Genomic DNA, 55295 nt, shown 5'->3' on the forward strand with positions numbered 1-55295 from the left:
GACTTGGACAGAAGATGTGAACATTTGTTCCCTAAATTACTGACTTATGAGTAAGGGCCGGCGGCTGCCGACGCCTGAAGCGGTGGCCGAGCTGGGCTTTCGCGCCGTGCAGCGCGGTGACCTGATTGCCGTGCATGGCTGGCTGAATCGGCTGATGGCGCTGGGTACCCGGCTCACGCCCGATCGCCTGCTGCTGCGGATCGCGCGCCGGGTGGCTGGGCCGCGGCCGGGCTGACGGCGTCGGTGGCCGATCGGGCATGCGCCACCGGGCGGTGATCGAAGCGTGTCAATGGCGCGGCGCGGCCGCCATCTTCTCGCAGCTCTCGGCGCAGCGACGGCAGGCATCGACGCAGGCTTGCATGCCGTCCAGGCGCTCGCAATCGGCGGCGCATTCACGGCAGATCGCGGCGCATTCGCGGCAGATGTCGCCATGATGAGGCGAGTTCATCATCATGAATCGGGCGGCCGTGGCGCAGATCTCCGCGCACGCCATCATGGTGCGAAAGTGCGCCGGCGCCACGTGCTCGCCGCCGCTGTCAAGACAATGTGTCATCGCCATGCCGTAGCAACTGCTGTGGCAATCGAGGCAATCCCGGATGCAGCCTTGTATCTCGGCGCTGAGGTGGTTCATGAGTGGCTCCTTGGCTTGGAAGCGACCTGAGGTCGATAGAGGCACTCTGATCCGGTCCCCGACCCGCGTGCGTAGGACGATCGCGCGCGTGTCTGCCGTCGCGGCCCGCACCCGGCCGCACGGTTTACGGGCCGTGTCACAGCGGCATTCCGCGCGCCGCGGCGCCACCGTGCTCGTCGTTGGCACCGTTGACGGCTACTGCGGCACCAGCACCGCCGCGCCCTGGATCCGGCCGGCGCGCACGTCGTCCATGGCGCGTTCGGCGTCCTGCAGCGGGTAGCGGTGCGTGTGCACCTGCAGCGGCGGCAGCGCCTGCAGCGCGGCAAAGAACTCGTGCGCGTCGACGCGCGTCAGGTTGGCCACCGACACCAGCTGCCGCTCCTGCCACAGCAGCGCGTACGGGAACGCCGGGATCTCGCTCATGTGGATGCCGCCGCACACCACGCGCCCGCCCTTGCGCACCGCCTTCAGCGCCAGCGGCACCAGCGCGCCGACGGGGGCGAACAGGATGGCGGCGTCGAGTTCCTCCGGCGGCGCCTGCCCGGAGTCGCCGGCCCAGCTGCAGCCGAGTTCGCGCGCGTGCTGCTGCGCCGCGCTGTCGCCGGCGCGGGTGAAGGCATGCACGCGCCGGCCCTGCGCAATCGCCACCTGCGCGATCAGGTGCGCGGCGGCGCCAAAGCCGTACAGGCCCAGCACGCGCGCCTCGTCGCCGGCCATGCGCAGCGAGCGCCAGCCGATCAGCCCGGCGCACAGCAATGGCGCCGCGGTGGCGTCGTCGAGCGCCAGCTTGTCCAGCGGCACGCAGAAGCTGGCATTGGCCACCACATGGGTGGCGAAGCCGCCATCGCGTGTGCAGCCGGTGAACTCGGGTGCGTCGCACAGGTTTTCCTGTCCCGCCAGGCAGTAGCGGCAGCGGCCGCAGCAGCCACCCAGCCAGGGCACGCCCACGCGCTGGCCCAGGCGCAGCGCGGTCACGCCGGCGCCGAGGGCGTCGACGCTGCCGACCACCTCGTGCCCCGGCACCACCGGCCAGCGCGCCATCGGCAGATCGCCGTCTTGCAGGTGCAGGTCGGTGCGGCAGACCGCGCAGGCGCGCACGCGCAAGCGCACTTCGCCAGGACCCGGCTGCGGTGGCGGCCGACGCTCGGCCTGCAGCGCCTGCCGTGCCCCGCGCAGCACCATGGCCAGTGATTTCTCGGCGTCGTCGTTCATGGTCGGTTCGTCATGCGCCGGCGTGGCTCCAAGCGTGCCGACGCGGGCTGCCGGTGTCTCGGCGCGTCGGCGGCAATGAAAAATCTTAACGCCAGTGCCATCACTGGTGGCGGCGGTGCGAGGCTGCGCAGCTCCTGGCTGCATGGCCCCGCCGACGTGCCATTGGCTCGGTCCTGGACTGGCTGTCGCTGGTGAATTCGATGATACAAAGCAGCCATTCCAGCCGCATGCTGCGCGGCGGCCAGCCTGGTCGGCGACCGGCAAGCCCCGGGCTCGGCGGCTGGCGAGCCGTTTGATTTGCCCATTGTCATCATGCCCTTGAAGCCCTTGCATCAGCACCGCCAGCACGCCACACCCGTCGGCACCTGGATCGTCGCAGCCATCGGCCTGTGCAGCGCTGCTCCGGTGCTGGCATGGTCCGATGCGCTCGATGAGTCGCCCGTCGATCAACTCCCGATGCAGCTGGCGCAGGCGCCGGCTGGCGGCCCCGAAGTGCCCGCCGCCGGTGACCGTCCGAGCCCGCGCGATCCGTCGGCACCGCGCCAGCTGCGCAACTGGTCGCAAGACCGCCTGCCGGCGCGCGACAACGAGGGCGAGGCCGACGAGGACCGGGTGCGCTGGCTGCTCGGCGTGGCCGCCAACACCAGCCCCAACTTCTTCGGCGGCGACAGTCAGCACTTCAAGCTCAAGCCGGTCGGCGCGCTGGAGTGGGGCCGCTGGCGCCTCAGCGCCGGTGGCGGCTACGGCTTGATGGGGCAGGGCCGGCGCGACCGCGGCAGCGGCGCCCAGGCGATGCTGCGCGCCACCGACCGCTTCAACCTGAGCCTGTCGCTCAACATCGACCGCGGCCGCGATGTCGCCGAGACCGAGCGCCTGAAGGGCGTGCCGGACGTGCGCGCCACCCTGCGCGCGCGTCTGCGAGCCCGCTACAACCTGACCGAGCGCTGGACCGCCAGCCTGGCGGCGTCGCAGGACATCCTGGGCCGGGGGCGCGGCATGGAACTGGATGGCTGGCTCGGCTACCGCTGGCCGATCAGCACGGCCACGCGCCTCGACGTCGGCCTAGGCGCCTCGTGGGGCAACAGCCAGTACATGCGCAGCCAGTTCGGCGTGCCGCAATCGGCGGTGGCCAGCTCGGGCTATCGGGCGTTCAAGCCGGGCGGCGGCCTGTACCAGACCGAGCTGGGCGTCGACCTGGCCCACGCGCTGTCGCGCCACTGGGTGCTGTTCGGCGGCGTGCGCTACGCACGGCTGCACGGCGACGCCCGGCGCAGCCCGCTGACGGTGCGCGACAGCGGCGTGTCCGCCACCATCGGCATAGCCTGGCGCAACTGAGCCGTGCGGGCGCTGGCAGACGCCGCATTTGCGCGCTGCCGCCAGGCGCCGTCCGGCATGCGGGCGATGGCCTGCCGTGGCGGCGGGCAGGTGTCCTACAGCCTGGTTTCGGGCAACAGTTCAACAATGGCTTGGACGGCCGGCGGTTCCGGCCGTGACGAATCGAATGCCATGAGTACCTATTTCTCTCCCGACCCCGGCCACTTCAGCGCCAGCGGCGCCTACTACCCGACCGGCCACGTGTTTGCCATGTTCCGCAGCGAATCGGCAGCCGAGGCGGCCGCCAGCGCGGCGGCCGGCGTCGCCGGTGTGGGCGGCGTGCAACTGGCGGCGCCCGCCGCCATCGAGCAGGCGTTCGGCAAGCGCGCCGAAGACACGGGCGGCATGCCCTCGCTCGGACGCGAGGACCAGTTCATGCGGCGCTTCGTCGAACTGGCCCAGGCTGGCAAGGCCGGCCTGCTGATCGAGGTCGGTGATGCCGATACCGACGCCCTCGGCAGCGCCCTCAAGGCGGCCGGTGCCCTGCTGGCCTACCATTACCGAGCCCTGGTGATCGAGGAGCTGGTCGAGGCCAGCCCCGGTGCCGAGGCCGCCGCGGCCGGCGAACTCTAAGACTGCCATGTCCGCTGGTCGCCGCGTGTCGGTGATCCAGGCCTTCTTTCTTCACGGAGCATCACCATGGTCGATACCCGCAAGAACGCGCCCGCCGAAGCGCCGGCGCCACTGCAACAACCCTCGCAGGATCCGCGCCTGGCGGCGCAAGAACCGATGGACGCGGAAACCGCCGCGCGCGAGGTCAACAGCATCGCCATGGGTGGCGGCATGGCGGCTGGCGCCGCGGCAGGGGCCGCGGTCGGCGCGGTTGCCGCCGGCCCGGTCGGCGTGCTGGTCGGCGGCACCGCCGGCGCCATCCTCGGCGCCTTGGGCGGCTACGCCGCGGTCGACGCCGCGGACCCGGACTACGCCTACTGGGAGACCCACCACGTCACGCAGGATGATTACGTCGGCGAATTCGACTACGCGGACGACTACGCGGCGGCCTATCGCCTCGGTTACCAGGGCCGCCGCCTCTACCCGGGCCGCACCTGGGAGCAGGCGGAAGCTGGGCTCGAGCGCGACTGGGACGCGCTCAAGGGCAAGTCGCGCCTGACCTGGGAGCAGGCCAGGAGCGCCGGCCGCGCGGCCTGGGATCGCGTCGAGCAAGCCCTGCCGGGCGACGCCGACGGCGACGGGCGCTGAAAGCCGCCGTATCCACCCTGCACGCTGCTAACCCAGGTCAGCGCACCGCACAGCCCAGGAAGCTGCGGCCTCGCGTCTGCCGCATCGTGACGTGGGCACAGCGCATGGCGCTACGATGCCCACATGACCGCCGCACCCCACACACTTGAATTCAGCACCGGCGCCGACCCGCGCGCCACCATCGTCGTCATGCACGGTCTCGGCGCCGACGGCACCGATTTCGCGCCGCTGGTGCAGGAGATCGACCTGGCCGACGTCGGCCCCGTGCGCTGGCTGTTTCCCAACGCGCCCGAACTGCCGGTGACCATCAACGGCGGCTACGTGATGCCGGCCTGGTTCGACATCCGCCACGACCGCAGCGACGAGGACGAAGCCGGTCTGCGCCGTTCGCAGGCATCCATCGAGGCCTTGCTGGCGCAGGAGCAGGCGCGCGGCATGCCGAGCCAGCGCATCGTGCTGGGCGGCTTCTCGCAGGGCTGTGCCATGGCGCTGCTGACCGGCCTGCGCCACGCGCAGCGCTTGGCGGGCGTGATCGGCATGAGCGGCTACCTGCCGCTGGCCGGCAAGCTGGCGGCCGAGCGCAGCGCCGCCAACCAGTACGTGCCGGTGTTCCTGGCACACGGCCGGCATGACGAGATGGTCGCGCTGCCGCGTGCCACGGCCTCGCGCGATGCGCTGGCCGCGCTCGGCTACGCCGTCGAGTGGCACGAGTACCCGATGGGGCACTCGGTCTGTGCCGAGGAACTCGGCGACCTGCGCGCCTGGCTGCTGCGCGTGCTGGCTTGAGCGCTGCCTGAACGCCGCGCGCCGGCCGCGCCGCTTCAGCCGCCGACCTGGCGCGCCGCGTCCTTGAGCGCGCTCTGCAGCAGTTCTTCCATCGTCGGGTGGTAGTAGGGCAGCTCCAGCAACTGCTGCGCGGTCTCGCCGCGCTGCACCGCCCAGGCCAGCAGGTGGGTCAGGTGCTCACCGTGGCTGGCGATCAGGCTGGCGCCCAGCAGGCGGCCAGACGTCGCGTCGGCATACACGCGCAGCAGGTCGCCCGGCGCGCCCAGTACCTGGGCGCGGCCGTTGCCCGAGCCCTCTGCGCTGCCGATCACGGTGCTGCCCATGTCGAGCTGGTCGTGCGCCAGGCCGACGCTGCCGATGTCCGGGTCGCTGAACACGATGCCGATCGGCACGCGCCGCTGTGGTGGCTCACCGGTGCCGCCGTCCACCATCCGTGCCGCCAGCCGGGCCGCGAACAAGCCCTCGTCCACCGCCTCGTGCATCAGCGGGCGCACGCCGTTGACGTCGCCGGCAAACACCACCGGCGCATCGCCGGCGCACAGACCGCTGTCGTCCAGCCGCGGCCGGCCCTTGTCGTCCAGCGGCACGCCGGCGGCGGCCAGGTCCAGTCCCGCCAGGTTCGGGTTGCGGCCCAGCGCCGCCAGCACCAAGTCGACGTGTTCCGATCGGCCATCGCCGGCGCTCACCGTGATGCGCGCACCGTCCAGCCTGGCCTGCATCGGCTGGCCCAGCCACATCGTCAGCTCCGGCGCGAAGCGCGCGATGGCGGCCTGGCCGATCTCGGGGTCGCTGATGCCGGCCGGCAACTCCTTCATGTCGCCGGCCACCACGCGCACGCCCAGGCGCGACAGCGCCAGCCCCATCTCCAGCCCGATCGCGCCCAGGCCCAGCATGCCGATGCTGGCCGGCAGTTCGTCGAGGTCGAACAGGGTGTCGGTGGTCAGCACGCGCTCGCCCAGTCCGGCCAGGAAACCCGGCACCACCGGGCTGGAGCCGGTGGCCACGATCACCGCCCTGGCCTCGACGCGGCGGCCGTCGACGTCGAGCGCGCCGGGGCCGGTGAAGCGCGCGCGGCCCATCAGCAGGTTCTCGCCCGCGGCCGAGATCGTGCGCTTGGCGGTGTTGCCCGCCAGCATGTCGCGTGTGGTGCGGGCGTGGCGCCACAGGTCGATCGGGCGTTGCGCGCCGGCCGGCGGCTCGGTGCCGTGAAGCAGCGTGCGCAGCGTGGCCCACTTGCTGCCCGCGTGCAGCGCCGCCTTCGACGGCATGCAGCCCACCCGCGCGCAGGTGGTGCCCAGCGGGCCGTGGTCGATCAGCAGGCGCGACAGGCCCAGCCGGCCCAGCTCGGCAAAGGCGCCGATGCCGGCGGTGCCGGCGCCGATGATGGCGACGTCGGTCTTAAGCGGGGTGCTCATGGGTCACTCCTTGGGATCAATCTATAAGTCATGGCTGATATGCCATGCTAACCGACGCTGCCGGGTGTGCGGGCCCACGCCACAGAAGCCGACTGGCGCACGCGTGTTTCCGGCCGCCAGCTTGCACCTGCCTGTGCTACCCGAGTGATGTGCCGGGTCGGTGCCGCCCGAGCCAGTCGATCAGCTCGGCCGTCACCTCGTCCCGGTTGGTCTCGTTGAAGATCTCGTGCCGCGCCTGCGGGTACAGGCGCACGGTGACGTCGCGCAGCCCGGCGTCGCGGTAACGCTGGGCCACGGTCTCGACCAGTGCGCCGCCGCCGGCGATCGGGTCGGCGTTGCCGGACATCAGCAGCACCGGCAGCTCGGGGCGGATGCGCCGCAGCGCCGCCGCGTCGGCCAGGCGCGCCGCGTCGCCGAACAGCTGCGGGATGGTCTCGGGCGGCAGATCGAAGCCGCACAGCGGGTCGGCCACGTACTTGTCGACCTCGGCCGCGTCGCGGGACAGCCACTCGTAGCCGGTACGGTGCTCGAACGGGGCGTTGAACGCCTCCAGCCCGGCCGGCGCGCCGGGCGCGGGTGGCTTGGCCAGTTCGGCGGCCAGCACGTCCAGCGCCGTGGTGCCCGAGAGCACCACGCCGTCGTACGGCCCGGGCTGGTCGATGAGCAGGCTCTGCGCCGCGAACGAGCCCATCGAATGCGCGACCAGGAACAGCGGCAGGCCCGGATGCCGCGCCCGCAGCGTGCGGCCGAATGCTGTGACGTCGGCGATCAACGCCTTGAAGCCGCCGGCGCCGAAGTCGCCCGGCACGCCGCCGGGCGCGATCGAGCCGCCGTGGCCGCGGTGGTCGGCGGCATGCACCACGTAGCCTGCGGCCACCAGCGCCTGCGCCAGCCGCTCGTAGCGCATGGCGTGCTCGGCCAGGCCGTGGGCGATCTGCACCACGCCGCACGGCGCGGCTTGCCCGGTGCCCCAGGCGTGGGTGGCGATGCGCAGGCCGTCGGCGGCGGAGTCGAAAAATGCGTGCTGGGCGGCTTGGGGCATGGCGGGGCCTCGGCGGCAGGGCAGGACGGCCATCGTAGCAGCGGGCGCCGCTCGCCGGTACGGCGCCGTGCCTACAGCCAGGTCTGGCCCGGCGCCGGGCTGGTCTCAATCGTGTACTCGGGCGTGCCGCCGAGGATGAAGGCGCCCAGCACCAGGCTCAGCAGCGACATGAACAGGCTGGCCCAGAACGCGGTCCAGAAGCCGTCGAGGTGGAAGCCCCGCACCAGCCTGGCTACCAGCATCAGCACCAGCGCGTTGATCACCAGCAGGAACAGCCCGAAGCTCAGCAGCGTGAGCGGCAGCGTCAGCACCACCAGCAGCGGTCGCACCACCGCGTTGGCCAGCCCCAGCAGCAGCGCCGCTACCGCCAGCGCGCCGCCGCTCGCGAAGTGCATGCCCTTGAACACATGGCCGGCCACCCACAGCCCGAACGCCGTGATGGCCCAGTGCAGCAGGAAGGGGGTGAGGTTGGCGAGCATGGTTGAGGTGGCGGGTGCGATGGGCGTCGATCGTAACCGCGCGTCCACCTTCGACGTATCCGGTGTGGCCGGGGTAATGATTCAGGCGAGCAGCGACGTCGGGCCGCCCATCCGGATGGCCAGTCCTGTCACAGTCCGTTGGCGCGCAAGGCCTCATCCACGCGCTGCGTCGCTTCGATGAGGCCGATTACCAGCCGTTCATCAATGTCCAGAAGCCCCTCGTATTCGCCCAGGTTGCGCGTGTTGTGGCACTTGTCCAGCACGCGCCAGACTTCCGGCCCCAGGCTCAGCGTATGCGGCAGCACCTGGAACACGATATAGCGCTGGCTGGGCCGAAAGCCCTGGCGCCGCAGCGCGGCCAGGCACAGCGCATGCGCGGCGTTGTAGGCTAGGTCGAACCGGCTTTCGAGCGACAGTGTGGCGTTGCCCGCATCAACCAAGCGTGCGCGGCCGGTGCGCAGCAGGCCGGCGGTCTCGGCCGCGTCGGGCGGCTCGGCCTTGAGCGGCTTGCCCGGGCCGCTCAGGTTGCGCAGCGGGTCAGTCGCCATGGGCCAGCACCTCCTCGTCGCCCAACAGCCAGATGCGCGGCTGCGCCAGCACGCGGGTGACGAAGGCATTGTCCTGCGCGCGGCGGCGCGCCAGTTCGTCCTGGGTGTACAGCGTGGGGTTCATCGTGCGACCCAGCGTCTGCGTGGCAGCTTCCAGCGCGCCGAACAGCTCGGCATAGCCCAGCGAGTCGCTCACCACCAGCACGTCCACGTCGCTGCCGGCCGTGTCCTCGTGCCGTGCCACCGAGCCGTAGACGAAGGCCGCTGCGATCTGCTCCGCCAGCGGCGCCAACGCGGCGCGCAGCACGTCGGCCAGCCCCACTGTCTTCAGCACCAGCCCGCGCAACTCGGCAAACACGGGCGAGGCGGCGTTGGCCTGGTAATGCTTTTGGTTGCCCTGCTCGCGCACCGTCACCAACTCGGCGGCCAGCAGACTGGCCAGCTCGCGCTGCACCGCGCCCTTGCCCGAGCGCGCCAGCGTGATCAACTCGTTGGCGTAAAAGCTGCGGTCCGGCGACGTGAACAGCAGGGCCAGCACGCGCTGGCGTACGTCGGGGAAGAGGGCGTCGGCAACCGAGGACATGGCGTTATCGTACCCAAATTGGGGCTTATGGTACCCAAATCGGGGTCTGTGATCCAGTGTCAAGGGCAGCGGCCCGCGCCTCAGGCCTGCCACACCCCCATGCCGGCTCGCGCAGGTCGATGCCGACTTTGATCTCGCGCCACGGCATCGTCGTGCGTCATGGGGTGAGCCCCGTGCGGATTCTTAATTGGAATCTGACCCAATTCCCCTGACCCCAATTCCCCATTCCAATTTTTAATCAAGCGACTGATTCCAGACGTGTTAGCCAATCGGAGAAATGTGGGCACTGTGTTCTCATTGAATCTATTCCAATTTCAAATGCGGCAATATTACCGAATAGCAGTTTTTCATATCGAGGAAATATTTCCTCAATTCGCTTGGAGGGTGCGGTCTCGGGTGAGTCATTGATATGTTCCGGCGTCTGAAAACTATTCCTTATTGTGTAAAGTTGAGACTCTACCTCGAAGCAGTTTAGGGAGCTTGCGAAGGCGTGGCAATCGCTGAAAAGAAGTGCTTCAAACTCGTGCAAGGCAATGTATGGTATGAATCTATTGATGGCCGTGTGGCTGTTGCAGAGTGCGATTACCTCTTGTTGCAAGAGATTCTCGATATGCTGCGCCTTAAAATCATGAGGCAGATCGGTTGCTTCGTGTCGGCCGGGCCATGCCTTTTGTCCAGATTGCGGAAGGGCGTAATAATCTACCATTGTCGTGACATAGCATCCCCGATCCTGCTCAAGATGGCGTTGAATATCTCGCTTGACTGAGTCCCATCCTTTAATTCCGCCTCTGTTGGCTCGCAATCTTGCGTTTCCGATTAATCGTGCAGAAATCAATGTAAACCCCTTCTTGTATAGATGGGGGCTAGAGTCTCATTAACGAAAAGCTCCTCAGTTTGGCCTTCAACGTGAACAATTAATCGAGTCATACTTGCTATTTTGGTCTACCGCCAATTTGATTTTTTTTTCCCACAGTTGGCCGAGGCTGTAGTCTTCTAGCCACGCGCTTAACTGGGCAGAGTCGAGGCGGTTTAGGTTGGTGCCGCGCTCATTCCTTTCGGCAACTAGGATATCTTCAGGATCAAAGTGGTCGATTAGCAACGACGATTGGGTGGATGCAATAATTTGGGTTTCTTTGGATGTCTGGCGAATTATTGCTGCTAACAAACTAATCGCGCTCGGGTGTAAACCTAGTTCCGGTTCGTCGACCAAGATAACTGATGGACGAAGCTCTAGTGGTTGCAGGAACAGTGTGGCGAGTGCTAGAAAGCGAAGCGTGCCATCAGAAAATGCTTGTGCTCCAAAATATTTATCAGATTTTTTATGTTTCCAGGCCAATTTAATTACATTTGAATTAATGTTATCTGGCTTGAGTATGAAGTCTTCAAAATATGGTGCCACTCGTTGGAGGGACTTTTTTATTAAATCAAGGGAAGGCTTATAGTCTTCGGTTTCCTGTAATCGGTATAAAAAAGCCCCAAGATTTGAGCCGTCGGGTCTCAAAAAGTCGTTGTCATCTACCTTTGCTATCTTCCGGAGTGGAGATGATGGGCTGGTGTCGTGCAGATGATAAACTCGCCAGCGATCAAGTCTGGCCCTTATCCATGTGCCGATTGCACTGGTGATGTGACTGTTGCTAATGCCGGCCTCTTTGCCGGCTTTCATTGGCGCGAGTTGATCGGTGTATTCGCGTTGATATCTGCTTTTGTCCCAAAAACTCACTTCTTCGCTTAGCGGGAAGAGGTTGTCATTATTATCAGCTTTGAGGATCAACTTATATCCATTGACCTCGTTCATGAAGGATAGCTCAATAGAAAGTTTTTGAGTGACTTTTGCTCCAAAATTTAGTATTTCGTCTGCCCCTCCGGCTGTGCGGACGTATTCGAAGAGGCGTCCCTCTTTTATGGTCTGTAGGAGAGCAAATGCGTCAATGAAGTTTGACTTGCCTGCGCCGTTTGGTCCAATAATAATGTTGACGGGTTCTAGTTGAACACGGCCGGTCGATTCAATGCTCTTAAAGCCGTTTATGGATATCCAGTCGAGTTCCTGATTGAGCATAGATATACCGTATTATTTTGCCCACGAATCCTTCAACCCCGTCACCCGGTTGAAGACCAACCTCCCGCCCGGCACATGGTCGCGCCGATCGGCGACGAAGAAGCCGTGGCGCTCGAACTGGAAGCGGTCTTCGGGAGCGGCCTTGGCCAAGCTGGGTTCGACGATCGCCTGCGCTGTCGTCAGGCTGTTGGGGTTGAGCACGGTGAGGAAGTCGCGGCCGCCGGCGTCGGGTTGTTCTTCGGTGAACAGGCGGTCGTACAGGCGCACTTCGGCGGGTTGGCCGTCGGCCACGCCGACCCAGGTGATGACGCCCTTGACCTTCACGCTGTCGGCGCCGGGGGTGCCGGACTTGGTGTCAGGGATGAGCCTGGCGCGCACCGTGCTGACGGCGCCGGCTTCATGCTGGGTGGCGCCCAGGCATTCGATGACGTAGCCGTATTTCAGGCGCACCTTGTTGCCTGGGAACAGCCGGAAGAAGCCCTTGGGCGGCGTTTCCTCGTAGTCGCTGCGCTCGATCCACACCTCGCGGCCCAGGTTGAAGCGGCGCTGGCCCATCTCCGGGTGGTGGGGATGGACGGGGGCTTCGCAGGGCTCCAGGTACTGCTCGCTGCCGAAGATCTCGGCCCAGTTTTCGAAGACCAGCTTGACGGGCTCCAGCACGGCCATGGCGCGTGGAGCGACTGGATCCAGCGTGTCGCGCAGGGCGGCGTCGAGGGCGGCGTAGTCGGTCCAGGCGTTGCTGGTCTTGGTGACGCCGCTGCGTTCGGCGAACAGCTTCAGGGCTTCCGGCGTGTAGCCGCGGCGGCGCAGGCCGGCGAGGGTGGGCATGCGGGGGTCGTCCCAGCCGGCCACGTGGCCGTCCTCGACCAGTTGCCGCAGCTTGCGCTTGCTGGTGATGACGTGGCCGACGTTGAGGCGGGCGAACTCATACTGGCGCGGCGGCGGGGCGGCGAGCAGGCCGCCTTCGGTGAGCCGCTCCAGCACCCAGTCGTAGAAGGGGCGCTGGTCCTCGAACTCCAGCGTGCAGATGCTGTGGGTGATCTGCTCCAGCGCGTCCTCGATCGGGTGCGCGTAGGTGTACATGGGGTAGATGCACCAGGTGTCGCCGGTGTTGTGGTGAGTGGCGTGCTTGATGCGGTAGATGGCCGGATCGCGCATGTTGATGTTGGGCGACGCCATGTCGATCCGGGCGCGCAGCACCATGGCGCCGTCGGCGTGGCGGCCATCGCGCATTTCGCGGAAACGCGCCAGGTTCTCGGCCGGCGGGCGGTCGCGGAACGGGCTGTCGGTGCCAGGCGTGCTGAAGTCGCCGCGCGTGGCACGCACCTGCTCGGGTGTCTGCTCGTCGACGTAGGCGTGGCCGGCCTCGATCAGGTATTCGGCGCCGCGGTACATGAAGTCGAAGTAGTCGCTGGCGAAGTACTCATGCGGCTGGGCCACGCCCGGGCGCGCCGGGTCGTCGGGGTAGTGGTGGTCCCAGCCGAGCCAGCGCACCGTTTCGCGGATCGAGTCGACGTATTCCTGCTCTTCCTTTTCGGGGTTGGTGTCGTCGAAGCGCAGGTGGCAGACGCCGCCGTAGTCCTGCGCCAGGCTGAAGTTGAGCCAGATGCTCTTGGCGTGCCCGATGTGCAGGTAGCCGTTGGGCTCGGGCGGAAAGCGGGTGCGGATGCGCGCCGGGTCGGGCATGCCGGTGGCATGGCTGGGCCCGTCGCCGGGCTGGCCGCCCCACATGCGCTTGGCGTAGGTGCCTTGCTCCAGGTCGTGATCGATGGCCTGGCGGATGAAATGGCTGGGCTTGGCGGCGTCGGCGGCAGCCGCGGCCGGCGGTGTTTTTTTGGTGGGGGAGGACATGGCGCAGATTCTAGGTCGGCGCCCCGCCTTGCCGGTGCTGTGTGCCGGACGCCGTACCTGTTTCAGGCGTGCCGGCCGCAGGTGGGCAAACCGCGTGCAAGTCCTTGATTTTTCTGCTTCTGTTAACGCCTGGATACCCCTTTCACCTGAGCGAGGTGGTCTGTATCGCCCTTGGCTGCGTTTAATGGACATGTTGGGTGCGCCGGATCTGGTTCGGGCGCGCCGCGAGAAGGAGTTCAGCATGAAGACGACGCAACGCATTCTGGCCACAGCACTGCTGGCGGCAGGCGCCTTGGCCTTCGCCGGTGCGGCGCAGGCCCGCAGCGATGTGTACTGGTCGATCGGCATCGGCTCGCCCGGCGTGTCGGTCGGCGTCGCCAATGCGCCGCCGGTGGTGTACGCGCCCCAGCCGGTCTATGTGCAGCCGGCGCCCGTGTACGTTCAGCCGCGTCCGGTGTACGTGGCGCCACCGGCGTACTATGCGCCGCCACGCGTCAGCTACCGCCCGGCGCCGGTCTACTACGGCCCACCGGGGCACTACAAGCAGTCGAGGAAGTGGCGCAAGAAGCATCGCCACTACGACGACTGGGATTGAGTAGCGCGATCAGCGGCGCGGTCTGGCCAGGCTGGCGCCGCGAACCAGGTTTCTCCAAGGTGACCACCTTTGACACCCGCTCCTCGCGAGCGGGTTTTCTTTTGCGCCTCAGGCGCCGTACAGTGCCTCGATCTCCGGCGCGTAGGTCTTGTAGATGCTGGAGCGACGTACCTTCATGGTGGCGGTGACCTCGCCGTCGTCGTGGTCGAGTTCCTTGGTCAGCAGGTGGAAGCTCTTGATCTGCGCTACCTGCGCCAGCCGGCCGTTGCCCTGATCGATCTCGCCCTGGATCAGCTCGCGCACCTCGGGCAGCTCGACCAGCGAGCGGAAATGCGTGAAGGCCAGCCGCCGCGCTTCGGCCCACTTGCCGACCGTCTCGTAGTCGATCTGGATCAGCGCCGAGACGAACTTGCGGCCTTCGGCGATCACGATGCACTCCTTGATGAAGGGGCTGGCCTTCATGGTGTTTTCGATCTCGGACGGCGTCAGGTTCTTGCCGCCGGCGGTGATCATGATGTCCTTCAGGCGGTCGACGATGCGGATGTGGCCGTGCTCTTCCACCACCACGTCGCCGGTGTGCAGCCAGCCGTCCTGGACCGAGGCGGCGGTGGCTTCGGGGTTCTTGTAGTAGCCGGCGAACACCATGTCGCCGCGCAGCAGCAGCTCGCCGTGCTCGCCCAGGCGATGCTCGACACCCAGCGTCGGTGGCCCCACGGTACCGAGCTTGACGTCATCGGTGCGCTGGCCGGTCACCATGCCGGTCGACTCGGTCAGGCCATAGACCTCCACCAGTGGCACGCCGATGGCGCGGAAGAAGCGCACCACCTCGGTCGGAATCGACGCCGCACCGGTCAGCGCCACCTGCGCGCGGCGCAGGCCGATGAAGTTCTGCAGTGCCCGCAGTACCAGCCAGTACGCGGCGCTGAAGCGCAGGCGCTCGCCCAGCGACCAGCGCGCGCGGTCCTTCTCGGCCAGCGGCAGCGCGGCGGCCAGGGCGCGCTCGTACATGCGGCGGCGCAGCGCACCGGTTTCCTGCATCTTGATGCTGATGGCGGCGTGCAGCTTCTCCCAGATGCGCGGCACGCCGAGGAACATGTTGGGCGCGACTTCGCGCAGGTCTTCCTGCACGGTGCGGATCGATTCACCGAAGTTGACCTGCGAGCCCAGGTACACCGGCACGAAGGTGGTCAGCATCTGCTCGGCCACGTGGCACAGCGGCAGGTAGGACAGGTGCGAGCTGTCGGCACTCAAGTCGAGCCGCTCGACGATGCCGGGCACCACGCCGCGGATGTTGCGCCACGAGATCATGGCGCCCTTGGGCGCGCCGGTCGAGCCCGAGGTGTAGATCATCAGCCCGATGTCGTCCAGCCGCTGCGCCGCCAGCACGGCGTCGATGCGGCCGCTGCCCTCGCGCTGCCACAGCTCGGCCCCGGTGGCTTCGACCTCGGCGAAGGTCACGATGCGCGCGCGGTCCTCGGGGCCGTAGCTGCTCAGGCCCTTGGTCTCGACGATGACGATGCGGCGCAGCCGAGGCAGCTGCTCGATCGCCTCCAGCACCTTGTCGGCCTGCTCCTGGTCCTCGCACACCACGACCTCGACATCGGCGTGGCCGACCACGTAGGCGACCTCGTTGCTCGGGCTGGTGGGGTAGACGCCCACGGTGACGGCGCCGACCAGGCCGGCGCCCATCTGCGCCAGCACCCACTCGATGCGGTTCTCGGAAATCACGCCGACGTGGCCGCCGAGGCCGAGCCCGAGCGTGGTGAGGCCGAGGCCGAAATGGCTGGCGCGCGCGAGGTACTCGTTCCAGCTCAGCGGCTTCCAGATGCCGAAGTCCTTCTGGCGGATGGCGATGCGCTCGCCGCGCTGCCGCGCCTGCTCGCGCAGCATCTGCGGCAGCGTCTGCTCCGGCAGCTCGAGGGCGCGGGTCATGACAGCCAGCGCTTGCGGCGCTTGTAGTGCTTGAGGTGACGAAAGCTGCGCGCGTCGCCGCTGCCGCCCACGCCCAGGTAGAACTCGCGCACGTCGGGGTCGGCAGCCAGGCGCTCGGCGCTGCCGTCGATCACGATCTTGCCGTTTTCCATGATGTAGCCCTGGTGCGCCACCGCCAGCGCGATGCTGGCGTTCTGCTCGACCAGCAGCATCGAGACCTTTCGTTCTGCATTGACGCGCGCGATGATGGTGAAGATCTCCTCCACCAGCATCGGCGACAGGCCGAGCGAGGGCTCGTCGAGCAGGATCAGCTTCGGCTCGCCGATCAGTGCGCGGCCGATGGCCAGCATCTGCTGCTCGCCGCCCGACAGGTATCCGGCCAGGCCCTTGCGGCGCTCGTGCAGGCGCGGGAAGTAGCTGTACACGGCGTCGAAGTCGCTGGCGCCGGCCTGGCGCCCGCTGCGCGCATAGGTGGCGGCGACCAGGTTCTCCTCCACAGTCAGGTCCTCGAACACGCGCCGGCCTTCCATCACGTGCGCCAGGCCGCGCCGTACCAGCTGCTGCGGCGCCTGCCCGGCGACCGGATGGCCGTCGAAGCTGATCTGCCCCGAGGGCATGGCACCGTCTTCCAGCGGCAGCAGGCCCGAGATGGCTTTCAAGGTGGTGGACTTGCCGGCGCCGTTGCTGCCGAGCAGGGCCACGATCTGGCCCTGTGGCACGGACAGCGACAGGCCGCGCAGCGCCTGCACGACCCTGTTGTAGACCACCTCGATGTTGTTGACATCGAGGATGGGGGCACCGGCCTGGCTCATCGGCGGATCAGTTCGCGAGCGAGATCCAGTCCGATGCCGCCACCATGCGCTGCGCCTTCATGTCGGCACGGTAGACGCGGCCGACGGGAATCGAGTTGCCCGGGATGCTGATCGGCGTGCCGATGATGCCGCCGGTGTCGAAGTCTTTGATCGAGTTCAGCGCCGCCTTCAGGTTGTCGCCGGTGAGCGGCTTGCCGGCATCCAGCGTGCGCTTGGCGGATTCGGCGAACAGCATGGCGGTGAGGAAGCCCTGCATGTAGGCGGTGCTCTGGTACTCGGGGCGCATGGCGCGGATTTTTTCCAGCATCGGCGCCTTGGCCGAGGTGTCGTAGTAGTAGCGGAAGGGCATCACGCCCATGAAGCCGTCGCCGGCCTCGCCCAGCTTCATCACGGTGGAGCTGTCCATGGTCCAGAAGGTGCCCATCCACTTGCTGGTCATGCCCATCTGCTTGCCCTGGGTGATGAACTCGGGGATCGGCGCCAGGATGTAGCCGTGGAAGATGGTGTAGTCGGGCGCGGCGCGGCGCAGCTTGATGACCTCGGTGGAGACGTCGACGCTGCCCGGCGGCGTCATGATCTTGATCGGCACCGACAGGCCGAGCTTCTTGGCCACCGCCTCGCTGGAGTCGATCGGGTCGCGCCCGAACTCGGAATCCGAATAGACGAAGGCGACCTTGGCGCCCGGCTTCTCCTTGGCGATGTGGCGCAGCAGGATGCCGAATTGCTCGGTGTAGTCGGGACCGACCAGGAACTGGTGCGGGTACTTCTTGGGGTCGTTCAGCTCGGTGGCAAACGATGCGCCGGCCATCAGGATCTGGCCGTTGCGCTCCAGCTCGGGGTTGATGGTCTTGGAGAAGGCGGTGGAGTCGCCGTAGTACAGGTTGACCTTGTTTTGGCTGGTGATCTTCTTGTAGGCGGCCACCGAGACATCGACCTTGTAGGCCGTGTCCTCGGGCACGTAGCGCAACTTGCGACCCTTGATGCCGCCGGCGTCGTTGACGATCTTGACGTAGTCGGCGATGCCGGCGTTGATGCCGACGCCGGCGAAGGCGAACACGCCGGTCATCGGGATCGAGCCGCCGATGACGATCTCGTTGTCGGCCTGGGCCTGCACCACCAGCGGCAGCGGCAGGGTGGCGCCGGCGGCCGCGGCCATAACCAGGCCACGACGGCGCGCCGAGAAATGCTTGTGAGAGGGGGAAGTCGACATGCGGGTCTCCTAGTTTCTGAAAGGCCACAGATGAAAAAACCGGCGGATGCGCCGCCACACTTCAGCCAGCCCGAGCGGCTCGAAGACGAGAAAACCGACGATCAGCAGACCGAACACCACGGTGCGCACCGGCGACAGGAACACCTTCATGTCGTGGCCGGTCTGCGGCAGCAGGTCGAACGCGAACTTCAGCAGTTCGGGCACCATGGTCATGAACACCGCGCCCAGGATGCCGCCCAGGATGCTGCCCATGCCGCCGACGATGATGGCGGCGAGGAAGAAGATCGACATCAGCAGCGGAAAGCTCTCGGGTGTGACGACGCGGAAGAAGTAGGCCCACAGGCCGCCCGCCACGCCGGCGTAGAAGGACGACAGGCCGAACGACAGCAGCTTGTAGCGCAGCAGCGGGATGCCCAGCACCTCGGCCGAGATGTCGCGGTCGCGGATGGCGATGAACGCGCGGCCGACCCGGGTGCGGAACAGGTTGGCGGCGCCCAGCAGCATCAGCAGCGTCACCGGCACGATCAGCCAGTAGATGCGAAACGAGGTGTCGAGCGCGAAGCCGAAGAAACTGGCCGGCTGCACCGTCAGGCCGCCGGTGCCGCCGGTGAAGTCGAAATTGGCGAACAGGAAATGGGCGATGAAGGACGCGGCGATGGTCACGATGGCCAGGTACAGGCCCTTGACGCGCAGCGACGGGATGCCGACCACCAGGCCGGCCAGCATGGCGACCACGCCGGCCGCGAGCAGGTTGAGCAGCACCGGCGTGCCCAGCCGTGCCTGCATGATGGCGACCGTGTAGGCGCCGAAACCCATGAAGGCGGCCTGGCCCAGGCTGACCAGGCCGGTGTAGCCGGTCAGCACGTTGAGGCCGGTGGCGCTGGCGACGTTGATCGCCACCAGGCAGGCCAGGTACAGCCAGTAGTCGTTGGCCATGAACGGGAACAGCACCAGCAGCGCCAGCCCGACGCCCAGCCAGGTCTTCTGCGTGCGCGAGTCGAACAGCGCCGCGTCGGCGATGTAGCTTTCCTTCAGGGTTCCGATGCGCATGGGACAGTCTTCAGAGCCGCTCGATCTCGTGCGTGCCGAACAGGCCGTAGGGCCGCACCATCAGCACCACCACCAGCGCGATGAAGGTGGCCAGCAGCTTGTATTCGCCGCCGAGGTAGGCACCGGCCAGCGCCTCGATCAGGCCGATCAGCAGGCCGGCGACCAGCGCGCCCAGCACGCTGTCGAGGCCGCCGACGATCACCACCACCAGCACCGACAGGCCGAAGATGCCCATCGACGACGAGATGCCGCCGATGGCGCCGACGATGATGCCCGACACCGCGGCGATCATGGCCGAGGCCACCCAGGCGAGCGAGAACACGCGCGGCACGTTGATGCCCATCATGTAGGCCGCGCCTTGATCGGAGGCGGTCGCGCGCAGCGCCACGCCGCCGCGCCAGAAGCGGAACAGCAGCAGCACCAAGGCGATCAGCACGATGGCGGTCAGTGCGCCGTAGGCCACCTTGGGTGCCAGGAAGGCGTCGCCGATCATCACCGGCGTGCTGGGCATGAACTCGGGCAGGCGGCGCTGGTCGGCGCTCCAGATGATCTCGACCACGCCGACCAGGATCGAGGCCAGGCCGACGGTGACCATGAAGGCCGAGATCGGCGGCTCGCCCAACAGCGGGCGGATCATGGTGCGCTCGATCACCGCGCCCAGCAGGCCGGCGCCCAGCATGGCGCCCAGCACCGCCAGCCAGATCGGCAGCGCGAAGCTGGCGGCGAAGGCGAAGAACAGGTAGGCGCCGATCATCAGCATCTCGCCGATCGCCAGGTTGACCACCTTGGTGGCCTTGTAGACCAGCACGAAGGCCAGCGCCGCCAGCGCGTACAGGCCGCCGCTGGCGAGGCCCGTGAGGGTGATCTCGAACAGGAAGGCCCAATCCATCAGGCCACCTCCGCCGCTGGCGTGGCCGCTGCCGCCGCGCGCAGCTTGCGGCGCAGTTCGCCGACGTCGCCGGCGCCCAGGTAGGCGCGGATCACCTCGGGGTCGCGCTGCACCTCGGCCGGCGTGCCCTGCGCAATGACCTGGCCGAAGTTCAGCACCACCACATGGTCCGACAGGTCCATCACCATGCCCATGTCGTGCTCGACCATCAGCACCGTGATGCCCCACTCGCGCCGCACGTCGAGGATGAAGCGCGCCATGTCCTCAGTCTCCTCGCGGTTCATGCCGGCGACCGGCTCGTCTAGCATCAGCACCCTGGGTTTCATGGCCAGCGCGCGTGCCATCTCGACCCGCTTCTGCAGGCCGTAGGGCAGGGCCGCCACCGGCGCGTGGCGGATGTGGTCGATCTCGAGGAAGTCGATGATGCGCTCCTCGACCTCGCGCCGCAGCGCCGCCTCCTCGCGGCGCGCCCGGCCGGCGTAGACCAGCGCGTGCAGCACGTTGCTGGTCAGGTGCGCGTGGCGGCCGAGCTTGATGTTGTCGAGCACCGTCATGCCGCGGAACAGCGCGATGTTCTGGAAGCTGCGCGCCAACCCCAGCCTGGCGCGCTGCGGCGCCGGCACGCGCGAGATGTCGTGCCCCTCGAACACGATGCGCCCGGCACTCGGCCGGTAGAAGCCCGAGATGGTATTGAACAGTGAGGTCTTGCCGGCGCCGTTGGGGCCGATGACGGCGGTGATCGAGCCGGGCTGCACCTCGAAGCCGACGCCGGTGAGCGCCTTGACGCCGCCGAACGCCAGCGTCACCGCGTCGATGCCCAGCACCGGCGCTGCGGCGCCGGCCGGACGGGCGGTGCTGGCGTCAGCAGGCAGCGCTTGCATCGGTCTGGTTGGCTTCGTGGAGTGGGGCAGGGTTTGCCAGGGCTTGTCGAGGATGCTACTGAACCGTAGATTAGCTACTCGTCAGTAACAAGCGTGGATATTCTCGTGATGACGAGACACGCAGGCATCGGGAATTACCCCAGTCATTCATGAGTCGAACTCGATCCACGACTGCCGCCAAGCGCGTCGCGGCCTCTCCCTGGGAGCCGGCCGTCGCGCGTGCGCGCCAGCGCGAGGCCAAGCGCCAGGCGGTGCTGCAGACGGCGGCGCGGCTGTTCAACGAGCGTGGCTTCCATGCCACCTCGCTGGACGACATCGCCGAGTGCCTGCACGTCACCAAGCCGACGCTGTACTACTACGTCAAGAGCAAGGACGAGATCCTGCTGGAGTGCGTGCGCAGCGCGCTGGTGATGATGCACGAGGGCATCGACGCGGTGCGGCGTGACGGCGGGCGGGCGCTGGACCAGCTGATCGCCTGCATGAGGATCTATGCCGGCATCGTGACCGAGGAGTTCGGCAAGTGCGTGATCCGCATCGGCGAGGACCCGCTGCCGGCGCCGCTGAAAAAGGAGTTGCGGCAGCTCAAGGGCGGCATCGATCGCGAGTTCCGCCGCCTGATTGCCGAGGGCATAGCGGAGGGCAGCCTGGTGCCCTGCGATCCCAAGATGGCGGCCTTCACGCTGGCCGGCGCTTTAAGCTGGATCGGGCGCTGGTACCGCGACGACGGCGGCCTGACGCCGGAGCAGGTCACCGACCAGGCAGTGGAGTTGCTGTTGGGTGGCATCCTGGCCCGGAAGGAGCCCGTGCGGGTGCGGGCCGTGCCATCCGGTACGCGCGCTCGCAAGTCATGACGGCAGCGGCCAGCGCTCGCGCCACTCGGCTGTCCAGCGCATCAGCAGTTCACCTGGACCAGTGAGTCCGCCATGAATCGTCAGGCCCAGATGCGCCGCTGCCTGGTTCAGGGCCAAGGCCGGATCATCGACGTCAAGCGCTTGCGCACCGTTCTGCTTGCTGAGCTTCTGGCCGTCGGCGGCCAGCACCAGCGGGGTGTGCAGGTAGCCGGGCGTGGGCAGGCCGAGCGCACGTTGCAGCAGGATCTGGCGCGGTGTGTTGTCGGCCAGGTCCTCGCCGCGCACCACGTGGGTGATGCCCTGGTCGGCGTCGTCGACCACCACCGCCAGCTGGTAGGCCCACAGGCCGTCGGCGCGCAGCAGCACGAAGTCGCCGACCTCGCGCTCAAGGTCCTGCGACTGCGCGCCCAGGCGCCGGTCGTGCCACGGGATCGGCTGCCCCGACGCCGGGATGCATGAAGCTACCGGCACGGTGCCGGCATCGAAGCCGGTGCGCAGGCGCCAGGCGCGTGCGGTGTGGCCTTGCAGGCCGCCGCGCTCGGGGCGGCAGGTGCCGGGGTAGGGCAACTCGGCACCGCGCGTGCGGATGATGCCGCGCAGCAGTTGTGCCTCCTCGATGTCCTTGCGCGAGCAGCCGCAGGGATAGGCCAGGCCCTGGTCGATCAGGCGGTCCAGCGCCTGACGGTACAGCGGCGTGCGCTGCGACTGCCACAGCGGCGCTGCGTCGGGCCGCAGACCGCAGGCGGCCAGTTGCTGCAGGATCAGCGCGTCGGCGCCGGGTACGCAGCGTGGCGTGTCGATATCCTCGATGCGCACCAGCCAGCGCCCGCCGTGTGCGCGTGCATCGAGCCAGCTTGCCAGCGCCGCCACCAGCGAGCCGGCGTGCAGCGGCCCGGTCGGTGAGGGGGCGAAGCGGCCGACGTACATGAGATGGTTCGGCGTCCGGTGCCGGGCGTTCAGCGTGGAAGCCGGGACTTGCTGACGCGATGCACCGCCAACCGTTCGATGCTCAGCGCTTAACCATCCGGAGCGCGAGTTCCAGCCCCGACACGAAAGCGTCTTCGACCCGGTCGCCGATGCACCAGTCGCCGCACAGGCCGATGCCGCGTTGCGCATCCCAGACGAAGGGCTGGCCGAGCGCGTGCAGCGTGCGCGCTTGCGGCCACAGCCGGACCTCGGTCCAGGCGGGCGTGGCGCGGATGCCGGTGATCTCGGCGAACGCCTTCAGCAGCTTGGCGGTGACACGCGCGGCCGGGTCGCCGGCGTGCTCGGTCGACCAGACGTGGCTGGCCTGCACGGTCCAGCGCTCGACCGGTTCACGCCCGGGCTTGGACGATTCGCGCGTCAGCCAGGCGACGCGGTGGTGGGTGCTGCGGGCGGCGTTCCACTGCGGGCCCAGCGTGCCCGGCTGGCTGGCGTTGGGAAAGGCCAGCGAGAGGTTCCAGCAGGGCGCGATCTCGATGGCGTCGAGCGGCTCGGCCAGCGCCGCCGCCGCTGGCGCGCCGGCCAGCAGGCGCCGCGCCTCGGGCGCCGGCAGCGCCAGCACGAGGGCGTCGAAGCCTGCGTGCACGCGCTGCTCGTCGGCCGGCCCCTGCGTGTGCAGCTGCCAGCGCCGGGCGTCGAGGGCGTCGGGCGCCAGGCTCTGGACGTGGGTCGACAGCTGCAGCGCACCTTCGGTCTGCAGCGGTTCGGCCCAGCGCGCCGGCAGCGCGCTCATGCTGGGCATGGCGACCCAGTGCGCCTCGCCGCGCGGTCGCGCGGCTTCGGCGACGCGGCCGCAGTCGTCCAGCACGCGCACGGCGCTGGCGCTCCAGCGCCGGGCCAGGTCGGCGGCGGTGGCCTGCAGCGTGGTGGCCAGGCGCGCATCGCGCACGGTGAAGTACTGCGCCCCGGTGTCGAAGCTGCCGAACGGTGTTGCCAGCGTCGCCACACGCCCGCCGGGCTGCGCGTCGGCCTCGAACATGGTCACTGCATGGCCGGCCTGCCGCAGCGTGCGCGCGCAGGCCAGGCCGGCGATGCCGGCGCCGATCACGGCGATGCGGCGGGGTGAGGGTGCGGAGGTTTGGGCCATGCGCGAACTCTACAGGCTGCCGTGCTGTTCCAGCAATGCGCGCCGCGTGATCGGACGCTCGAGCTGTGTCAGCCACCACGACAGTGCCTGGCCCGGACTGGCGCTGGAGCGCCAGGCGTAGTTGAGTGTCGCCACCCGCGTGCTGCGCTCGACGCGCCGCGCCACCAGCCGGCCGGTGGCCAGGTAGGGCCGGGCGATCGGCTCCGGCAGGAAGCCGGCGCCCAGGCCGCGCAGGTGGGCGTCGAGCTTGGTGCGCAAGCTCGACACGGTGAAGGTTTCCTGGCCCTCGATCAGGCCGAACGACTGCGTGATCCCGTTCTGCACCGAATCCGCCACCACGATGCCGCGGTGCTTGAGTAGGTCCAGGTCCGACAGCGGCTCGCGCGCGCTGGCCAGCGGGTGGTGCGGCGCCATCGCGTAGACGAAGCGGATCTGCCCCAGCGGCCGGGCCTGCAGGTTGGCGGCGCGCGAGGGCTCCAGGATGACGCCGATCGCCAGGTCGGCCTTGCCCGAGGTCAGCGCGCCGATGGTGCCGCTGAGGATTTCCTCGCGCAGGCGCAGGCGGGTGGGCGGCTTCAGGCCGAAGAAGTCGCAGCACAACTCCATCAGCGCCGAATGCGAGATCACGCCGTCGGCGGCGATGGTCAGCTCGGGCTCCCAGCCGGAGGCGACGCGCTTGACACGATGCACCACGGCGTCGATCTCCTGCTGCAGCCGCTCGCCCTGCGCCAGCAGCTCGGCGCCGGCGGCGGTCGGCCGGGCCTGGCGCGAACTGCGGTCGAACAGCAGCACGTCTAGCGCGTCCTCGATCTGACGCACGCGGTAAGTCAGCGCGCTGGGCACCATGCCGAGTTCGCGCGCGGCGCCGGCGAAGCTGCGCGCCCTGGCGATCGCGTTGAGGATGCGGAAGGCGTCGGGCGTGAGGACGTCGGCGGCGAAGCTCATGAGGGCGATTCAGTTTTTTTGAATGATGCCATCAAAGCCGTGCGGTTTCAAAACCGCGACCGCGGCCTAAAGTCAGGGTCATTCAAGGAGCACGCACGCCATGATCTCGATTCGCAAATCACTCGACCGCGGCTACGCCGACCACGGTTGGCTGAAGTCCTACCACAGCTTCTCGTTCGCCGGCTACTACGACCCGGCGCACATGGGCTGGGGCAACCTGCGCGTCATCAACGAGGACCGCATCGCCCCCGGCACCGGTTTCGGCGCGCACGGCCACCGTGACATGGAGATCATCAGCTACGTGCTGGAAGGCAATCTGGCGCACAAGGACAGCATGGGGAACGTCAAGGGCATCCCACCCGGCGACGTGCAGCGCATGAGCGCCGGCAGCGGCGTGATGCACAGCGAGTTCAACCACGCCGAGGGCCGGCACACGCACTTCCTGCAGATCTGGATCGAGCCCAACGTGACCGGCATCGCGCCGAGCTACGAGCAGAAGACCGTACCGGCCGCCGACAAGCGCGGCCAGCTGCGGCTGATTGCCGCCCACGATCCCGATGCGGGTGCGGTCAGGATCCATGCCGATGCCGCGCTCTACGCCGGCCTGTTCGACGGCGACGAGTCGGCCGAACTGGGTCTGGATCCGGCGCGCAAGGCCTACGTGCACCTGGTGCGCGGCGAGCTGGCGGTGAACGGCCAGCAGCTGTCCGGCGGCGATGCGGCGCTGATCGAGCGCGAGAGCGCGATCCGGCTCGATGGCGGCCGCGATGCCGAGGTGCTGGTGTTTGACCTGGCGGCCTGAGCAACCCAAGAAACGCGTGCCTGTGCCGCCCTCGCAAGGGGCGGTGCAGGCTGGGCTGTCGCGCGTCGTACGGCAGCCCAATGTTCAACGCTTCAACTATTCACATCAATCTTCAACCTGAACTGAAAGACAAGAAAACACCATGAACGCACTGCAGAATCCCCTCGCCCTGATCGGCCGCCTGCTGCTGGCCTACATCTTCATCCCGGCCGGCTTCAGCAAGCTGGGCGCTGGCTTCGGCGGCACCGTCGGCTATATCGCCTCCAAGGGCCTGCCGATGCCCGAAGTGCTGGCGGCGCTGGCGATCGTGGTCGAGATCGGCGCCGGCATCGCGCTGCTGATCGGCTACAAGACACGCTGGGCCGCGCTGGCGCTGGCCCTGTTCACCGCCGCGGCGGCGCTGTTCTTCCACAACTACTGGGCGGTTCCGGCCGAGCAGCAGATGGTGCAGCAGCTGATGTTCGGCAAGAACCTGGGCATGGTCGGCGGCCTGCTGGCCTTCGCAGCCCTGGGTGCCGGCGCGCTGAGCCTGGACGCCCGCCGCCGGGCCTGATCGCGCCCATCCGATCGGCTCCGCGGAGTCGTCGGCACAGCAACGCCTCGCGCCTCGCGGCCGCGAGGCGTTGACGCATCTGCGCCAATAATCGCGCCATGAAAATCTTCGCCATGCTGCCGCTGCTCGACTGGCTCGCGCTGGCAGCCTTCCTGGCCATCTGGGTCGGCTACGTGGCGTTTGCGCGCGTGTGGGGACGGCGCCAGCGCTCGCTGCTGAGTACCACCAACCGCTACCGCCGCTACTGGATGGAACAGGCTACGGCGCGCGAGCCGCGCATGCTGGACGGCATGATCACGCAGAACCTGTCGAGCACGCCGGCGTTCTTCTGCTCGACCACCATCATCGTCATCGGCGGCCTGTTCGCCCTGCTCGGCACCACCGACCGAGCGGCCGAGTTCGTGCGCGAGTTCCCGTTCGCGCAGCCGACGCCGATGCTGGTGTTCGAGTTCAAGATCGTGCTGCTGGTGGCGATCTTCGTCTATGCCTATTTCCGCTTTTCCTGGTCGATGCGGCAGTACACCTTCGTCGCGCTGGTGATCGGCTCGATGCCGCCGGCCGAAGAGTTCGAAGCCGGCCGCTACGACCGCAAGAAGTACGCCGGGCGCGCCGGCGCGCTGGTGGCTGCGGCCGCCGAGGCCTTCAACGACGGCCTGCGCGCGTACTATTTCTCGTTCGCTGCGATGGGCTGGTTCTTCTCGCCGGCGGTGCTGATGCTGGCGGCGGTGCTGGTGGCGATCGTGCTGTATTCGCGCGAATTCCGCTCCGAGGTGCTGGCGGTGCTGCGCGACTGAAGGCCGGCGGCGGCCGCAGGCGCGGGCAGGGTGTATTCTTGCCGCGTCGTCATCGCCCACAGGCCGGCGCCGGCACGCTGCGCATCGGCTGATGGCGCCGCCAATCCCGTTTTCCCTTGCGCGCCCGCGCCCTGATGCACCCGATGTTTGTCCACCTGCGTATCCACAGCGAGTTCTCGGTCATTGACGGCACCATGCGCGTCGATGAACTGGTCAAGGCCGCGCGCCTGGACCAGCAACCGGCGCTGGCGATCACCGACCTGGGCAACCTGTTCGGCGCCATCAAGTTCTACCGGGCGGCGCGTGAACAGGGCGTCAAGCCGATCTTGGGCGCCGAGATCCTGCTGCAGGGGCTGGGCAGCGACCCGGAAGCGCTGTCGCGCGTGCTGCTGCTGGTGCAGGGCCGGCAGGGCTACCTCAACCTGTCGGAGTTGCTGGCGCGGGCCTGGACGCGCGGGCTGGTGAAGGCGCAGGCGGTGGTGCAGTGGAACTGGCTGTGCGAGCTGTCCGACGGCCTGATCCTGCTTTCGGGCGCGCAGGCCGGCCCGGTCGGTATGGCGCTGCTGCAGGGCAGCGCGGCGCAGGCGGACGAACTGGGGCGGCAGCTGGCCGAGGCCTTTCCGCAGCGCTTCTACCTGGAACTGCAGCGTGCCGGCCGCGCCGATGACGAGGTGCACGTGGTGGCCGCGGTGCAGCTGGCGGCGCGCCTGCAACTGCCGGTGGTGGCGACGCACCCGGTGCAGTTCGCCGGCGCCGACGACTACGAGGCGCACGAGGCGCGCGTGTGCATCGCCGAGGGCGAGATCCTGGGCAATCCGCGGCGCGTGCGCCGCTTCACCACCGAGCAGTACTTCAAGTCCGGCGCCGAGATGCGGCAGCTGTTCGCCGACGTGCCCTCGGCGCTGGCCAACACGGTGCAGATCGCCCAGCGCTGCAACCTGACGCTGAGCCTGGGCCAGCCGCAGCTGCCGGAGTTCCCGGTGCCCGCCGGCCACAACACCGAGAGCTACTTCCACCAGATGTCGGTGCAGGGTCTGGAGGAGCGCCTGCAGCAGCTCTACCCCGATGCGGCCAGGCGCGATGCCGAGCGCCCGCGCTACCTGCAGCGGCTGGAGTTCGAGATCGACACCATCCTGAAGATGGGCTTTCCGGGCTACTTCCTGATCGTCGGCGACTTCATCAACTGGGCCAAGGAAAACGGCTGTCCGGTCGGGCCGGGGCGCGGCTCCGGCGCCGGTTCGCTGGTGGCCTACGCGCTGAAGATCACCGACCTCGACCCGCTGGAATACCAGCTGCTGTTCGAGCGCTTCCTGAACCCCGAGCGGGTGTCGATGCCCGACTTCGACATCGACTTCTGCCAGGCCAACCGCGACCGCGTGATCGACTACGTGAAGGGCAAGTACGGCAGGGAGGCGGTGAGCCAGATCGCCACCTTCGGCACCCTGGCGGCGCGCGCGGCGATCCGTGACGTCGGCCGCGTGCTCGACATGAGCTACACCTTCTGCGACGGCATCAGCAAGCTGATCCCGAACAAGCCGGGCCAGCACATCACCATCGACGGCGCCATGAAGGTCGAGCCGATCCTGGCCGAGCGCTACGCGAAGGAGGATGAGGTCAAGACGCTGCTGGCGCTGGCGCAGAAGCTCGAGGGGCTGACGCGCAACGTCGGCATGCACGCCGGCGGCGTGCTGATCGCGCCCGGCAAGCTGACCGATTTCTGCCCGCTCTACCAGCAGCCCGGCAGCGAATCGGCGGTGAGCCAGTACGACAAGGACGACGTTGAGGCGGTGGGCCTGGTCAAGTTCGACTTCCTCGGCCTGGCCACGCTGACGATCCTGGAAATCGCCAAGGAGCTGATCCGCCGGCGCCACCCGGGCCAGCGCGACTTCGCCTTCGAGCGCATCGCGCTTGATGACAAGGACACCTACAAGCTGTTCCAGGATGGCCGCACCGAAGCCGTGTTCCAGTTTGAAAGCCGCGGTATGCAGGGCATGCTGCGCGACGCCCGGCCGACCCGGCTGGAGGATTTGATCGCGCTCAACGCGCTGTACCGCCCGGGCCCGATGGACCTGATTCCCAGCTTTGTCGCGCGCAAGCACGGGCGCGAGCCGGTCGAGTACCCGCACCCGCTGGTCGAGGGCATCCTGGCCGAGACCTACGGCATCATGGTCTACCAGGAGCAGGTGATGCAGACGGCGCAGATCCTGGGCGGCTACTCGCTCGGCGGTGCCGACCTGCTGCGCCGAGCCATGGGCAAGAAGAAGCCCGAGGAGATGGCGAAGCACCGCGGCATCTTCCGCGCCGGCGCAGCGAAGAACGGCATCGGCGAGGGCAAGGCCGACGAGGTCTTCGACCTGATGGAGAAGTTCGCCGGCTACGGCTTCAACAAGTCGCACGCCGCCGCCTACTCGCTGCTGGCCTACCACACGGCCTGGCTGAAGGTGCACTACACGGCCGAGTTCTTCTGCGCCAACATGACGGTGGAGATGGACAACACCGACAAGCTGAAGGTGCTGTACGAGGATGCGCTGAAGGAAGGCATGGCGTTCGAGCCGCCCGACGTGAACCGCGGCGGCCATCGCTTCGAGCCCGTCAGCGACAGCCTGATCCGCTACGGACTGGGCGCCATCAAGGGCACCGGCCAGCAAGCCATCGAGGCGATCGTGGCGGCGCGCGAGGGCCGCGGCGACGGCAATGGCGGCGGCGAGAGCGGGCCGTTCACCAGCCTGTTCGATTTCTGCCGCCGCATCGACCGCACGCGCGTCAACAAGCGCACCGTCGAGGCACTGATCCGCGCCGGCGCCTTCGATTCACTGCAGCGCAACCGGGCCGCCCTGGCAGCGGCACTCGATCTGGCGTTCGACTTTGCCGCCGCCAGCGAGGCCAATGCCAACCAGGGTGGCCTGTTCGACCTGCTCGACGATGGCCACGGCTCCAGTACGCAGGAACCCGAGCTGCCCGCTGTCACGCCCTGGGGCGTGAAGGAGCGCCTGTCGCTGGAGAAGACCGCCATCGGCTTCTACCTGTCGGGCCATCTGTTCGATGAGGTCGAGCGCGAGGTGCGCCAGTTCGTGCGCCGGTCCATCGCCGACCTGAGCGACAGCCGCGAGCCGCAGCTGCTGGCCGGCATCGTCGGCGACCTGCGCGTCATCAACGGCCAGCGCGGCAAGCTGGCGCTGTTCAAGCTGGACGACAAGTCAGGTGTGGTCGAGGCGCGCGCTGAGGAGGCGCTGATCAACCAGCACCGCAACCTGCTGAAGGACGACGAGTTCGTCGTCGTCATGGGCAAGGCCATGCCGGACCGCTTCTCGGGCGGCTTGCAGTTCAACGTCACGCAGGTGTGGGACCTGCCGACGGCGCGCTGCCGCTTCGGCAAGTTCCTGCGCGTGGCAGTCAATGGCCGCGTGCCCGACGTGCGTCGGCTGCTGGCCGAGTACCCGCCGCAAATCGAGCGCACCGAGCATGGCGAGCTGCTGCGCGGCCTGCCGGTGCGCCTGCTGCTGGAGCGGCGCGGCGAGAAAGGCGGCGTGATGGCGCAGCTGCAGCTCGGCGACGAGGCCCGGTTCTTCCCCAGCGACGCGGCGCTGGCCAGCTGGATGGCGCAGGCCGACGAGGGGCGGGCGATGGTGGTGTACGAGTGATGTGCTGATCACCTCGGTCCGTCGCCCGTAGCAGCAGCGGAAGCCGCGAACCGGCTTGTCGCCAGACCGGAACGCCTGTTCGCCGGTTCGCGGCTGCCGCCGCCCACCATCTCCTGCCGATGCCGCCGCTGCCTCAGTCGCGCAGCCGGAAGGTGATCAGCATCGGATTCCAGTAGCGGCCGTTGTCCGAGGGCAGCTTCTCGGTGCGGTCGAGCGCGCGCAGCACGGCATCGTCCCAGGACTTGACGCCGCTGGACTTGACGACGCGGCGGCTGATGATGGTGCCGGTGGGGCCGGTGCGCACCTCGACCTCGGCCACCGGGTTGCCGGAGACGTCGTCGGTGAACACGATGTTGGGACGCACGGCGGCGCGGATGCGGGCGGCGTAGTTGCCCGAGGGGCCGGCGTCACGCTCGTCGTCGCCACCGGCACGGCCCTTGCCGCTGCCCGAGCCGGCTGCGGCGCTGCCGCCATCGCTGCCGGCCAGCGCCGCCATGCGGCGCAGCGCTTCCTGCCGGCGGGCGGTTTCGGCGCGTTTCTCGGCTGCCTCGGCCTTGGCCACGCGATCGGCCTCGGCCTTGCGCGCCGCTTCTTCCTTGGCTTTCTTGTCCGCCTCGGCCTTGGCCAGCGCTTCCTTGCGCTTGGCCTCCTCGGCGGCCTTCTTCTTCTCGGCCAGCTCCTTGCGCCTGGCCTCCTCGGCCGCCTTCTTCTCGGCGACTTCCTTGCGCTTGGCTTCCTCGGCGGCTTTCTGCTCTGCCACTTCCTTGCGCCTGGCTTCCTCGGCCTTCTTCTTCTCGGCGAGTTCCTTGCGCGCCTGTTCCTCGCGGCGTTTTTCCTCGGCCAGCTTCTGCTGCTCCAGGCGGCGCTTCTCGGCCAGTTCCTTGCGCTGCTCCTCGCGCGCCTCGGCCAGCTTGCGCTGTTCCTCTTCGCGCTTCTTCTTCTGCGCCAGCGCGATCTCGGCATCACGCTGCTCGTCGACGGCGGGCTTCGGCGGTGGCGGCGGTGCCTTGGCCACGGGCTCCGGCGCTGGGGCTGGCGCCGGGGCTGGTGTCGGCTCGGGCGGTGGTGGCGCGGTCTTTACCACCGGCTCGGGTGGCGGCGGGGCCGCGCGCGGCGCTGCGCGCTGTGGCGCCGGCGACCACAGCTCGGCATCGACCGCCACGTCCTGCGGATCCTTGTTCCACTGCAGGCCCCAGGTCAGTGCCAGGATCAGCAGCAGGTGGGCCAGCAGCGCCAGCGCGAACGAGCGGCCGAAGCCGCCCGGTGGGGGCGGATCGAATTCGGCGCGTTCGAGGGCGATGGCGTTCACGATTTCCCTACTTCACGGCCAGGCCGACGCGCTGCACACCGGCCTCGCGCAGCTCCTTCATCATGTTCATGACCTGCTGGTAGCGTAGTTCGCTGTCGGCAGCGATCATGATCGGCATGTCCGGGTTGTCCTCGAGCAGCGCACGGATGGCCGCCACGGCTTCCTTCTCGCTGATGCCCTCGCGCTGGATCTCGCCGGCCAGCGACAGCTTGCCCTCGCTGTCGATCTGCACGTCGACGCGCTTGTCGGGCGCCTTGCTCGATTTGCCGGCGCTCGGCACGTTGATCACGCCAGGCGCGATCAACGGGGCCGTCACCATGAAGATGATCAGCAGCACCAGCATCACGTCGATGAAGGGCACCATGTTGATCTCGTTCATGGCGCGGCGGCCGCGCCCGCGGGGTGGGACGGTCGCCATGTCAATGCCCGCCCGGCCGCCCGAATGGCATTGGACCCCCCTCGGGGGGGCAGCGAACCACGGAGTGGAGAGCGTGGGGGGCTTTCGTGCTCCCGCCCGGCCGCCCGAAGGGCACTGGGCCCCCCGTGGGGGGGCAGCGAACCACGAAGTGGAGAGCGTGGGGGGTAATCATCTCAGTATCCGGTCGGGGTCGCGGTGCCGGCCGGCGCCGCGTGCACGCCCAGGTTGCGCTGCAGGATGTTGGAGAACTCCTCGATGAAGGTCTCCAGCTTGATGGCGATGCGGTCGATGTCGCGCGCGAAGCGGTTGTAGGCGACTACGGCCGGAATGGCGGCGAACAGGCCGAGCGCGGTCGCCACCAGCGCCTCGGCGATGCCGGGCGCCACCGTGGCCAGCGTCACCTGCTGCAGGCTGGCCAGACCGGTGAAGGCGTGCATGATGCCCCAGACGGTGCCGAACAGGCCGACGTAGGGGCTGACCGAACCGACCGAGGCGAGGAAGGACAGGTTGACCTCCGCCGCGTCGAGCTCGCGCTGGAAGCTGGCGCGCATGGCGCGGCGCGCGCCGTCGAGCAGCGTGCCCGGGTCGCCGATGCGGCGCTCGCGCAGCTTCTGGTACTCGCGCATGCCGCTGGCGAAGATGCGCTCCATCGGACCGCCGCGCTTGGCGTTCTGCGCCGCCGAGGCATACAGGTCGTTGAGGCTGGTGCCGGACCAGAAGTCGCGCTCGAAGTCGTCGTTCTGCAGCTTGATGCTCTTGAGCGCACGCAGCTTGCGAAAGATGGCGGCCCAGCTGGCGATCGAGCCGACCAGCAGCAGCAGCATGACGAACTGCACGATGAAGCTGGCGTTGACCACCAGATGGAGGATGGAAAAATCCTGGCTCATGGGTTCAGCTTATTGAGAATGGGGGCTGGAATACGGGCGGGTTTCATGCTGGCGGCCTCGACCCAGCCGACGCGGATGGTGCCGTTGCAGAGCAGGTCGCGCTGGCCGGTCGCGGGATCGGCCAGCAGCGCCTGCTGCGCCAACACCAGGCCGGCGCGGCCGGCCTCTTGGAGCTGGGCGGTGACGATTAGTTCATCGTCCAGGTGTGCCGGGCGCAGGTATTTCAGCGCCGCATCGACGACCACGAACATGCCGCCGGAGTGCTCGCGCAGCGCGCGCTGGCCGAGACCGAGCGCGCGCAGCCATTCGGTGCGGGCGCGTTCGAAGAACTTCAGGTAGTTGGCGTAGAACACGATGCCGCCGGCATCGGTGTCTTCCCAGTAGATGCGGATCGGGAACTCAAACGCCATCGCCACGGCTCGCCTAGGCCAGCACCTCGTGCAGGCGCTCCACCGCGGCCTGCAGTTGCGGCATCGAGTTGGCGGTCGAGAAGCGGATGTAGCGAGCGGTGTCGGCATGGCCGAAGTCGCGGCCGGGTGTCACTGCCAGGTGGGCGCGCTTCATCAGTTCGAAGGCCAATTCCCAACTGCCGGCAGTCTGCATGCCGCTATTGTATTCGGAGCGGATCGCGCCGGGCGGGCCGAACAACTTGTCACACGCCGCGCCGCAGTCGGCCCAGGCGTAGAAGGCGCCGTCGGGCGTGACCGGCACATGCAGGCCCAGCGCGTTCAGCTGCGGCACGAACCAGTCGCGCCGCGCCTTGAATTCGGCGCGGCGGCGCTCGTACTCGGCCAGGCTGGCGGCTTCGAAGCAGGCCAGCGCCGCGTGCTGCGACACCGTGCTGGGGCAGATGTAGAGGTGCTGGGCGATCTGCTCCACGGTGTCGACCAGGGCGTCGGGCACCACCAGCCAGCCCAGGCGCCAGCCGGTCATGTTGAAGTACTTGCTGAAGCTGTTGATGCTGATGACCTGGTCGGACAGGCCCAACGCGCTGTGGCCGTAGGTGTCGTCGAACGACAGGCCGAGGTAGATCTCGTCGATCAGCGTGATGCCGCCACGTTCGGCCACCACCGCCTGGATGCGGCGCAGCTCGTCGGGGTGGATCGAGGTGCCGGTGGGGTTCGACGGCGAGGCCAGCAGCACGCCGCGCGTGTGCGCGCCCCAGGCCTCGCGCACCTTGTCGCCGCTGAGCTGGAAGCGCTCGGCGGCGGTGGAGGGGATCAGCACCGCGCGGCCCTCGGCCATGCTGACGAACTGGCGGTTGCACGGATAGCTCGGGTCCGGCATCAGCACTTCGTCGCCGGCGTCGATGAGCGCCAGGCAGGCCAGCTGCAGCGCGGCCGACGCACCGGCGGTGACGACGATGCGGCGTGCCGGCACCGGCACGCCAAAGCGCTGCGCATACCAGTGGCTGATGCGCTCGCGCAGCTCGGGCAGGCCGGTGGCCTGGGTGTACTGGGTGTGGCCGTCGCGGATGGCCTTCTCCGCCGCCTCCTGCACCAGCGGCGGCGCGGTGAAGTCGGGCTCGCCGATGTTCAGGTAGATCATCGGCCGCTCGCTGCCGGCGGCCTCGCGCGCGATGGCGGCGGCCGACTTGGCCATTTCCATCACGTAGAACGGCTCGATGCGCTGGGCGCGGGCGGCGATCCTCATGCCTGGTTCCGCGCCGCGCCGCGGTCGGCCTCGACCTCGAGCGGGCGCAGCCGCGGCGCCAGCCCGTTCAGCACCGCGTTGACGTACTTGTGGCCGTCGGTGCCGCCGAAATCCTTGGCCAGCTCGATGCACTCGTTTAGCACCACGCGCCAGGGCACGTCGGCGCACTTGAGCAGCTCGTAGGCGCCGATCCACATGCAGCCGCGCTCGATCGGCGAGATCTGGCCCAGCTCGCGGTCCAGCAGCGGCACGATCAGCGCGTCGAGGTCGCCGGCCAGCTCGATGCAACCGTGCAGCAGGGCGTCGTAATGCACCGAATCGGCCTTGGCGAAGCCCTGCAGCTCGCGCGTGAAGCCGTCGATCACCGCCACGTCGCTGCCGCCGACGAAGTGCTGGTACAGGCCCTGCAGCGCGAATTCGCGCGCGCGCGAGCGGGGCGACTTGGCGGACGACTTGCGGGTGCCGCCGCCGGCGATCTTGCCCGGCGCCGGGCGCCTGGTGGCGGTCATGCGAGCTGCGCTTTCAGCAGCGCCATCTCCACCGCCACCCGGGCGGCGTCGCGGCCTTTCTCGACCTGACGCACGATGGCCTGCGCCAGGTTCTCGGTGGTCAGGATGGCGTTGGCCACCGGCAGGCCGCTGTCCAGCGCCACCCGCGTGACGCCGGCGCCCGACTCGTTGGCGACCAGCTCGAAGTGGTAGGTCTCGCCGCGGATGATGCAGCCGAGTGCGATCAGCGCGTCGACGTCGCCGCGCCGGGCCAGCATCTGCAATGTCAGCGGCACCTCCAGCGCGCCGGGCACGGTGACCAAGGTGATGTGGTCCTCGGGCACGCCCAGCGCCGCCAGTTCGGCCAGGCAAGCGTCGCGCAGGCCGTTGGTCACGCCTTCGTTGAAGCGCGCCTGCGCGATGCCGATGCGCAGCGTGCTGCCATCGAGCGGGATCTGTTGTCCTTTGTCGGCTTCGAACATGATGCGTCTCAATCCTGGTGCAGGTAGCCGACCACTTCGAGCCCGAAACCACCGGTCATGCTGGGCAGGCGTCGCGGCGTGCCCATCAGGTTCATGCGCTGCACGCCGCAGTCGCGCAGGATCTGGGCGCCGACGCCATAGCTGCGCAGGTCCATGCGGCCGCGCTCGGGCGCGTGGGTGGCCCGCGTCGTGCCCTGGAACTGCGCCAGCAGCTGGTCGGCGCTCTCGCCGCAGTTGAGGAACACCGCCACGCCGCGGCCTTCCTGCTGCAGGCGCTGCAGGCTGGTGGCCACGCTCCAGGAATGGATGCCGCGGTCGGTCTCCAGCACGTCCAGCACCGACAGCGGTTCGTGCACGCGCACGGTGACCACGTCCTGCGGCGCCCACTGGCCCAGCGTCAGCGCCAGGTGCAGCGCGCCACTGGGCTTGTCGCGGTAAGCGTGGGCGACGAAGTCGCCGTGCACGGTGCGCAGCGGGCGCGTGGCAACCTTCTCGACCAGCGATTCGGTCGCGCTGCGGTGCTCGATCAGGTCGGCGATGGTGCCGATCTTCAGGCCGTGCTGCGCCGCGAACAGCTGCAGGTCGGGCAGCCGCGCCATGGTGCCGTCGTCCTTCATGATCTCGCAGATGACCGCGGTCGGCGAGCAGCCCGCCATGCCGGCCAGGTCGCAGCCGGCTTCGGTGTGACCGGCGCGCATCAGCACGCCGCCGTCGACCGCCTGCAGCGGGAAGATGTGGCCAGGCTGCACCAGGTCGGTGGCCTTGGCGCCCGGCGCCACGGCGGCCTGCACGGTGCGGGCGCGGTCGGCCGCCGAGATGCCGGTGGTGACGCCCTCGGCGGCCTCGATCGAGACCGTGAAGGCGGTGCCCATCTTGGTGCCGTTGCTCGACACCATGGGCGGCAGGTGCAGGCGCTCGCAGCGTTCGCGCGTCAGCGTCAGGCAGATCAGGCCGCGACCGAAGCGGGCCATGAAGTTGATCGCCTCGGGCGTGACGTGGTCGGCGGCGAGGACCAGGTCGCCCTCGTTCTCGCGGTCTTCCTCGTCGACCAGGATGACCATGCGGCCGGCGCGCAGCTCGGCGACGATGTCCTCGACCGGCGAAATCGCGCTCGAAGCGGGCAGGGTGGGCAGATGGGGAGCGTTCATTCGGTGCTCGGCGTTGGGGCGGCGCCGGCGTGCGCCCCGGTGGCGCACCTGCAAAGAACGGCGCCGCGCGGGTGCCGCGTCGGCAAAGCATGGATTATCTCCGCTTTGGGTCCGGCGCGCGGCCGCGTGGTCGTTGGTGGCGCCGTTTTTCCCTGCCACCGGGGCGCCGGGCGCGCTCAGTCGGCGGGCGCCAGCGGCTCGGTCCGCTGCGCGGTCGATGGCTCCGGCGGCTCCGGTAGCTCCGGTCGCACACCCGTGGCCGGCGCGGTCTGGCGCGCGCCGCCGCCATCGGGCACCGTGCCGCCGAGCCGCAGCGCGTAGGCCACCAGCGGCGGGCCGATGGTCTCGAACACCGCCACGGCGGCGAGCACGATGGCGCCCAGTTCGCCGGCGATGGCCGGCAGCAGTTCCTGCGTGGTCTGCACCAGGCCGATGGCCAAGCCCGCCATCGGGATCAGCGTCAGCCCGGTCGCCGCCGACTCGCGCCAGCCGTAGCCGGAAGCCTTGCCGCAGACCAGCACCGCGATCACCTTGACGCCGACCCGCACGCCCACGTAGGCCAGTGCCAGCGGCGCCAGCCGGAACACCTCGTGCAGGTGCAGGCTGGCGCCGGCGACCACGAACAGCACGATGAAGAACAGGTCGGCGCCGGCGCCGAACTCCGTGTGCGCCAGGCGCGCGCGGCGCTGCAGGCCGCGGCTGGCGATGCCCAGCGACAGCGTGGCGAACAGCGGCGAGACGCGCAGCAGCTCGGACAGGCCCAGCGTCAGCATCACGCCGCCGACCACCAGCGCGAAGCGGTAGTGGGCGTCGTCGGTGGCGGTGAAGTGCCCGACCCGGGTGATCAGCCAGGCGATGGCGGTGCCCAGCAGCGCGGCGCCGATCATCTGGTAGACCGGCAGCCCGATCGCGGTGGCCAGCGGCAGGTTGGCGTCGCGCAGCGCGAACGGCATCGCCAGCGAGAAGAAGATGAAGGCCAGCACGTTGTTCATGGCCACCAGCGCCTTGCTGATGTCGACCACCGGGCCCTTGGCGCGCAGCTCGTGCACCACGTGGATCAGCACCGCCGGCGACGACGACACCGCCACCGTGGCCGCGATGATGGCGGCCAGCGGGTGCGTGCCCAGTGCGTGCATCAGTGCCCAGATGGCGGCGAAGGTGCCGACGCTTTCGACCAGGCTGGCGATCAGCAGGGCCGGCGTGTGCAACACCATCCAGGGGTGCAGCGAGGTGCCGAGCTTGAACAGGATCAGACCCAGCGCCACCTGCACCAGCACGCGGGCGTCGGCCAGCATGGCCTCGTCGAGCAGGCCCAGACCCGAAGGGCCGATCAGCAGCCCAACCGCCATGAAGCCGGTGATGGTCGGCAGCCAGCGCACGCGCTTGGCCAGCAGGCCGCCCAGCACGCCGGCCACCAGCAGCACGCCGAACAGGGTGCTGGTGTTGAGGGTGGTCCAGTCGTGCGGCAGGAAGCTGAAATCGCTCACATGGCGCTCCAGCGGGATGGCGGCGCGGCGCTCACATCCGGTTCATGGCGACAGGCGCTCACGCAACCAGGCGCCATCTTCCAGCCGGTAGCACAGGCGGTCGTGCAGCCGGCTCTTGCGGCCCTGCCAGAACTCCCAGCGATCGGGCTTCAGGCGGTAGCCGCCCCAGTGCGGCGGCCGGGGCGGAGCCAGCAGGAAGCGCGCGCCGACCTTGGCGGCCTCGGCGACCAGCCAGGCGCGCCCCGGGATGACCTGGCTTTGCGGGCTGGCCCAGGCGCCCAGGCGGTGGTCGAGTGGGCGACTCGCGTAGTAGGCGTCGCTGTCGGCCTCGCTGATCTTCTCGACCAGGCCCTCGATGCGCACCACGCGCTCCAGCTCGACCCAGTGGAACTGCAGCGCCGCGTACGGATTGCCGGCCAGCTGCTGGCCCTTGCGGCTTTGGTAGTTGGTGTACCAGACCAGGCCGCGCTCGTCGAACTCCTTGATCAGCACCACGCGCGAGCTCGGGCGCAGGTCGCTGCCGACGGTGGCCAGCGTCATCGCGTTGGGCTCGGGGATCTCGCTCTTGCGCGCCTCGTCGAACCATTGGGCGAACTGCGCCATCGGGTCGGCGTGCGAGGCATCCTCGGACAATTCGGCGCGCTCGTAGCTCTTGCGCAGGTGGGCGATGTCTTGGCTCATGCCGGCAGTATAGGAATCACGCCGCGGGTTCCTGCTCGTCGGCCAGTGCCAGCAGCGCGGCGAGGCGGCGGTCGCTGACGCCGTGGGCGCGCAGGCTGTCGTGCGTCTGGCGCGCGTAGTCGAGCGTGCTGCCGTAGCGCCCGCTCGCGTGCCGGAAGATGTGGCGGTATTGCTCGGGCGCCAGCGCGCCGGTGAAGGACGGGCTGCGCCGCGACAGGGTGAAGGCCAGCGCCTCGATCGGGCCGTGCGGCGTGGCGCAGGGGAGCCAGCGGGCGTCGTAGACGCCGCTGGGCATCTCGCGCGCCCACAGGGTGTCGAACACCGCCTCGGCGTCGCGGCTGGGCACGCGGTAGGCCATGCCCTGGCAGCTGCCGCCGAGCAGCAGGGCGAACACCAGGCCCGGCTGTTCGGGCGTGCCGCGGTTGACCCGGCTCCACATCGCCAGCGCGCGGTGCCAGCCATGCACGCGGGTGGCGTGGCGTTCGCTGTAGTCGAAGTCGGGCCGCCAGATCAGCGACGCATAGCCGAACACCCACAGGTCGGCGCGCGGCCCGGCGCGCCGCTGCCAGTCGGCGCGTGCCCGCGCCAGCATCTGCAGCGGATCGCGGCCGGGCGGGCGCAGGTGTTCATAGGCGGCGTAGACCTTGCTGTCAGGGTGGCGCATGGCGAGACTTTATACAATCAGCAGGTTTTATTCGGAGCACACATGAGTACACAGAATGATGATGGCCAGGGCGTGGTCTGGACCGTGCTGGTCGGGGTAGTCCTGCTGGCGATCAGCCTGGCGGTTGGCATTGGCCTGTACCGTACCGGCCAGGGCGCGGCGGGATCGGCAGCCGTGGCGTCGACCGGCGTGACCTCCGGCGGCGGCGGCGATGCGCCCGCAGCAGCGGTGCAGCCCGCCACCGATGCATCGGCTGCTGCCGGCACGGATGCCGCGACTGCAGCCGCTGCCGGCAGCGCGCCGACGGCCACCGCCGATGGCGCCAGCGTGCGCATCGACGATGGCGTGGTCAAGTTCTATTTCGCCAGCGGCAGCACCGAGCTGGCGGCAGGTGCCAAGGAGGCACTGGCCGACGTGGTCAAGGGCGTGGCCGCCGGCCAGAAGGCGGTCATCAGCGGCTACCACGACACCACCGGCGATCCGGCCAAGAACGAGGAACTGGCCAAGCTGCGCGCCTTCGCCGTGCGCGATGCGCTGGTCTCGCTCGGCATCGGCGAGGACAAGCTGGATCTGCGCAAGCCCGAGGTGACCACCGCCGACGGCAGCAACGCCGAGGCGCGTCGCGTCGAGGTGCGGCTGGAGTAGGTGGCGGCCCGGCCGCGGCGCCAGGCCAAAGCCACGAGAAAGCCCGGTCGTGACCGGGCTTTTTTCTGCTCGATGCCGGGCGCGATCGCCCGCCAGCGAGTTCAGGCGTCGGCGGTCCGTCCCGCCGCCACGCCGCGCAGGAAACCGAGGATCTCCGGCGTCACGCCCAGCGGCTCCAGCAGCGTGGCCAGCAGCATCAGGTCGCGCGCGGCGCCGATGCTGGTCTGCAGCTCGGTCGCCTGCTCCTGCCAGCGGCGCGTGCGCTCGCGCGGCAGCACGGTGCGCAGGGCCTCAAGCACGTAGCGCGTGCGCTTGGCCAGCAGGCGCACTTTGTGCTGGTGCTCGATGCCTTCGGCCGATTGCAGGTCGGCTTCCTCCATCTCCTTCACCTCGCCGGCCAGCCGGCTGTGCAGGCGCTTGGTGCGTGCCACGGCCCAGTGCTCGATCGTCTGCTCGGCCAGCTCCGGAGTCCAGGCGCCCTGCGGCAGCGCCTGCAGCCAGCGCTCGAGCTGCAGCAGCGTGCGGCCGGTGGCCGGCGCCTGCAGGGTCGAGAGCAGGGCGGCGCGGCGCAGGCTGCGCTCGGCCGTCACGGCGGCTTCCATGGCCTGCCACTGCACCGCGCGCTCGGGGTTGCCGGCGATGTAGGCGTCGGCCCATTGGGGCAGGCTCTCCAGCGCCGCTACGTCGAGGTCGCGCATGGCGCCGAGCGCATTCAGCAGCGGGCGCAGCGCGCTGATGTCGGGCACCGGATGGTTTGCCAGCAGCGGCTTGGCCAGCCACAGCGCGCTGCGCCAGCGGCGCCAGCCGACGCGCGCCTGGTGCACCAGCTCGGAGCCGTCGGACTCGAGGATGCGGCCCAGGTTCTCGACGAACTGGCCGAGCATCTCGCCCAGCACGGTTTGCGCGGCCTGCAGCACCGGGGTGTCGGCCTCGAGGTCCAGCTTGCGCGCGCGGCGCGGCGCGTGCGTGGTGCCGTCGACCAGGCGCCAGCCCTGCTCGGCCTTGCTGAGCGGTGCCGGCAGCAGCGCCAGATGGGTGCCGATGTGCTCGGCCAGCTCGAACAGGGCGTCGGGGCGACCCTTGAGCAGTTCCAGCTCGAGTTCGCACAGCTCGCTGCGGGCCTCGCCGGCACGCACCTGGCCAATGTCCAGGACCACCTCGATGCGGCTGCCGTCGTCGGCCGTGTACAGGCGCAGGGTGCGCAGCGCGTCGGTCTCGAAGCAGGGCGCGAGCTGCGCGAACAGCTGGCCGTCGGCATCCAGCGTCGGCCACGGCGTGCCCTGCAGCAGCACCGGGTCGAGCCGGCCGCTGCGCACCGTCGACTCCCATTCGCCGCGCTGGCTCAGTCCGCCGGCCGCGGCGCCGGCGGTTTTCAGGGTCTGGATCCAGCGCGTGCGGCCGCCACCCTGGCGCAGGCTGCGCAGGCGCAGCGCCGCCTTGGCCCGCCGCAGCTGCTGGTCGGGTGTGTCGTAGTAGATGTTGCGCAGGCGCTGTTCGGTCGGCACCAGTTCGGCCAGGCCGGGGATGGTGGCCAGCTGCGTGCCGATCTGCCGGGCGTCGGCGCCGGGCAGCAGCAGCTTGAGTTCGATTTCCGCGCTGGTCGGGGTCGGTGTGATCATCTCGTGGGGTTGCCCATGCAGACGCCGCCTGCGGCGTGGCCCTGATTAGACCAGCCCGGTATGTAGCGAATGTGACACCAGCGTGTCAGTCCAGCTTCTGGCCGGCGGCGTTCCAGGCACGCTGGATCAGTTCGATCTTGTAGCCGTCCGGATCCGTGATGAAGGCGATCACCGTGGTGCCGCCCTTGACCGGACCGGGTTCGCGCGTGACCTGGCCGCCCGCCGACCTGATCTGCTCGCAGGCCGCATGGACATCGGGCACGCCGATGGCGATGTGGCCATAGGCCGTGCCGAGTTCGTACTCGGTCGTGCCCCAGTTGTAGGTCAGTTCGATCTCGGCCTGCCCCGGGTTGCCGCCTTCGTAGCCGAGGTAAACCCGCGTGTAGGTGTATTCGGGGTGTTCCGAGCTGCGCAGCAGCTGCATGCCCAGCACCCGGGTGTAGAAGTCGATCGAGCGCTGGAGATCGCCCACGCGCAACATGGTGTGCAGGATTCTCATGCGTTCGATTGTGCCCTGCTTGCACCGGGGCGTGCGCCCCGTGTCGCGTCGGCCGGACATCGGCGCATCGGCAGGGCAGAGGCTCTTGATTTATTTAATAAGTTAAATGATACAATGCGCCGCGCACAGGGATCATCCTCAGAATGCAGCGCGGCCGGCTGGCTAGACTTGACAAGCCCACCGGTTTTCCTTTTCTCGGAGACAAGCTACCCCATGAGATCGAGGCGAATGGCGCCGGACGAAGCGGCCGGTGGAAGGGTTTGCACGCGGGCGCACGGGCAGTGCCCGTGGCACGGAGTGCCGCAGCCATGACCAGCGATCTGCAGATGCGCAAGGGCGTGGTTGGACGGGTGCTGCACCTGCTGTGCGACATCTTCGCCGTGATCGGCGGCCTGGTGCTGATTGCCATGGCCGGGATGACGGTGTTCAGCGTGATCGGCCGCACCTTCTTCGCCAGCCCGATCCTGGGCGACATCGAACTGGTGCAACTGGGCCTGGCGGTGTGCGTGGCGACCTTCCTGCCCTACACGCAGCTGCGCAGCGCCAACATCATCGTTGACTTCTTCACCACCAGGGCCTCGGCCTCCACGCAGCGCTGGATGGATGGCCTGGGCGCCTTCCTGTACGCGGGCTGCACGGCCCTGATCGCCTGGCGTGTCTACGCCGGCGCGGTGATGAGCTACGAGAACCAGGAAGCCTCGATGCTGATGAACCTGCCCTTGTGGATTCCCTATGCGCTGATGGTGCCGGGATTCATCCTGTGCACGCTGGTCGGGCTGTACCAGGCGTTTCGCCACTGGAGCGGTGTCGACGCCAAGGCGGAGGTGGCGTCATGAGCACCATGATGATCGGCATCTCGCTGTTCGCCTTCATGCTGGTGCTGATGGCGATCCGCGTGCCGATCGCGATCGCGATGTTCGTGCCCGGCGCGGTCGGCTACGTGTTTCTCTCGGGCTGGGATCCGCTGATGGCCCACCTGCGCGGCGCGGTGTACGGGCGCGTGTCGGTCTACGACCTGTCGGTGATCCCGCTGTTCATGCTGATGGGCGCGTTCGCGGTCAACGGCGGTCTGTCGAAGGCGCTGTTCGATTTCGCCAATGCGCTGCTGGGCCGCTTCAAGGGCGGCATGGCGATGGCGGGCATCCTAGCCTGCGCCGCTTTCGGCGCCATCTCCGGCTCCACCGTCGCGACCACCGCCACCATCGCGCAGGTGGCGTATCCCGAGATGCGCCGCATCAACTACTCCGGCCGCCTGGCGACGGCGGCGCTGGCCACAGGCGGCACCATGGGCGTGCTGCTGCCGCCCTCGGTGACGCTGATGGTGTACGCGATCCTGACCGAGCAGAACATCACCAAGACCTTCCTGGCCGCCTATGCGCCGGCGTTCCTGGCGGCTGCCGGCTACATCGCCGCGATCGCCATCTACGTGCGCCTGAAGCCCGAGCATGCACCCGAGGCGCAGGCCGCCAGCGCCGGCGAGGTGATGGAAGCCGCCGGCGCCGTGTGGCCGATCGCGCTGATCTTCGCGGCCGTGTTCGGCGGCATCTACGGCGGCATCTTCACGCCGACCGAGGGGGCGGCCATCGGCTCCACGCTGACCTTCATCATCGCGCTGCTCAAGCGGCAGATGACCATGCCGAAGATCATCGCGTCGATCCGCACGGCGGCGGTGACCAGCGGCATGATCTTCATGATCTTCATCGGCGCCGACATGATCAACGCCGCGCTGGCGCTGTCGCAGTTGCCCAACCAGCTGGCCGAGGTGATCGCCAATGCCGACATCGCCCCGGTGGTGGTGATGGCCGCGATCATGGTCTTCTACATCATCCTCGGCGCCGTGATGGACGAGATGTCGATGATCCTGCTCACCGTGCCGGTGCTGTTCCCGGTCATCATGGGGCTGGACTTCTACGGCCTCAATCCGTCCGACAAGGCGCTGTGGTTCGGCGTGCTGATCCTGACGGTGTGCGCCATCGGCATGATCTTCCCGCCCGTGGGCCTGAACGTCTACATCATGAACGGCCTGGCCAAGGACGTGCCCATGATCGAGACCTACAAGGGCGTGACGCTGTTCCTGGCCTGGGACTTCATGCGCCTGGCCCTGTTGATCCTGTTCCCCGGCATCACGCTCTGGCTGGTGCGTGTGCTGTCTTGACCTAGCCTCTTGAGGAGACCTACCGACATGAGTTCAGCCCTGACCAAACTGGCCATCGCGGGCGCGCTGGCATTCGCCGCCGGCGCGGTGTCGGCACAGACCGTGCTGAAAGTGCATCACTTCCTGCCATCGGGCTCGAGCTCGCAGCAGAAGATCATCGCGCCCTGGTGCGCCAAGATCGAGAAAGAATCGGCTGGCGAGCTGAAGTGCCAGATCTACCCGGCGATGCAGTTGGGCGGCACGCCGCCGCAGCTGCTCGACCAGGTGCGCGACGGCGTCGCCGACATCGTGTGGTCGGTGCCGACCTATTCGGCCGGCCGCTACACCAAGACCGAGGTGTTTGAGCTGCCCTTCATGGCCGTCAACGCCAAGCAGGGCTCGCAGGCACTGTGGGAGTACACGCAGAAGCATGCGCTGGACGAGTTCAAGGGCATCAAGCCGCTGTTCATGCACACCACCGAAGGCTATGTGCTGCACTCCAACATGCCGATCCACAAGCTGGAAGAGCTCAAGGGCAAGAAGATCCGCACCGCGACCCGCATCAGCGCCCGCATGATGGCGGCGATGGGTGGCACGCCGGTGCAGATGCCGCTGCCGCAGGTGCCGGACGCGCTGTCCAAGGGCGTGGTCGATGGCGTGCTGGTGCCCTGGGAAGCGATTCCCGCCACCAAGCTGCACGAAATCGTCAAGTACCACCTGGACGCACCGGTGGGCTCGCCGCGCTTTGCCAACACCATCTTCATCTTCGGCATGAACCAGGCCAAGTACGACAGCCTGCCGCCGAAACTGAAGAAGGTGATCGACGACAACTCCGGCCTGGCGGCCTCGGCCTGGGCCGGCGAGGAGGGCTTCGACAACATCGTCGAGCCCTACTCCAAGATGGCGCGCGACCGGGGCAACACCATCAGCGTCATCAGCAAGGAAGAGCTGGCGCGCTGGGAGAAGGCCACCGCCGGCGTCGACGAGATCTGGCTGAAGGACGTCGCCGCCAAGGGCGGCGACGGCAAGAAGCTGATCGAGGAAGCCAAGGCGCTGCTGAAGAAGTACGAACCCAAGTAGGCGTCGCTGCCAGGCATGCGCCGCGTGCCGGACGCGTGCCCCAGCACGAAAGGGCCGCCGATGCGGCCCTTTTTCCTGTCCAGGCCTGTTTCAGGCGGTCGGCAGGTCGAACACCAGGCAGGTGGTGGTGGCGTGTGCGTACAGCGTGCCGTCCGGGCCGACCAGCCGCGCCTCGGCGGTGGCGAGCTGGCGGCCGCAATGGATCACCTTGCCTTCGGCGCGCACCCGCGGCACCTTGGGCGTGATGGCCCGGACCAGGTTCACGCCCAGCTCGGCCGTGGTGTACGCGCGGCCGGCCGGCATCAGGGTGTGTATCGCGCAGCCCAAGGCCGAGTCGAGCAGCGTGGCGAACCAGCCACCATGCACCGTGCCCATCGGGTTCAGCAACTGCGGCCCCGGCGTGCCCTGGAACGTGGCGTAGCCCTTGCCGACTGCGACCATCAGGAAGTCGAGCGTCCTGGCGATGCTGGCGTAGGGCAGCGTGCCGTCGAGCACCCCCTGCATCAGCTCCAGCCCGCTCATGCCGGCGATCTGGTCCATGCGCGCGACACCTGGCCCGGGGCCGGCTGCTAGGCGCTCCATCACGGCCTTCTCTTCGGCGAGCCATTGGTCGAGGTGGTTGTGCGTCATGCCTGTTTTCCGTTGTTCGGACCGCGTGATGATGCACCGCGATCAGGCTGAAGCAAGTCGCGAACGCAACTCGGTCTTCAGCACCTTGCCGTAGTTGTTCTTCGGCAGCTCGCTCACGAAGATGTAGCGCTTGGGGCGCTTGAAGCGGGCGATCTGGCTCAGGCAATGGGCGTCCAGCGCAGCTTTGCTCAGCGTGCCGCCCGGTTGTGCGACGACGAAGGCGACCACGTTTTCGCCCCATTCGGCGTCCGGCTCACCGACCACGGCGGCCTCGGCCACGCCAGGCGCGGTGAGCAGCGCTTCCTCCACCTCGCGCGGATAGATGTTGCTGCCGCCGCTGATGATCAGGTCCTTGCTGCGGTCCTTCAGCGTCAGGTAGCCATCGGCATCCAGCGCGCCCATGTCGCCGGTGAACAGCCAGCCGTCCCGGATGGCGGGCGCCGTCGCCTCGGGGTTGGCCCAGTAGCCGGCCATCACGCTGTCGCCCTGGACGACGACTTCGCCGACCTGGCCGAGCGGCAGATCGCGGCCCTGCGGATCGGTCACGCGCACCCGCACCGAGGTCTGCGCCACGCCGACCGAGGCGATACGCTCGAGATGGCGCGGGTGCGCGGTGTCGGCCAGATCGGCGCGCGACAGCACGGTGCCGACCATCGGCGTCTCGCCCTGGCCGTAGATCTGCACGAAGCGCGGTCCCATCACGCGCAGCGCGCGCTGGATGTCGGCCAGGTACATCGGCGCGCCGCCGTAGACGATGGTCTTGAAGCAGCGCGCGCAGTCATCGGGCGACAGGCCCTGTCGCTCGGCTTCGTCCACCAGCCGACCGACGATGGTCGGCGCGGCGAACAGCGACAGCGGGCCGACCTCGCGCCCGAGCGCGAATAGCTCGACCGGATCGACGCTGCCCGATGCCGGCACCAGGTGGCGCGCGCCGGCCATCAGGTGCGGGATGGCATAGAGGCCGGCGCCGTGCGAGATTGGCGCCGCATAGACGATGGTGTCGTCGGGTGCTACCGGATCGACGTCGACGTGGTAGCCCATGCCCATGGTCATCAGGTTGCGCTGCGTCAGCATCACGCCCTTGGGGCGGCCGGTGGTGCCGCTGGTATAGAACAGCCATGCCGTGTCGTCCAGCGACCGCTCGGTGATCGGCGCGGCGTCGGCGTTGGGCGCCGGCGCCAGCAGTTCGGCGGCCTGATCGGACTCCAGGTCGATCTGGCACCGCAGCCCGGCCAGCGGTGAGGGCGCGACGTCGCCGGTGACGAAGGCCCAGCGGGCGCCGCAGTTGTCGATGATCCATTCGACTTCGCGCGGGTGCAGCTTGGCGTTGACCGGTACCGCGACCAGGCCGGCCCACCACAGGCCCCACAGCACTTCCAGGTAGCGTGGGTGGTTGCGGCCGAACAGCAGTACGCGATCGCCCGGCGCCAGGCCAGCCGTGCGCAGGCGCTGCGCGAGGCCGGCGCTGCGGGCTGCCCACTCACCGTAGCTGGCGTGCTGAACGCTGCCATCGAAAATGGCCGGCGCCTCGGGGTGCTGGCAGGCCTGGCGCCGCAAAAGGTGCGCCAGACTCATGGTGCTCGCTCTCTCATGTCGCGCATTCTGGAGCAAGCCGTGCGCGGCGCTGACGGCGGCGACGGCTGGCGGCCCTCGAACAAGGCTCGGCACCCTAGATCGGCAACGGCCCTTCGAACGGCAGCACGTGGCTGAAGTGGCACGCCACGCCGTCGGCCGCCGTCCAGCGGTACAGGCCGATCATCAGCGGCTCGAACCGGCAGGCCAGGGCTGCGCCGGGTCGCAGGTCCAGATCGATCTGGTGCGAGGTGGACGGCGCCACCACCACCGGCGCACCACCCAGCGCGCCCACGATCGGGCGGTGCATGTGCCCGGCCAGGATCATCTGCACGCCGCCGTGCCCGGCCACCAGCGTGGCCAGTTCGGCGCGCCCCTGCAGCAGCCCGCACTGGTCCATGGCGCTGATGCCGGTGACCAGCGGCGGGTGGTGCATGAAGATCACCACCGGCGCGCCGGAGCACTGCTGCAACCGGCCTCGCAGCCAGTCGAGCTGAGCGGCGCCGAGCACCCCGTGGGCGTGTCCGGGCGATACCGTGTTGAGGCCGATGAAGTGCAGGCCGCCATGCTCGACGTGCATGCAGACCTGGTCCGGCGGCGCGTCGGCGGCCTGCGGCATCAACTCGCTCAGCAGGCGGCGCGCAACAAGTGGCTGGTCGTGGTTGCCTGGCACGGCCAGCACGCGCGGGCCGCCCGTGGCCGCATGCGGCAGTTCCTGCGACAGCAGCTGGCCGATCGTCGCGTAATCCTGCTCGCGCCCACATTCGGTCAGGTCGCCGCTCAGCAGCAGCACGTCCGGCGCCGGATCCAGGGTGCGCACATGCACCAACGCCCGGCGCAAGCCTTCCACGGGATCGGCACGTCCGCCCAGCTCAGCGGGGTTGAGGCCGATATGCGGATCGGTGAGGTGGGCGATGAGCATGGCCCCGCTTTGTACACCGGAGCCGGGTGCCCGATGTACCGGTTGGGAGGCAGCGGTCGAAAAGTATCTCAGCAAACCGGCAAATAAATCGCACTCCGGCGCGATGACGACGGCCCGCCCGCATCAGCGACAGGGTCGTTCGAACAACCGGCCGTGTCCCGTCACGGTCGGATCCAGCCCGGCAGTGCACATCAAGTCCCAGAAACCGGCAGGTGAGCTGGCGATCACCGGGCATCCCAGCTGCGCCTCTATCCGGGGAACCACGGTCAACGTGCGCAGGCCGCCACATGAAATCAGCAGGGCGTCTGCGGGTTCGCCTTGTGCGTAGGCCGACCTGCCCAGCTCCATCAGTTCCTGCGGGCTGACCTGCGCGACCGCATCCACGCTGGTCATGTCGAGGCCACGCAGGGCGGTGACCACGAGACCCTGCGCATCGAGAAAATCACGCAGGCACTGGTTCAACTCGTCGTTGTACGAGCTGGCGACGGCAATTCGCTGCACCCCAAGGGTCTGCATGGCATGAACGATCGCATGGGCCATGGTGGTGCAGGGCAGGCCGGTTGCGTCGCGTAGCTGGTCACGCAGCTCATTGGCGAAGACGGCCCCGTGCTGGAAGCTGATCGAGGTGCCCATGAGCGAAATCGCCTGCGCACCGGCGTCGCGCAGGGCGAGGGCGTGATCGACGATGCTCCGCATCACCGGTGCAAAGCCGTGGTGTGAGATCGCGGCAATCCCGAGTCCACGGGCGCTGAAGCGCGCGCGACCGGCGTACAACTGCGGCCCATCGTCCGGCACCTGCCCGTGCGCGGGCGGAACGATCAGGCCCAGCAATGGTGGTGGCGCGGCTGCGCTCACTGGGCGGAGATCTTCTGCGCGCTGATCAGCTTGCCCCACGCCGCCGATTCGCGCACGAGGTCGGCGGCCAGCGCCTGCGCCGGCATGAAGGCCGGTACCGCGCCCTGCATGCTCGCCGACTGCTTCATTTCAGCGCTGGCCAGAACGGTCCTGACGGCCTGCTCCAGCTTGCCGATCACTGCCGGCGGCGTGCCCGCCGGGGCGGCCAGATACAGCCGCGGCGCGGCGCTGAAGCCGGCAATCGCCTGCGACAGCGGCGCCACGGCTTCCGCGCCGGCAAGCTTGTCATCACTCATCATCGCCAGGCCCTTGAGCTTGCCCGACTTGATCTGCGCCAGTCAACCCGCCGCGCTGACCACCCCCAGCGGCACCTGCCCGCCGATGATGTCCGGAACGATCTGCGATGCCCCGCGATAGGGGATGTGCAGCACGTAGGTGCTGGTCTGGCCCTTGAGCATCTCGAAGCCGAGGTGGTGCACCGTGCCGACCCCCGGGGTGGCGTAGGCATAGCGGCCGGGATGGGCCTTCAGTTCCTGCACGAAGCTCTTCGGATCGGAGGCGGGGAAGTCGGGCCGCGCGACGATCATCAGCGGCAGGTTGAACAGGCCGGCGATCGGCGTGAACGCCTTCAGCGGCTCGAACGGCATACGTGCCTGCATGTGCTCCGCGATCAGCACGCCGCTTTCGCCCAGCAGCAGCGCATAGCCGTCGGGCGCGGCCTTGGCAACGGCGTCGGCCGCGATCAGGCCCGCGGCGCCGGCGCGGTTTTCCACCACCACCTGCTGGCCAAGTAGGTCACCGAGCTTGGGTGCGATCAGCCGTGCGACCGTATCCATGCCGCCGCCGGCCGAATAGCCCACGAACAGGCGCACTGGCCGCACGGGATAGTCCTGCGCCTGGACGAAGGGAGCCACCATGGCGGCAGCAGCGGCGGTGGCGATGAGCAGCGTGCGCCGTCGTGCGGCGAAAGCCCTGTTCCGGTGGTCCATGGTGTCTCCTGTCGGTAGGTTGGTGGGTCAGGCTTTTCCGGCACCGCGGGATCCGGGACGGCGCGCGAGTTCCTTGATGCGTGAACGGCTGGGCTTGAAGCCCAGACCGGGCTGCTCCGGCAGCGTCAGCACGCCCTGCTCGGGTACCGGCAGATCGTCGAAGACCAGCGTGCAGCAGTCGACCGCCACCGAGTGGTACTCCACCAGGCCACCGTTGGCGAGGCCTGCGTGCAGGTGCATGTTGTGGTGCGGCCAGGCGCCGCCGTTGGCGATCGCGGTGTTGAAGGCCGCCGCCATGCCGGCGATGCGCAGGCACTGCGTGTAGCCGCCGGTGATGCAGACGTTGGGCTGCACCACGTCCACGGCCTGCGCGACCAGCATGTCGCGGAACCGGCTCGCCAGGCCTTCGTTCTGGCCGGCCGCCAGCGGGATGCCGATCTGGCTGCGCAGCTTGGCGAGATTGCCGATGTCGTTGTGCGACACCGGCTCCTCGAAGAACGCGATGTCGTGGCGCTCCAGCGCGCGTGCCAGACGCAGCGCGTGCAGGTAGTCCAGGCTGCAGTTGGCATCGATGAAGATCTGTACCAGCGGCCCGACCGCCTCGCGCACCGCCGCCACGCGCCGCACGTCTTCCGCAATGACGTCGCCGAGCGGCCGCGGCTCGTCACGCCGCGCCAGCGCATGGTGGCCGACCGTCATCTTCAAGCGGGTGAAACCGCGCTTGACCCAAGTGAGCGCGGCTTCAGCAAGCTCGTCGCGGTCGAAGAACGCGAAGCCGAAGGTGGCGTACACCGGCACCTGTGCGCGCGCGCCGCCGAACAGGCGCCAGCACGGCTGGCCGAGCACCTGCCCCTTCAGGTCCCACAGTGCCAGATCGATCGCCGCGATGGCGTGGCTGGCATAACCCGACTGCCCGCGCGGCGTCAGCAGCCAGTACAGGCGTTCCCAGATCAGCTCGTGGCGCATCGGATCGGCACCGACCAAGGCGTGTGCGGCGATGTCGTTGACGATGCTGCCGATCACCTCCTCCTCGGTGATGGCGGTCATGCCGGTGCCGGTCAGCCCGGTGTCGGTTTCGATGTCGACCAGGCAGACCGACAGCGAGGTGGTCTTGGATCTCGGACCGCGCCCGACCGTGACGGGCAAGTGCAGCGGGGTGGCATGAACACGTGTGATGCGCAAGGGGTGATCCGGCATGGACGCCAGAATAGGGATGCCCTTGCGGGCCAGCAAGGCGCCACCGGCGAACCCAGCTTTCGCCAAATGCGAAAGCGCCCGGGTGTTAGGCTTGGCGCAGTTCGCTTGCCAGGGTGACGATGACAGACGTCGGCGGCAGGTCTGCCCGCATCATCAGACGGTGCGTGCGCCGGGCCCAGTCGTTCGCCAACGGCACGGCGGCCAGCGGCAGTGCGGCAAGCTGTGGGGCAATGGCTTGCAACGGCAACACGCTCAGACCGAGGCCGGCAGCCACCATGCGGCAGACGGCGTCGAAGCTGCGCATGCGCATACGTACCGCCAGCGCATGGCCTTGCATAGCGGCGGTGGCGACGAGGCGACCGGAGATCGCGTTCCCGTCGGGCAGGCACACGAAGGGATGATCGATCACGTCTTCCAGCCTCAGCAGCCGCTGCCTGGCAATCGGGTCGTCGGCGCGCGTCAGCAGCACCAGCTGGTCGTGGAACAGCTCGAACGAGCGCAGACCCTGCACCGGGTGCGGCAGATCGACGATGCCCATGTCGGCGCGCTCCTCGAGCAGCGACAAGGGAATCTCCGGACTGCTGCGCTCCTCGATGTCCACCTGCACCTGTGGGTGTTGCTGTTGGAATCGAGTCAGGCGCTCGGGCAGGAATTCGATCAGTGAGGATGCGTTGGCCAGCACGCGCACATGGCCGCGACGGCCTTGGCCTTCGTCCTGCAGCTCCCGCACCAGCCGGTCGGATCGGGCGATGAGTTCCTGGCCCTGCTGCACCAGCCGCTGGCCCGCCGCGGTCAACCGCACGCCGCGTGGCCCGCGTTTGAACAGCGCAACCCCGAGCGCATGCTCCAGCGCCGTGATGCGCGCGCTCACGGCACCCAGCGCGAGGCCGCTGCGCTCGCTGCCGGCGCTGATGGAACCGGCCTCGGCCACCGCAATGACCACGCGCAGTGTTGTCAGGTCGAGCAGCTCCTGGCGCGATGGCGCGCTGCGGTTCACACTGGTACGGTGTAGTTCAGCGCCATGCGCCCGCCGTCGACCATGATGATCTCGCCGGTGATGTAGCTGGCGGCGTCGCTGGCTAGGAAGGCGACGACGTCGGCAATCTCGCTCGGCTGACCTAGGCGCTTCATGGGCGTGCGCATCATGATCTTGTTTTTCGCTTCCTCGCTGGTCAGCACCGCGGCCGCGGCCAGTTCGGTGGCGATGGTGCCGGGGCCGACGGCGTTGACGCGCACGCCCTTGTCGGCCAGCGCCAGCGCCATGGCGCGCGTGAGCTGGTTGATGCCGCCCTTGCTGACGTTGTAGCTGGCGATGTTGGGGATCGCGAGCACGCTGTTGACCGAACTCATGTTGACGATGCTGCCATGGCCGGCCCTGGCCATCTCGCGCGCCACCGCCTGCGCGACCAGGAACGCGCCCTTCAGGTTGACGCGCAGCACGGCGTCGAAGTCCTTCTCGCTGACGTCGAGGAAGTCGGCCGCCTTGAAGATGCCGGCGTTGTTGACCAGCACGTCGATGCGGCCGTGCGCCTTCATCGTTTCGGCTACCAGCGCGTCGACCTGGTGCTTGTCGCCGACGTCGCAGTGCAGGTAGTCGGCCTGCAGTTCGGCGGCCAGCGCACGCCCGCGCTCGTCGGCCACGTCGGCGATCACGACGCGTGCGCCTTCGCGCGCGAAGCGGCGGGCGCAGGCCTCGCCAATGCCCTGCGCCGCGCCGGTGATGAGGGCGATGCGGTCGCGCAGGCCGAAGGAAATGGAGGCGGTGTCAGTGCTCATGGTGTGGAATCGGGGCAGGGCTGCCAGCGTGCGGATGCGCGGCCGGTGTCGCCGCGATTGTCCCGCATCGGCCCGATGCGCTGGCGCCTACACTGTGCGGCATCTGACCCGACCCCTCCCAGCGCCATGATCACCCTGACCCAGGCCGTGCTCTACACCGACACCGACGGCCGTGCGCGCTTCCGCGACGAACCGCTGATCCTGAGCGAGGGCACGCCGGCGGCCCGGCTGTCCACGCTGATGGCCTCGGGCGGCTGGCAGTTTCGCCACAGCCCGGTCGGGTTCTGGAGCGGTTTTCATTGCACCGGCACGCCGCAGTGGCTGCTGGTGCTGCAAGGCCGGATGGAGATCGGGCTGCAGGACGGCAGCACGCGCGAATTTGGGCCGGGCGAGTATTTCTATTCCGGCGACACCTTGCCCGCAGGTACCAGCTTCGATCCCGGCCTGCACGGCCATCGCAGCCGCCAGGTCGGCGACGAGCCGCTGGTGACGCTGTTCGTGCGCGCGGCCGAGCGCTGAAGCCGTCGACCGCCGCGGTGGCGTGGCACCGCGCGCGGTGCTGCCGCCTTCAGCAGTTGCTGCTTCAGCGGCTGAAGCCCCCGCGCCGGTTGCCGCCGCTGCGGTTGCCGCTGCCGAAGCCGCCACCGCCAAGACCGCGGTTGCCACCGCCCGAGCGGCCGCGGTTGCGTCCGCTACCGCTCTTGCCCATCAGGTCGATGCTGGTGCGCATCGGGTCGGGCTGCCCGGCGGCGCCGTGGCTGGGGCCGCTGGGGCGTGGGCGCTTGCCGTGCAGATTGGTCTGCAGCGGATCGATGTGGCGCGGCAGGTGGTCGAGTTCGCGCTCATCGTCGTTGTCGAAACCGAACTCACGCGTGGGCTGAGCGCGGTGCTGGCTGTCGCCCTGGCTGTTCGGGCGCGATCCCTGGGTGCTCGGGCTGTTGCCACGGCCGCCACGGCGGCGCCGGCTGCGTCCGCTGCGCTCGCCCTGCGGACGCTGTTCGCCGGCGCGGGTCTCGATCGGCTGGCCGTCGGCATCCAGTTCTGCCGCGTCGGTTGGCACGGCACTGTCCTGGGTGCGCGTGCGTGGCGCTGGGGCCGGGCGGTTGCCGCCCTGGCCGCGGCCGCCACCGCCGGCCTTGCTCTCGCGGATGCGCTGCATCATTTCCTGGCGCGCCGCGCGGGCGGCGGCCTGCATGACTTCGCGGCTGGGCGGCTTGCCGAGGCCGCCCCACAGGGTCTGGCGGCCCATGGCGATCGGCTCGGCCTTCTCGTCGGGATCGGGGCCGAAGCCTTCCAGGATCTGCACCGGGATCTGCTGGCGCGTGAAGCGTTCGATCTCGTGCATGAAGCCTTCCTCGTCCATGCACACCAGGCTGATGGCCTGGCCGCTGGCGCCGGCGCGGCCGGTGCGGCCGATGCGGTGCACGTAGTCCTCCGGCACGTTGGGGATGTCGTAGTTGACCACGTACGGCAGGTGGTCGATGTCGATGCCGCGCGCGGCGATGTCGGTGGCCACCAGGGCGCGCAACTCGCCGCTCTTGAATTCGGCCAGCGCCTGGGTGCGCGCGGTCTGGCTCTTGTTGCCGTGCAGCGCCATGGCCTTGATGCCACGCTCGTTCAGGAAGTCGGCCACCTTGTTGGCGCCGAACTTGGTGCGCGTGAAGATCAACACTTGGCTCCAGTCGCCTTCGCCGACCAGGTGCGCCAGCACGTCCTTCTTGCGGTTGCGGCCGACCGGGTAGATCAACTGGCGGATGCGCTCCACCGTGGTGTTGGGCGGCGTCACCTGGATGCTCTTGGGGTTCTTGAGCAGCCCGTTGGCCAGGTCGCGGATCTCGTTGCTGAAGGTGGCCGAGAACAGCAGGCTCTGCTTGTCGCGTGGCAGCAGCGCCAGCACCTTCTTGACGTCGTGGATGAAGCCCATGTCGAGCATGCGGTCGGCCTCGTCCAGCACCAG

At 68.6% G+C, this 55295-nt stretch carries 56 protein-coding genes and 1 pseudogene (1 of these 57 running past the window's edge); 16 read left to right on the forward strand and 41 right to left on the reverse strand.

What is annotated here, in order from left to right; all coding sequences use genetic code 11:
* The first annotated feature begins 46 nt into the window (after positions 1 to 46).
* Positions 47 to 235 carry an SDR family oxidoreductase gene (locus PK606_RS01780; protein ID WP_324559948.1) on the forward strand — a complete coding sequence of 63 codons (189 nt, stop codon included), beginning with the start codon at positions 47 to 49 and terminating at the stop codon, positions 233 to 235.
* A gap of 51 nt (positions 236 to 286) precedes the next feature.
* Here the strand turns inward: PK606_RS01780 and PK606_RS01785 are convergent, their stop codons facing one another.
* Both PK606_RS01785 and PK606_RS01790 read right to left on the reverse strand, forming a co-directional pair.
* Entirely contained in the window at positions 287 to 631 is a 345-nt protein-coding gene (locus PK606_RS01785; RefSeq protein ID WP_324559950.1) for a four-helix bundle copper-binding protein, read from the reverse strand.
* Between the two features lie 195 nt (positions 632 to 826).
* A complete protein-coding gene (locus PK606_RS01790) occupies positions 827 to 1843 on the reverse strand; it encodes a zinc-dependent alcohol dehydrogenase family protein (protein WP_324559952.1) in 1017 nt (338 codons plus the stop codon).
* A 318-nt stretch (positions 1844 to 2161) separates the two neighbouring features.
* Between PK606_RS01790 and PK606_RS01795 the strand changes: the two genes are divergently transcribed.
* The 4 genes from PK606_RS01795 to PK606_RS01810 all read left to right on the forward strand — a co-directional run bounded on the left by PK606_RS01795 (position 2162) and on the right by PK606_RS01810 (position 5203).
* A complete protein-coding gene (locus tag PK606_RS01795) occupies positions 2162 to 3178 on the forward strand; it encodes a MipA/OmpV family protein (protein ID WP_324559954.1) in 1017 nt (338 codons plus the stop codon).
* 171 nt (positions 3179 to 3349) lie between these two features.
* Entirely contained in the window at positions 3350 to 3790 is a 441-nt protein-coding gene (locus tag PK606_RS01800) for a hypothetical protein (RefSeq protein WP_324559956.1), read from the forward strand.
* 66 nt (positions 3791 to 3856) lie between these two features.
* Positions 3857 to 4417 (forward strand): hypothetical protein, encoded by a 561-nt coding sequence (locus PK606_RS01805; RefSeq protein ID WP_324559958.1) that lies wholly within the window; start codon positions 3857 to 3859, stop codon positions 4415 to 4417.
* A gap of 123 nt (positions 4418 to 4540) precedes the next feature.
* A complete protein-coding gene (locus PK606_RS01810) occupies positions 4541 to 5203 on the forward strand; it encodes an alpha/beta hydrolase (RefSeq protein WP_324559960.1) in 663 nt (220 codons plus the stop codon).
* Positions 5204 to 5238: 35 nt separating this feature from the next.
* Here the strand turns inward: PK606_RS01810 and PK606_RS01815 are convergent, their stop codons facing one another.
* The 8 genes from PK606_RS01815 to PK606_RS01850 all read right to left on the reverse strand — a co-directional run bounded on the left by PK606_RS01815 (position 5239) and on the right by PK606_RS01850 (position 13177).
* Positions 5239 to 6618: a dihydrolipoyl dehydrogenase gene (locus tag PK606_RS01815; RefSeq protein WP_324559962.1), complete on the reverse strand. Its 1380-nt coding sequence runs from the start codon at positions 6616 to 6618 to the stop codon at positions 5239 to 5241.
* Between the two features lie 136 nt (positions 6619 to 6754).
* Positions 6755 to 7660, reverse strand: a complete 906-nt coding sequence (locus PK606_RS01820) for an alpha/beta fold hydrolase (RefSeq protein WP_324559964.1) — start codon at positions 7658 to 7660, stop codon at positions 6755 to 6757.
* A 71-nt stretch (positions 7661 to 7731) separates the two neighbouring features.
* Positions 7732 to 8139, reverse strand: coding sequence for a phage holin family protein (locus PK606_RS01825; protein ID WP_324559966.1), 408 nt, complete (start codon positions 8137 to 8139; stop codon positions 7732 to 7734).
* Between the two features lie 128 nt (positions 8140 to 8267).
* Positions 8268 to 8687, reverse strand: coding sequence for a hypothetical protein (locus PK606_RS01830; RefSeq protein ID WP_324559968.1), 420 nt, complete (start codon positions 8685 to 8687; stop codon positions 8268 to 8270).
* Complete coding sequence (locus PK606_RS01835; RefSeq protein WP_324559970.1) at positions 8677 to 9270, reverse strand: nucleotidyltransferase domain-containing protein; 594 nt, start codon at positions 9268 to 9270, stop codon at positions 8677 to 8679. Before PK606_RS01835 ends, PK606_RS01830 begins: the two co-directional genes overlap by 11 nt.
* A 238-nt stretch (positions 9271 to 9508) precedes the next feature.
* Positions 9509 to 10105 carry a DUF4276 family protein gene (locus PK606_RS15930; RefSeq protein WP_502920771.1) on the reverse strand — a complete coding sequence of 199 codons (597 nt, stop codon included), beginning with the start codon at positions 10103 to 10105 and terminating at the stop codon, positions 9509 to 9511.
* A 66-nt stretch (positions 10106 to 10171) separates the two neighbouring features.
* A complete protein-coding gene (locus PK606_RS01845; protein ID WP_324559974.1) occupies positions 10172 to 11326 on the reverse strand; it encodes an AAA family ATPase in 1155 nt (384 codons plus the stop codon).
* A gap of 12 nt (positions 11327 to 11338) precedes the next feature.
* Positions 11339 to 13177, reverse strand: a complete 1839-nt coding sequence (locus PK606_RS01850) for a glutamine--tRNA ligase/YqeY domain fusion protein (RefSeq protein ID WP_324559976.1) — start codon at positions 13175 to 13177, stop codon at positions 11339 to 11341.
* A 241-nt stretch (positions 13178 to 13418) separates the two neighbouring features.
* Here PK606_RS01850 and PK606_RS01855 point away from each other — a divergent pair, with 241 nt between their 5' ends.
* Positions 13419 to 13772 (forward strand): hypothetical protein, encoded by a 354-nt coding sequence (locus PK606_RS01855; RefSeq protein ID WP_324559978.1) that lies wholly within the window; start codon positions 13419 to 13421, stop codon positions 13770 to 13772.
* A gap of 108 nt (positions 13773 to 13880) precedes the next feature.
* On the opposite strand, the gene PK606_RS01860 is transcribed toward PK606_RS01855, so the two are convergent.
* From PK606_RS01860 to PK606_RS01885, 6 genes are read right to left on the reverse strand one after another with little or no spacing between them, the layout of a single operon-like run.
* A complete protein-coding gene (locus tag PK606_RS01860) occupies positions 13881 to 15704 on the reverse strand; it encodes an AMP-dependent synthetase/ligase (RefSeq protein ID WP_324559980.1) in 1824 nt (607 codons plus the stop codon).
* On the reverse strand, positions 15701 to 16516 hold the full coding sequence (locus PK606_RS01865) for an ABC transporter ATP-binding protein (protein WP_324559982.1): 816 nt from the start codon (positions 16514 to 16516) through the stop codon (positions 15701 to 15703). The genes PK606_RS01860 and PK606_RS01865 overlap by 4 nt, the downstream gene beginning before the upstream one ends.
* Before the next feature lie 7 nt (positions 16517 to 16523).
* A complete protein-coding gene (locus tag PK606_RS01870) occupies positions 16524 to 17726 on the reverse strand; it encodes an ABC transporter substrate-binding protein (RefSeq protein ID WP_324559984.1) in 1203 nt (400 codons plus the stop codon).
* Positions 17727 to 17735: 9 nt separating this feature from the next.
* Positions 17736 to 18776, reverse strand: coding sequence for a branched-chain amino acid ABC transporter permease (locus PK606_RS01875; protein WP_324559986.1), 1041 nt, complete (start codon positions 18774 to 18776; stop codon positions 17736 to 17738).
* 10 nt (positions 18777 to 18786) lie between these two features.
* On the reverse strand, positions 18787 to 19665 hold the full coding sequence (locus tag PK606_RS01880) for a branched-chain amino acid ABC transporter permease (RefSeq protein WP_324559988.1): 879 nt from the start codon (positions 19663 to 19665) through the stop codon (positions 18787 to 18789).
* Positions 19665 to 20546, reverse strand: a complete 882-nt coding sequence (locus PK606_RS01885) for an ABC transporter ATP-binding protein (RefSeq protein ID WP_324559990.1) — start codon at positions 20544 to 20546, stop codon at positions 19665 to 19667. The genes PK606_RS01880 and PK606_RS01885 overlap by 1 nt, the downstream gene beginning before the upstream one ends.
* A 149-nt stretch (positions 20547 to 20695) precedes the next feature.
* Between PK606_RS01885 and PK606_RS01890 the strand changes: the two genes are divergently transcribed.
* Positions 20696 to 21397 carry a TetR/AcrR family transcriptional regulator gene (locus PK606_RS01890; protein WP_324559992.1) on the forward strand — a complete coding sequence of 234 codons (702 nt, stop codon included), beginning with the start codon at positions 20696 to 20698 and terminating at the stop codon, positions 21395 to 21397.
* Here the strand turns inward: PK606_RS01890 and gluQRS are convergent.
* The 3 genes from gluQRS to PK606_RS01905 form a co-directional block, all read right to left on the reverse strand.
* Positions 21392 to 22324, reverse strand: a complete 933-nt coding sequence (gene gluQRS, locus PK606_RS01895; protein ID WP_324559994.1) for a tRNA glutamyl-Q(34) synthetase GluQRS — start codon at positions 22322 to 22324, stop codon at positions 21392 to 21394. The genes PK606_RS01890 and gluQRS overlap by 6 nt on opposite strands.
* 82 nt (positions 22325 to 22406) lie before the next feature.
* The gene (locus PK606_RS01900; protein ID WP_324559996.1) at positions 22407 to 23468 is read right to left on the reverse strand and encodes an NAD(P)/FAD-dependent oxidoreductase; all 1062 of its coding nucleotides are present in this window, start codon (positions 23466 to 23468) and stop codon (positions 22407 to 22409) included.
* A 9-nt stretch (positions 23469 to 23477) separates the two neighbouring features.
* Positions 23478 to 24413, reverse strand: a complete 936-nt coding sequence (locus PK606_RS01905; protein WP_324559998.1) for a LysR family transcriptional regulator — start codon at positions 24411 to 24413, stop codon at positions 23478 to 23480.
* Between the two features lie 100 nt (positions 24414 to 24513).
* Here PK606_RS01905 and PK606_RS01910 point away from each other — a divergent pair, with 100 nt between their 5' ends.
* From PK606_RS01910 to dnaE, 4 genes are all read left to right on the forward strand, one after another.
* Positions 24514 to 25215: a pirin family protein gene (locus PK606_RS01910; RefSeq protein ID WP_324560000.1), complete on the forward strand. Its 702-nt coding sequence runs from the start codon at positions 24514 to 24516 to the stop codon at positions 25213 to 25215.
* A 142-nt stretch (positions 25216 to 25357) separates the two neighbouring features.
* The gene (locus PK606_RS01915) at positions 25358 to 25768 is read left to right on the forward strand and encodes a DoxX family protein (RefSeq protein WP_324560002.1); all 411 of its coding nucleotides are present in this window, start codon (positions 25358 to 25360) and stop codon (positions 25766 to 25768) included.
* A gap of 98 nt (positions 25769 to 25866) precedes the next feature.
* The gene (locus PK606_RS01920) at positions 25867 to 26562 is read left to right on the forward strand and encodes a DUF599 domain-containing protein (RefSeq protein WP_324560004.1); all 696 of its coding nucleotides are present in this window, start codon (positions 25867 to 25869) and stop codon (positions 26560 to 26562) included.
* A gap of 143 nt (positions 26563 to 26705) precedes the next feature.
* The gene (gene dnaE / locus PK606_RS01925; RefSeq protein ID WP_324560006.1) at positions 26706 to 30203 is read left to right on the forward strand and encodes a DNA polymerase III subunit alpha; all 3498 of its coding nucleotides are present in this window, start codon (positions 26706 to 26708) and stop codon (positions 30201 to 30203) included.
* Between the two features lie 133 nt (positions 30204 to 30336).
* Here dnaE and tolA read toward each other — a convergent pair whose 3' ends face one another.
* The 11 genes from tolA to PK606_RS01980 all read right to left on the reverse strand — a co-directional run bounded on the left by tolA (position 30337) and on the right by PK606_RS01980 (position 39420).
* Positions 30337 to 31512, reverse strand: coding sequence for a cell envelope integrity protein TolA (tolA, locus tag PK606_RS01930; RefSeq protein ID WP_324560008.1), 1176 nt, complete (start codon positions 31510 to 31512; stop codon positions 30337 to 30339).
* Between the two features lie 7 nt (positions 31513 to 31519).
* Positions 31520 to 31930, reverse strand: coding sequence for an ExbD/TolR family protein (locus PK606_RS01935; RefSeq protein ID WP_502920772.1), 411 nt, complete (start codon positions 31928 to 31930; stop codon positions 31520 to 31522).
* A gap of 173 nt (positions 31931 to 32103) precedes the next feature.
* Positions 32104 to 32817 carry a protein TolQ gene (gene tolQ / locus PK606_RS01940; protein ID WP_324560012.1) on the reverse strand — a complete coding sequence of 238 codons (714 nt, stop codon included), beginning with the start codon at positions 32815 to 32817 and terminating at the stop codon, positions 32104 to 32106.
* Positions 32814 to 33227: a tol-pal system-associated acyl-CoA thioesterase gene (gene ybgC / locus PK606_RS01945; protein WP_324560014.1), complete on the reverse strand. Its 414-nt coding sequence runs from the start codon at positions 33225 to 33227 to the stop codon at positions 32814 to 32816. Before ybgC ends, tolQ begins: the two co-directional genes overlap by 4 nt.
* 13 nt (positions 33228 to 33240) lie before the next feature.
* Positions 33241 to 34470: a pyridoxal phosphate-dependent aminotransferase gene (locus tag PK606_RS01950; RefSeq protein WP_324560016.1), complete on the reverse strand. Its 1230-nt coding sequence runs from the start codon at positions 34468 to 34470 to the stop codon at positions 33241 to 33243.
* Positions 34467 to 34979, reverse strand: coding sequence for a transcription antitermination factor NusB (gene nusB, locus PK606_RS01955; RefSeq protein WP_324560018.1), 513 nt, complete (start codon positions 34977 to 34979; stop codon positions 34467 to 34469). Before nusB ends, PK606_RS01950 begins: the two co-directional genes overlap by 4 nt.
* Positions 34976 to 35440 (reverse strand): 6,7-dimethyl-8-ribityllumazine synthase, encoded by a 465-nt coding sequence (ribH, locus tag PK606_RS01960; RefSeq protein WP_324560020.1) that lies wholly within the window; start codon positions 35438 to 35440, stop codon positions 34976 to 34978. The genes nusB and ribH overlap by 4 nt, the downstream gene beginning before the upstream one ends.
* Before the next feature lie 8 nt (positions 35441 to 35448).
* Positions 35449 to 36588 (reverse strand): bifunctional 3,4-dihydroxy-2-butanone-4-phosphate synthase/GTP cyclohydrolase II, encoded by a 1140-nt coding sequence (gene ribBA / locus PK606_RS01965; RefSeq protein WP_324560022.1) that lies wholly within the window; start codon positions 36586 to 36588, stop codon positions 35449 to 35451.
* Between the two features lie 176 nt (positions 36589 to 36764).
* The gene (locus PK606_RS01970; RefSeq protein ID WP_324560024.1) at positions 36765 to 38075 is read right to left on the reverse strand and encodes a cation:proton antiporter; all 1311 of its coding nucleotides are present in this window, start codon (positions 38073 to 38075) and stop codon (positions 36765 to 36767) included.
* Between the two features lie 42 nt (positions 38076 to 38117).
* On the reverse strand, positions 38118 to 38756 hold the full coding sequence (pdxH, locus tag PK606_RS01975; protein WP_324560026.1) for a pyridoxamine 5'-phosphate oxidase: 639 nt from the start codon (positions 38754 to 38756) through the stop codon (positions 38118 to 38120).
* A gap of 16 nt (positions 38757 to 38772) precedes the next feature.
* Positions 38773 to 39420: a gamma-glutamylcyclotransferase gene (locus tag PK606_RS01980; RefSeq protein WP_324560028.1), complete on the reverse strand. Its 648-nt coding sequence runs from the start codon at positions 39418 to 39420 to the stop codon at positions 38773 to 38775.
* A gap of 42 nt (positions 39421 to 39462) precedes the next feature.
* Here PK606_RS01980 and PK606_RS01985 point away from each other — a divergent pair, with 42 nt between their 5' ends.
* The gene (locus tag PK606_RS01985) at positions 39463 to 40065 is read left to right on the forward strand and encodes an OmpA family protein (RefSeq protein WP_324560030.1); all 603 of its coding nucleotides are present in this window, start codon (positions 39463 to 39465) and stop codon (positions 40063 to 40065) included.
* Between the two features lie 101 nt (positions 40066 to 40166).
* On the opposite strand, the gene PK606_RS01990 is transcribed toward PK606_RS01985, so the two are convergent.
* Together PK606_RS01990 and gloA are read right to left on the reverse strand one after the other, a co-directional pair.
* On the reverse strand, positions 40167 to 41684 hold the full coding sequence (locus tag PK606_RS01990; RefSeq protein WP_324560032.1) for a CYTH and CHAD domain-containing protein: 1518 nt from the start codon (positions 41682 to 41684) through the stop codon (positions 40167 to 40169).
* 85 nt (positions 41685 to 41769) lie between these two features.
* On the reverse strand, positions 41770 to 42183 hold the full coding sequence (gene gloA / locus PK606_RS01995) for a lactoylglutathione lyase (protein ID WP_324560034.1): 414 nt from the start codon (positions 42181 to 42183) through the stop codon (positions 41770 to 41772).
* 308 nt (positions 42184 to 42491) lie between these two features.
* On the opposite strand from gloA, the gene PK606_RS02000 reads away from it, so the two are divergent.
* Genes PK606_RS02000 through PK606_RS02010 form a run of 3 tightly spaced genes read left to right on the forward strand, consistent with a single transcriptional unit; the run spans position 42492 to position 45397 of the window.
* Positions 42492 to 43019: a TRAP transporter small permease gene (locus tag PK606_RS02000; protein WP_324560036.1), complete on the forward strand. Its 528-nt coding sequence runs from the start codon at positions 42492 to 42494 to the stop codon at positions 43017 to 43019.
* On the forward strand, positions 43016 to 44338 hold the full coding sequence (locus PK606_RS02005) for a TRAP transporter large permease (protein WP_324560038.1): 1323 nt from the start codon (positions 43016 to 43018) through the stop codon (positions 44336 to 44338). Before PK606_RS02000 ends, PK606_RS02005 begins: the two co-directional genes overlap by 4 nt.
* 27 nt (positions 44339 to 44365) lie before the next feature.
* A complete protein-coding gene (locus PK606_RS02010; protein ID WP_324560040.1) occupies positions 44366 to 45397 on the forward strand; it encodes a TRAP transporter substrate-binding protein in 1032 nt (343 codons plus the stop codon).
* 90 nt (positions 45398 to 45487) lie between these two features.
* On the opposite strand, the gene PK606_RS02015 is transcribed toward PK606_RS02010, so the two are convergent.
* From PK606_RS02015 to PK606_RS02050, 8 genes and pseudogenes are all read right to left on the reverse strand, one after another.
* Positions 45488 to 46027, reverse strand: coding sequence for a PaaI family thioesterase (locus PK606_RS02015; protein ID WP_324560042.1), 540 nt, complete (start codon positions 46025 to 46027; stop codon positions 45488 to 45490).
* 42 nt (positions 46028 to 46069) lie between these two features.
* A complete protein-coding gene (locus PK606_RS02020; RefSeq protein WP_324560043.1) occupies positions 46070 to 47602 on the reverse strand; it encodes a class I adenylate-forming enzyme family protein in 1533 nt (510 codons plus the stop codon).
* A gap of 94 nt (positions 47603 to 47696) precedes the next feature.
* Positions 47697 to 48521, reverse strand: coding sequence for a metallophosphoesterase (locus PK606_RS02025; RefSeq protein WP_324560045.1), 825 nt, complete (start codon positions 48519 to 48521; stop codon positions 47697 to 47699).
* Positions 48522 to 48644: 123 nt separating this feature from the next.
* A complete protein-coding gene (locus PK606_RS02030) occupies positions 48645 to 49376 on the reverse strand; it encodes an arylmalonate decarboxylase (protein WP_324560047.1) in 732 nt (243 codons plus the stop codon).
* Positions 49373 to 50365: pseudogene (locus PK606_RS02035) on the reverse strand (Bug family tripartite tricarboxylate transporter substrate binding protein). The gene PK606_RS02030 and the pseudogene PK606_RS02035 overlap by 4 nt, the downstream one beginning before the upstream one ends.
* Before the next feature lie 27 nt (positions 50366 to 50392).
* Positions 50393 to 51547 (reverse strand): mandelate racemase/muconate lactonizing enzyme family protein, encoded by a 1155-nt coding sequence (locus tag PK606_RS02040; RefSeq protein WP_324560049.1) that lies wholly within the window; start codon positions 51545 to 51547, stop codon positions 50393 to 50395.
* 100 nt (positions 51548 to 51647) lie between these two features.
* Positions 51648 to 52559 (reverse strand): LysR family transcriptional regulator, encoded by a 912-nt coding sequence (locus PK606_RS02045; protein ID WP_324560051.1) that lies wholly within the window; start codon positions 52557 to 52559, stop codon positions 51648 to 51650.
* On the reverse strand, positions 52556 to 53338 hold the full coding sequence (locus PK606_RS02050; protein WP_324560053.1) for an SDR family NAD(P)-dependent oxidoreductase: 783 nt from the start codon (positions 53336 to 53338) through the stop codon (positions 52556 to 52558). Before PK606_RS02050 ends, PK606_RS02045 begins: the two co-directional genes overlap by 4 nt.
* 126 nt (positions 53339 to 53464) lie before the next feature.
* Between PK606_RS02050 and PK606_RS02055 the strand changes: the two genes are divergently transcribed.
* Positions 53465 to 53857, forward strand: a complete 393-nt coding sequence (locus tag PK606_RS02055) for a cupin domain-containing protein (RefSeq protein ID WP_324560055.1) — start codon at positions 53465 to 53467, stop codon at positions 53855 to 53857.
* Positions 53858 to 53921: 64 nt separating this feature from the next.
* On the opposite strand, the gene PK606_RS02060 is transcribed toward PK606_RS02055, so the two are convergent.
* Positions 53922 to 55295 carry the 3' portion of a DEAD/DEAH box helicase gene (locus PK606_RS02060; protein WP_324560057.1) on the reverse strand. The gene runs 450 nt beyond the window's last position, so 1374 of the gene's 1824 nt are visible here — the last part of the coding sequence; its start codon lies beyond the right edge, outside the window; the stop codon is at positions 53922 to 53924.

Origin of the sequence: Ottowia sp. (assembly GCF_035444425.1) — a bacterium.
Lineage (GTDB): Bacteria > Pseudomonadota > Gammaproteobacteria > Burkholderiales > Burkholderiaceae_C > Ottowia.

Coding starts and splice junctions, on each gene's coding strand:
- PK606_RS01780 (WP_324559948.1), top strand. CDS start 47: ATGAGTAAGGGCCGGCGGCTGCCGACGCCTGAAGCGGTGGCCGAGCTG.
- PK606_RS01785 (WP_324559950.1), bottom strand. CDS start 631: ATGAACCACCTCAGCGCCGAGATACAAGGCTGCATCCGGGATTGCCTC.
- PK606_RS01790 (WP_324559952.1), bottom strand. CDS start 1,843: ATGAACGACGACGCCGAGAAATCACTGGCCATGGTGCTGCGCGGGGCA.
- PK606_RS01800 (WP_324559956.1), top strand. CDS start 3,350: ATGAGTACCTATTTCTCTCCCGACCCCGGCCACTTCAGCGCCAGCGGC.
- PK606_RS01805 (WP_324559958.1), top strand. CDS start 3,857: ATGGTCGATACCCGCAAGAACGCGCCCGCCGAAGCGCCGGCGCCACTG.
- PK606_RS01810 (WP_324559960.1), top strand. CDS start 4,541: ATGACCGCCGCACCCCACACACTTGAATTCAGCACCGGCGCCGACCCG.
- PK606_RS01815 (WP_324559962.1), bottom strand. CDS start 6,618: ATGAGCACCCCGCTTAAGACCGACGTCGCCATCATCGGCGCCGGCACC.
- PK606_RS01820 (WP_324559964.1), bottom strand. CDS start 7,660: ATGCCCCAAGCCGCCCAGCACGCATTTTTCGACTCCGCCGCCGACGGC.
- PK606_RS01825 (WP_324559966.1), bottom strand. CDS start 8,139: ATGCTCGCCAACCTCACCCCCTTCCTGCTGCACTGGGCCATCACGGCG.
- PK606_RS01830 (WP_324559968.1), bottom strand. CDS start 8,687: ATGGCGACTGACCCGCTGCGCAACCTGAGCGGCCCGGGCAAGCCGCTC.
- PK606_RS01835 (WP_324559970.1), bottom strand. CDS start 9,270: ATGTCCTCGGTTGCCGACGCCCTCTTCCCCGACGTACGCCAGCGCGTG.
- PK606_RS01845 (WP_324559974.1), bottom strand. CDS start 11,326: ATGCTCAATCAGGAACTCGACTGGATATCCATAAACGGCTTTAAGAGC.
- PK606_RS01850 (WP_324559976.1), bottom strand. CDS start 13,177: ATGTCCTCCCCCACCAAAAAAACACCGCCGGCCGCGGCTGCCGCCGAC.
- PK606_RS01855 (WP_324559978.1), top strand. CDS start 13,419: ATGAAGACGACGCAACGCATTCTGGCCACAGCACTGCTGGCGGCAGGC.
- PK606_RS01860 (WP_324559980.1), bottom strand. CDS start 15,704: ATGACCCGCGCCCTCGAGCTGCCGGAGCAGACGCTGCCGCAGATGCTG.
- PK606_RS01865 (WP_324559982.1), bottom strand. CDS start 16,516: ATGAGCCAGGCCGGTGCCCCCATCCTCGATGTCAACAACATCGAGGTG.
- PK606_RS01870 (WP_324559984.1), bottom strand. CDS start 17,726: ATGTCGACTTCCCCCTCTCACAAGCATTTCTCGGCGCGCCGTCGTGGC.
- PK606_RS01875 (WP_324559986.1), bottom strand. CDS start 18,776: ATGCGCATCGGAACCCTGAAGGAAAGCTACATCGCCGACGCGGCGCTG.
- PK606_RS01880 (WP_324559988.1), bottom strand. CDS start 19,665: ATGGATTGGGCCTTCCTGTTCGAGATCACCCTCACGGGCCTCGCCAGC.
- PK606_RS01885 (WP_324559990.1), bottom strand. CDS start 20,546: ATGCAAGCGCTGCCTGCTGACGCCAGCACCGCCCGTCCGGCCGGCGCC.
- PK606_RS01890 (WP_324559992.1), top strand. CDS start 20,696: ATGAGTCGAACTCGATCCACGACTGCCGCCAAGCGCGTCGCGGCCTCT.
- gluQRS (WP_324559994.1), bottom strand. CDS start 22,324: ATGTACGTCGGCCGCTTCGCCCCCTCACCGACCGGGCCGCTGCACGCC.
- PK606_RS01900 (WP_324559996.1), bottom strand. CDS start 23,468: ATGGCCCAAACCTCCGCACCCTCACCCCGCCGCATCGCCGTGATCGGC.
- PK606_RS01905 (WP_324559998.1), bottom strand. CDS start 24,413: ATGAGCTTCGCCGCCGACGTCCTCACGCCCGACGCCTTCCGCATCCTC.
- PK606_RS01910 (WP_324560000.1), top strand. CDS start 24,514: ATGATCTCGATTCGCAAATCACTCGACCGCGGCTACGCCGACCACGGT.
- PK606_RS01915 (WP_324560002.1), top strand. CDS start 25,358: ATGAACGCACTGCAGAATCCCCTCGCCCTGATCGGCCGCCTGCTGCTG.
- PK606_RS01920 (WP_324560004.1), top strand. CDS start 25,867: ATGAAAATCTTCGCCATGCTGCCGCTGCTCGACTGGCTCGCGCTGGCA.
- dnaE (WP_324560006.1), top strand. CDS start 26,706: ATGTTTGTCCACCTGCGTATCCACAGCGAGTTCTCGGTCATTGACGGC.
- PK606_RS01935 (WP_502920772.1), bottom strand. CDS start 31,930: ATGGCGACCGTCCCACCCCGCGGGCGCGGCCGCCGCGCCATGAACGAG.
- tolQ (WP_324560012.1), bottom strand. CDS start 32,817: ATGAGCCAGGATTTTTCCATCCTCCATCTGGTGGTCAACGCCAGCTTC.
- ybgC (WP_324560014.1), bottom strand. CDS start 33,227: ATGGCGTTTGAGTTCCCGATCCGCATCTACTGGGAAGACACCGATGCC.
- PK606_RS01950 (WP_324560016.1), bottom strand. CDS start 34,470: ATGAGGATCGCCGCCCGCGCCCAGCGCATCGAGCCGTTCTACGTGATG.
- nusB (WP_324560018.1), bottom strand. CDS start 34,979: ATGACCGCCACCAGGCGCCCGGCGCCGGGCAAGATCGCCGGCGGCGGC.
- ribH (WP_324560020.1), bottom strand. CDS start 35,440: ATGTTCGAAGCCGACAAAGGACAACAGATCCCGCTCGATGGCAGCACG.
- ribBA (WP_324560022.1), bottom strand. CDS start 36,588: ATGAACGCTCCCCATCTGCCCACCCTGCCCGCTTCGAGCGCGATTTCG.
- pdxH (WP_324560026.1), bottom strand. CDS start 38,756: ATGAGCCAAGACATCGCCCACCTGCGCAAGAGCTACGAGCGCGCCGAA.
- PK606_RS01980 (WP_324560028.1), bottom strand. CDS start 39,420: ATGCGCCACCCTGACAGCAAGGTCTACGCCGCCTATGAACACCTGCGC.
- PK606_RS01985 (WP_324560030.1), top strand. CDS start 39,463: ATGAGTACACAGAATGATGATGGCCAGGGCGTGGTCTGGACCGTGCTG.
- PK606_RS01990 (WP_324560032.1), bottom strand. CDS start 41,684: ATGATCACACCGACCCCGACCAGCGCGGAAATCGAACTCAAGCTGCTG.
- gloA (WP_324560034.1), bottom strand. CDS start 42,183: ATGAGAATCCTGCACACCATGTTGCGCGTGGGCGATCTCCAGCGCTCG.
- PK606_RS02000 (WP_324560036.1), top strand. CDS start 42,492: ATGACCAGCGATCTGCAGATGCGCAAGGGCGTGGTTGGACGGGTGCTG.
- PK606_RS02005 (WP_324560038.1), top strand. CDS start 43,016: ATGAGCACCATGATGATCGGCATCTCGCTGTTCGCCTTCATGCTGGTG.
- PK606_RS02010 (WP_324560040.1), top strand. CDS start 44,366: ATGAGTTCAGCCCTGACCAAACTGGCCATCGCGGGCGCGCTGGCATTC.
- PK606_RS02015 (WP_324560042.1), bottom strand. CDS start 46,027: ATGACGCACAACCACCTCGACCAATGGCTCGCCGAAGAGAAGGCCGTG.
- PK606_RS02020 (WP_324560043.1), bottom strand. CDS start 47,602: ATGAGTCTGGCGCACCTTTTGCGGCGCCAGGCCTGCCAGCACCCCGAG.
- PK606_RS02025 (WP_324560045.1), bottom strand. CDS start 48,521: ATGCTCATCGCCCACCTCACCGATCCGCATATCGGCCTCAACCCCGCT.
- PK606_RS02050 (WP_324560053.1), bottom strand. CDS start 53,338: ATGAGCACTGACACCGCCTCCATTTCCTTCGGCCTGCGCGACCGCATC.
- PK606_RS02055 (WP_324560055.1), top strand. CDS start 53,465: ATGATCACCCTGACCCAGGCCGTGCTCTACACCGACACCGACGGCCGT.